The following is a 57,671-nucleotide window of genomic DNA, read 5'->3' as shown; positions in this document are numbered from 1 at the left end:
ATTTTTCAACATTGAGGATTTTTCCTCTCAAAGGTAAAATTGCTTGATACACTCGATCTCTGCCTTGTTTTGCACTTCCCCCTGCACTATCTCCCTCCACTAGATAAAGTTCTGATTCACTTGGGTCTTTGCTCTGACAATCTGCGAGTTTCCCCGGTAATGTGCCAACAGAGAGATTTTCTTTTTTGCGTGTGAGATCTCTTGCTCTTTTGGCTGCTTCTCTTCCCCGTGCAGCAAGAAGAGCTTTTTGCATAATCGCTTTGGCTTGGATAGGGTTTTCTTCAAAAAATTTAGTGAGTTTTTCATAAGCAAGTTTTTGGATGATAGGTTTGACAAAAGAGCTTCCCAATTTTCCTTTGGTTTGCCCTTCAAATTGAGGTTCCATCACTTTTGTAGAAATAATTGCTACAAGTCCCTCACGCACATCATCACCAGTGACTTTTGCATCTTTTTCTCTTGCATTGGCATTAGCTTCGATATAGTTGATGATTGCTCGACTAAGTCCTGCTCTAAACCCTGCTTCATGTGTCCCACCATCAGGCGTTCTAATGTTATTGACAAAACTCAAAACCTTTTCATCATAGCCATCATTATAAGCCAATGCGATTTCAGCTTCCAAATCGTCTTCGCTGACTTCAAAACTGATGATCTCAGAGATCAGAGGTTTTTTATTGACATCTTGGACAAACTGAGTCAATCCACCTTCAAAATGGTATTTTTCGCGTTTGCCGGTTTTTTCATCTACAAAATCAATCGTGATATTGCGATTGAGATAAGCCATCTCTTTGAAGCGTTTGATGAGAATCTCACAATCAAATTCCAAAACTTCCATCACTTCCCCATCTGGGAAAAATTCGATTGTTGTTCCGTGTTCTTTTGTGGAGCCAATGATTTCTAAATCTGTAGTGGGAATCCCTTTTTTGAATTCTTGGCGATAGATATTTCCATTTTTTTTGATTGTCATAATCAAATGAGAAGAAAGAGCATTGACCACACTCACCCCTACCCCGTGCAATCCCCCACTGACTTTGTAAGTGTCTTTGTCAAATTTTCCACCTGCGTGCAATACAGTCAAAACCACAGTGGCTGCAGGAATGTTTTCTGTAGGATGAATATCAACAGGAATCCCTCGTCCATTATCCTCAATAATCGCACTTCCTTCATGTGTCAAACGGATTGAGATTTTATTACAATGCCCTGCCATTGCCTCATCGATGGAGTTATCCACCACTTCATAAACCATATGATGCAGACCATTGATATTGGTATCTCCAATATACATTCCAGGACGCTTTCTAACAGCCTCAAGTCCTTTTAAAACTTTGATATTCCCTGCACTATAATCTTTGATTTCTGACATTTGCACTCCCAATTTATACAACTACAGGCATAATAATGGTTGAAAAGCTCTCGCTTTTGACCATAAATGCTGATTTCACATCATTGATGTGAAGTGTAAAGGTTTGTGATTGGATTTGGGATAGAAAATCCAACAAATTTCTAGCATTGAAATTCAAAATCACTTCTTCGCTTGGATCTATTTCAGCATTGATTTTGGTTTTTGCTTCCCCTTTTTCGATTTCTAAGCCTTCAAACAAAATCTCTCCTTTGTTAAAAACTGATTTTACTTTGTCTGAAATTGAATAAATTGCTTTGAGAGAATCAATCACATCGGCTCTGTTGAGTTCAAAGTTGAAATTGAAATTGTTTGGAATGATTCTTTCATAATCTGGGAATTTTCCATTTGTTAGCTTTGTGAAAAAAGTGTAGTTTCCTGTTTGGATAATGAGTTGATTTTCGTTGTAGAAAATTTCTAAGTGATCAGAGAAAAGTTTGGTGATCTCTCCTAATGCACGCTTGGGGATAATGATAGATAAAGTGTGGATAGATTGGGTTTCGTTTTTGACAAGAGCAAGACGCTTTGTATCTGTCGCAACAAGATTGATTGAATATTCTTTGATGTCAAGAAAAGCACCATTTAGCTCGATTTTGGGATTGTTTGTGCTAACTGCTGGAGTGATTTTTTTGATGGAATCGATAAATTGTGATGCAGAAATATCGATTTTTTTATCTTGGCTATATTGAGGGAATTTTGGGAATTCTTCAGCGTTATACATTTGAAGCTTATAAGCTGTTCCTTTTTGTTTGATATGTAAGCAATAATTTTCATCAGTTTGTAGTGTGATTTCTTCATTGTCTTTGAGTTGTTTGACAATGTCTAAAAATTGCTTACCATTGACTGTTCCTATACCTTCTTCTAAGATATTGACTTCGATTTTGGATTGGATACCAAGCTCATAATCAGTTGCTCTTAAGAGGAGAGTGTTTTCTGAAGCTTGTAAGAAAATATGAGAGGTGATTTGGGATTGGTCTTTTTTATCCAAAAAAGATTGGAAATTGTTGAGAACAATTTCAAGTGTGCCTTTGAAAAGTGAGATCTTCATTATATCCTCCTGTAATTTATTGAAATTTTAGTAGTCTTAGTAGTGGTAAGTGAAATGTTGAAAAAATATCTCAAAGCCCTATCTACTCTAACTTTTTAGTGTGAAAAATATCGATCATTTTATCACATTAATTCACATTTATTTTTTATCTTCCTCTAGAATTTTCATTTTAATTTCTTCTATTGTTGCTTTTGTCATTAAGTTGGTATTGATTTCTTCTTCGATTTTTTTGTAGGCTTTTGAGATTGCACTATGATCTTTCATATTGAGTTCTTTGGCTAAAACGGGCATTGAATTGAGTGTCAGACTTCTTGCCAAATAAATCACATAGCGTCTAGCGTTGGCTACGACTTTGGTGCGAGATTTTGACTTGATGTCTGATGGTTTGATATTCAAAGTCAGAGCTGTGGTTTTGATGATTTTTTCAAGCGTGATGTCTTCGTTGCTTCTTTCAAATGTTTCTTTGATGACATTGTTAGCCATTTTTGTCGTGATTTCTTGCCCTAGTATGAGGGATTGGGTATTGAGTTTGAGCAAGATTCCTTCAATCTGCCTTGTGTCATTGGTGTTTGAGGCAATGAGTTGAATGATTTCATCATCGATTTTGTAGTTATTGGTATTGCATTTTTGGCGTATGATGAGAATCTTTGTTTCAATCTCTGGAGGGAAAATGTTTGTGCAAAACCCCCATCCAAAGCGACTTTTCAATCTCTCTTCTAATCCATTGATTTTTTCTGGAGATTTATCGCTTGTCATCACGATTTGTTTTTGATTGTTGTGGAGTTCATTGAAGGTGTGAAAAAACTCTTCTTGGATTTTTTCTTTTCCTCCGAAAAATTGGACATCATCGATGAGGAGATAATCACAATTCCTATATTTTTCACGGAAACGATCCATCGTGTTGTTGTTGATTCTTGTGAGATAGTCATTCAAAAATTGTTCTGCAGTGACATAAATCACGACCTTTCCATTTTTGGTGGCTTCATTTCCTATCGCATTGAGTAGATGTGTTTTGCCAACTCCAGTATTGCCGTGTATAAGCATTGGGTTGTATTGTTTTGCTTGAGTTTGTGCGACAATGCGTGCGACTTCAAAAGCGAGTTTATTGGAATCACCCACGATGAATAAATCAAAAATATAGGCAGGATTGAGTAAGGTTTTTGTGATGATTTTTTTTTGGATTTTTTGGGTTTGATTTGAAAGCTTTGTGATTTTTTTTTGAACGCGGATTTCGATTTTGAATTTATGATGAATATGTTGCTCAAAAAAGCTTTGAAGGCGTTCTTGATAAGTCGCTTTGATCCAATTTGCAAGAAAAATATTTGGCACATTGAAAATGATGTGATTGGCTTTTGAATCATCAGCGTCATATTTCATTTTGGAAATATAAGTTTTGTATTCATAATTTGTGATTTCTTCTTTAAATCTTTCTAAAATATTATCCATTACAAAAAACCTTAAATGATTATTCACATTAACCTATCAATGGATGTGAAAGTTATGTGAATTATAAAACACATTTTGTGTAAAATTATGATAAATGTGTTATTTCATCGCTGTTTGATAGTTAGGGCTTAAATGTGAATATTTTAGGAATTGATCCCGGAAGTCGGAATTGTGGTTATGCAATTTTAAATTTTGAAAACCAAAAAATGCGTTTAGTTGAAGCAGGATTGATTAAAATCAAAGAAAGGCAATTACAATATCAGATTTTGGAGTTTGTTGAGGGGATTGATTTGGTTTTGAAACAACATAGTATCAATGAGGTTGCAATCGAAGATATTTTCTATGCTTATAATCCTCAAAGTGTGATTAAACTAGCTCAATTTCGTGGAGCAATCAGTCTTAAAATTCTCCAAGAGATTGGGAATTTTTATGAATACACTCCTTTGCAAGTCAAAAAAGCCCTCACAGGCAAAGCAAAGGCAGATAAGATTCAAGTTGCTTTTATGGTTAGAAAACTTTTGGGGATTTCACAAGAAATCAAACCTTTGGATATTACAGATGCGATTGCTGTTGGAATCACACATATCCAACGATTAAAATTTAAAGGAGTTTAATATGCAAGTTCAATTACTTTATCATACGCCCTTGTCATTATGTGTCCAAGCTGGACGCACTTGTTGGCAAAGTCAGGATAAGGGGGGGTGTTATCTATCGCCTACAGATGAAATTGTGGAAGTTGATCAAGGATTTTTGGATCGGATTTTGAACAAACACAAACACGGGAGCGTGGCAGAGCATTTGCATTATAACTTTGCTATTGAGGGAATCTCTAGAGCTTGTTTGCAAGAGTTGGCAAGACATCGCCACGCTTCGCTCTCTGTCAAATCATCTAGATACACTCTCAAAGAATTAAAAAGTGAAAAAAAACTAGAAGAAAATGCTTGTAAATATCTTGTAATGAGTGGAAATGAAAAAGTAGATCGTGCTTCAATTGAGGCTTTAAAACATTTGCAATCTCTTTTGCTTGAGGGTATCTCCAATGATTTGGCAAAATATGCAATGCCTGAATCTTACAAAACAGCTTTGGCGTGGAGTGTGAATGCAAGAAGTTTGCAGAATTTTCTTACATTGAGAAGTAGTTCATCTGCACTTTGGGAGATTAGAAAATTGGCATTGTCTCTATATGAAGCTTTGCCACATTCTCATCGTTTTTTGTATGAGAGTTGTATCCCTCAAGATGAAATTCAATAATACATTAATGAGATTTGGAGTTTAAATGAGATTAATATCGTGGAATGTCAATGGTTTGAGAGCTTGTATGAACAAAGGTTTTATGGATTTTTTCCAAGAAATTGATGCAGATATTTTCTGCATTCAAGAGAGCAAAATGCAACAAGATCAGGCAAATTTTCAATTTGATGGGTATTTTGAATATTGGAATTGTGCACAGAAAAAGGGATACTCTGGTGTCGTTGTTTTGAGCAAAACACAGCCTCTGTCTGTAAGCTATGGAATGGGTATCTCACATCACGATAATGAGGGGCGTATCATTTGTGCAGAATATGAGGGATTTTATTTGGTGAATGTTTATACCCCCAATTCTCAAAGAGAGCTTACAAGGCTTGAATATCGTATGGAGTGGGAAGAGGATTTTAGAAGTTTTCTGAAAAATTTGGAATCAAAAAAGTCCGTGATTGTTTGTGGAGATCTCAATGTCGCACATCAAGAAATTGATTTGAAAAATCCAAAGACTAATCGTAGAAATGCAGGTTTTACCGATGAAGAACGCGAAAAAATGAGTCTTTTGTTGGAAAGTGGGTTTATCGATACTTTTAGATTCTTGTATCCGAGTTTGGAGGGGGCGTATTCTTGGTGGAGTTATATGGGAAAAGCAAGAGAAAACAATACGGGTTGGCGGATTGATTATTTTCTTTGTTCGCAGATTCTTGGTGGGCAAATCAAAGAAGCCAAAATCCACCCAAATGTTTTTGGGAGTGATCATTGCCCTGTAGAACTAGAAATTTTTGATGGTATTTAAGAGTCAAAATGTTTAAACTTTTGTCTCATCAGTTTTTGAATCTACCTCGCTATTTTGTTGTTAGCTTGTTAAGCGTGTCTGTGTTGGTTGGATTTTTGAGTGTTTGGGGTGGATCTTGGGGGATAGAGCTATTTGTGGCACTTTTGGGCATTTGGTATGCGTTTTTTGCTGGTGAAGGCAAAGTTGTGTGTTTCCTTTTTGGGATACTTTATTGTGTGTTGTATGCCTATCTTGCATTTGAGGCAAGGCTTTATGGCGATGTGATGCTCAATCTTTTCTATTTACCTATCAATATTGTTGGGGTTTTTGCTTGGTGCAAACCACAAAACACCCTCAATCACAAAATCATTATTAGAAATTTGAGTTCTGTTGCATTGGGATTTTGGATTTTGCTGATAGGGGTTTTGAGTGTCGTGTATGCAATATTTTTGGATTCAATCAATGCTTCTTTTGCTTACTTCAATGCTTTGAGCGTGGTGTTGCAACTTGTAGCGTTTTATCTGCAAGTCAGACGCTATGTGCAAAGTTATATGCTTGTCACTTTTGCAAATCTCATCGCTATCATTATATGGGCTCAAATCACACAAATCCACCAAGAAAACATCGCACAATTACTCAATATGATTGTGTTTTTGCTCATAGGGATTTATTATTGGCGTCGTTGGTATCAAGAATCCAAAAATCAAGAGACAAACATTTGATGAAAATCGTAATTTTGGCTAATGGAGAGTTCCCCAAACGCAAAGAGCTGCTTTGGGAATTGCAAAATGCTCCCTTTTTGATTGCTTGTGATGGGGCAGTGAGACATTTACATCAACTTGAGATTAGTCCAGATGTGGTGGTGGGGGATCTAGATAGCATTCCTCCTGCACTCAAACATCAATATCCAACGATTCACATTCAAGAGCAAGAGAGCAATGACTTGTCCAAGGCTTTTTTTTATGGGTTGCAACAGGGGGGAGATGAGTTTGTTATTTTGGGTGCTACGGGCAAACGCGAGGATCATAGTATCGCCAATATTTTTTTATTGCAGCATTATTATCAGTATTGCAAAAACATAAAAATCAAAAGCGATTTTGGAATCTTTGGCATCTATTTTACGCCGTTTGAAATCCCCACCTCCATTGGTCAGCAAATTTCACTTTTTTCTCTCACGCCCACTATGCCACTGAGCTCAAGAGGCTTGAAATATCCTCTAAAGCGTCTTTGTTTGTCTCATTTGTTTATGGGATCACTCAATGAGGCAAGTCAGAATAGCTTTGCTTTGGAAGCTGATGCACCAACAGGTGTGATTGTTTATCAAAAACATCAAGATATTTTGGAGTGAGTTTCTTTTTTGTGTAGTTTTTAGGTTAATCTAGTGAGATTTAAATCAAAGGCTTAAAAATGACACCTGAATTTTTATTTCATCAGCGACGCAAGTTTATGAAGCTTGGAGTTGGGACACTAGTGAGTCCATTATTGTTAGAATCATTGTTAGCAGAAGTGCTTCCACCACTTAATTATTTGCCACAAAATGTGGATATGAAGCTTACAAGCGAACAAGATGCGACAAGTTATAATAATTTTTATGAATTTGGCTTTGGCAAAAGCGATCCAAAGAAAAATGCAAAGAGTTTTAACCCCAAACCTTGGACATTGAGTATCACTGGCGAAGTCAAGAAGCCTTTGCATATCGAACTACAAGATTTGCTAGGCAAAGTCAAACTTCAAGAGAGGGTTTATCGCCTAAGATGCGTTGAGGCTTGGAGTATGACTATTCCTTGGATTGGGTTTGAATTGCGAGAGTTGTTAGCGATGGTCCAACCCACACAAAAAGCAAAATATGTAAAATTCACCACTCTTTATGATCCCAAACAATTTCCCGCTCAAAATTCTTTTTTTGCTTCTATAGATTTTCCTTATGTTGAGGGCTTAAGGCTTGATGAGGCAAACCACCCTTTGAGTATTTTGGCTGTGGGAATGTATGGCAAAAGACTTCTGCCTCAAAATGGAGCACCGATTCGCTTGGTTGTGCCTTGGAAATATGGATTTAAATGGATTAAATCAATCGCCAAAATCGAACTTGTCAGTGAGCGTCCCATCTCAACTTGGGAGAAACAAAATTCTAGAGAATATGGCTTTTATGCCAATGTCAATCCGAACTTACCTCATCCACGATGGTCACAAGCTTATGAACGCGTCATCGGAGAGAGAGGCAGACAAAAAACCCTCTATCTCAATGGATATGCAGATGAAGTTGGACATTTGTATGAGGGAATGAATCCCAAAGAGTTATATTGAGATGTATAAAATCGCGACAAATCTATGGGTCTTTTTGTGTTTTTGGCTCGTATTTGGTTTGGCTTATGCGGTAGAGCAAAAATGGATTTTTGATTATGTAGATCCACTGAAACCCTTGTATTTTTGGAGCGGTTGGTTGAGTTTTGCGTGTTTGTTGGGTGGGTTGATTTTGCCTAATGGTCGCTTTTGGGGATTGATTGCTTTGGTGTTTGCGATTTTGCACTTGAGTGTATTTGTGTATTTTGATTTTTATTTTGATTTTGTAGGAATGCTTGAAGAGTTGAGCCAAAAATATTATCTTTATTTTGGGTTGATTTGTTTGATTGGTTTTGTCATTTTGGGAGGCTTTTCTTTTGCAGGGAAGTTTTATCCATCATTGGTTTTTGTTGTGATGCTTTGTGTGTTTTTTGGTTTTTTGCATATTATTGCGATTCAAAAAGTCGTGAAAACATCGCATATCGTTGTGGGTAGCATTGTTGTTTGTGTTTTGGTTTATAAAATATTTCAGAAAATCAACAAATCCAGACGCATTGAGCGATAAATAGTAATTTTATTTGAGTTTTGATAGAATCTTGTGACTTAGATGCAATGAAATCATCAAATTATGAGATAGGAAATGTAGAGATGGATTACAAAGATACGATGAAACTCCCCAAGACAGATTTCCCAATGAGAGGCAATCTCCCCGTTAATGAACCTCTGGTTTATCAAAAATGGCAAGAAGAAAATTGCTTCGCCTTGATGCAACAAAAAAGACAAGAGTGTGAAGGATTTACACTGCATGATGGTCCCCCTTATGCAAATGGACATTTGCATATCGGACACGCCGTCAATAAAATCCTCAAAGATATGATCATAAAGGTCAATTATTTCCAAGGCAAACTTCCGTTTTATACACCGGGTTGGGATTGCCACGGCTTGCCAATTGAACAGCAGGTAGAGAAAAAAATCACAAAAGCCAAAAAAGACACTTTGCCTAAGCCTGAATTTCGCAAAATGTGTCGTCAATGGGCAGAGGAGTTTGTAGGAATACAATCACAAGAGTTTCAGGCTTTGGGGGTTTTAGGGGATTTTAAACGCCCTTACAAAACAATGGATTTTGCATTTGAAACAGAGATTTACAAAGCATTGTGCGAGGTTGCCAAAAATAAGCTTTTGGCACAACGCTACAAGCCTATCTATTGGAGTTGGGCAGCAGAGAGTGCGTTGGCAGAGGCAGAAGTAGAGTATGAAGAAAAAACAAGTGATTCTGTATTTGTTGCTTTTGAATTGAATGCTGAATCAAAAAAGAAACTCAATCTCTCAAAAATCGCATTGGTGATTTGGACGACGACACCTTGGACTTTGCCTGCCAATGTTGCCATTGCTTTGAAGCCTAACACTCTATATGTCCTCAATGCTCAAGGCTATCTTGTTGCCAAAGAGCTTCTAGCTTCTTTGGAAGAATCAGGGGTTTTGAGTGGAGAGATCCTTGCTGAATTAAATTCTAGTGATTTGGAAGGACTGATTGCGACAAATCCATTGAATGGTTGTGAAAGTTTGATTATTTTGGGAGATCATGTAAGCACAGAAGATGGCACGGGTTGCGTGCATACTGCGACAGGACACGGCGAGGAGGACTATCGTGTGGGGTTGAAATATGGACTTCCTACACTTGTGCCAGTTGATGAGAAGGGTTGTTATAATGATTTGATTATCAGCTTGTCTCTTTTGCCCAAAGAATTTTTGGGACGCAATATTTTTGAAGCCCAAAACGATGTTATAGCTCTGTTGGGAGATTCGCTATTGAAACATCAACAAATCCGCCATTCTTATCCACATTGTTGGAGGACACACAAACCTGTTATCTTTAGGGCAACAACGCAGTGGTTTATTTTGATGGATGAGCCTTATTTCGAAGGCAAAACATTGAGGGAAGTTGCTTTGGAGGAAATCCAAAACATCAAGTTTTATCCTACAAGCGGAGAGAATCGTCTAAGATCTATGATTGAAGGGCGTCCAGATTGGTGTATTTCGCGTCAAAGGGATTGGGGTGTGCCAATCGCATTTTTCATCCATAAAACAAGTGGAGAGGTGCTTTTGGATGATGAAGTGTTGCGACATATTGAGAATATTTTTGCCAAAGAGGGGTGTGATGCGTGGTGGAGTAAGAGCAATGCAGAGTTGTTGCCAACGACTTATCAAGCAAGGGCTGATGAATTTGAAAAAAGTTTGGACATTTTAGATGTCTGGTTTGATAGTGGAAGCACTTGGAGAGCGGTGCTAGAGAGTGATGAATATAATGCAGGGAATTATCCGGCAGATTTGTATTTGGAGGGGAGCGATCAGCATCGTGGGTGGTTCCAAAGCTCTTTGTTGCTCTCTTGTGCGATTAATCACAAAGCACCATTCAAAAAGGTCTTGACACACGGGTTTTGCGTCGATGAAAAAGGTAGAAAACAGAGCAAAAGTTTGGGCAATGTGGTGGCACCAGAAGCATTGCTCAAAAAGTTTGGAAGCGAGATCGTGAGGCTTTGGGTGGCAAGTAGTGATTACCAAAATGACATCAGAACTTCTGAGGCGATTTTGGCTCAAGTTGGAGAAACTTATCGCAAGATTCGCAACACTCTACGCTTTTTGCTTGCAAATGTTGGGGAATGTGAAAACCTTGATTATGGCACCAAACTTTTTGAGATTGATTTGTGGATTTATCAAGTTGCACGCAAAACTTTTGATGCTATTTGGGCAGATTTTGAAGAGTTTGATTTTGTCAGAGGACTTGGAGTTTTGCAGAATTTTTTGACCAATGAGCTAAGTGGAATCTATTTGGAGCTTTGCAAAGATAGTCTGTATTGTGATAGTGTTGAAAATGAGGGACGCAAGGCAAAACTTGCTGTGATGAGTTATATCGCACAAGAATTGTTAGCCTGTATCGCACCGATTCTGACCTATACGGCTGATGAGGCAATCAGATATGCAAGTGGAGCGATCACTGATGGGGGCAAGGTGGAGAGTGTTTTTGACCTCAAGCGTCCTAGTCATCGATTTGCTGGTGAGAACAAGGCAAATTTCCAAGAATTGCTAGAAATCAAAAATGCTTTTGAGGTGGCTTTGGATCATCTCAAAAAAGAGGGCAAGATCAAGAATTCTCTTGAGATTGAAGTGGTGGGAGAATATGATTTTGCAGAGATGGCACAATGGTTGATTGTTTCAAGTGTGGCACAAGTAGGAAATGGTGAAAAACTCGGAGGCTTTGAGGCTTGTGGCAAAAGTTTTGAGCTATATCGCGTCAATGCTTCCAAATGTCCTCGTTGTTGGCAATATCTCTCTCTTGATGAAGAAACATTGTGCAAAAGATGCAATGAGATCGTTTCTCATTGAGTGCCTATGATCATAGGCATTTTGCAGAGTTGTGCCAAGTCAATTTAATTTCTTAATGGAATCTTTGTTTATTGCTTTAATGTTGGAGCATTCTTTTTATAATTTGGATAAAATATCCCAAAACAAGTGAAGGTGTGGCTATGTGCGGAATCGTAGGTTATATCGGCAATGCAGAAAAAAAAGATTTTGTTTTCAATGGTTTGAAGGAATTGGAATATCGCGGATATGATAGTGCAGGGATGTCTGTATTGACAGATGGCGAGTTGAGCGTATTCAAAGCCGTAGGAAGACTTGAAAATCTCGTGAATAAATGCAAAGATTTTACTTCGAGTGGTTTTGGAGTTGCGATTGGGCATACGCGATGGGCAACACACGGAAAACCTACAGAAGCCAATGCACATCCTCATATCGCTGATTTTAGCAGTGTGATTCATAATGGAATCATCGAAAATCACAAGCAAATCCGCGAAGAGTTGGAGAAAAAGGGGCATCGTTTCATCTCCCAAACAGACACAGAGGTGATTGTCCATCTGTTTGAAGAGAAGCTTAAAGAGGGGCTTGAGGTATTTGAAGCATTTGAGAGCACCATCGCTGAACTTAGGGGGGCTTATGCGATTTTGCTAATCACCAAAAAATCCCCCAATCGTATTTTCTATGCCAAAAACTCATCGCCTCTCATTATCGGACGAGGGCAAAATGGCGTGTATTTTGCAAGTTCTGATGCTCCTTTGATTGGCTATGCTGATGAGGTTTGTTATCTCAATGACGGCAGTGTGGGGTATATCGATGAGAGCAACTTCGGGGCTCTTGTGCCATTGCAAAAACTAGATCAAGACAAAAGCTATGCACAAAAAGAGGGCTTCCGTTATTTTATGGAAAAAGAAATTTATGAGCAAAGCAGTGTTTTGCTTGAATGTATGATGGGGCGTGCAAATGGTGGATCTATCGCTCTTGATGATATTGATTCTAGCTTTTTTCAATCTGTCCAAGAGATTGTTTTGTGTGCGTGTGGGACGAGCTATCACGCCGCAATGGTTGGGAAATATCTGTTGGAACGTTATGCCAAAATCAAGACAAGCGTTGTGATTGCAAGTGAATTTCGCTATGCCTCACCGATGATTGCAAGTGATGCGTTGTTTGTCGCAATTTCACAAAGTGGAGAAACCCTTGACACTTTGGAAGCCATCAAATTTGCCAAATCGTTTGGTAGCAAGACTTTGGCGATTTGCAATGTCGATAATAGCTCGATTGTGCGTGAGTGTGATGAGGTATTGCTCACGCGTGCTGGGATCGAAAAAGGCGTTGCTTCTACCAAGGCTTTTGCAACGCAGGTGATGGTGCTTTGGATGATGAGTTGCTATCTGGGGAAATTGCGTCATACGCTCAGCGATAATGAAGTCCAAAAATACATAGAAACAATGATTTCAAGTGCAAAAAAGACAGAAGTATGTCCAAAGATTCACGACAAAATTCGTAGAATCTCCAAGCGTTATTTGCACGGACATGGATTCTTTTTCATAGGTCGTGATGTGTTTTATCCTCTAGCTTTAGAATCTGCACTCAAACTCAAGGAAATTAGTTATCTACACGCAGAAGGGTATCCTAGTGGCGAAATGAAGCACGGACCTATTGCTCTAGCTGATTCTGAGCTTTTTACAGTGGCTTTGATGCCTCAACATTTGCTGTATGAGAAAATCAAAAGCAATGCAGAGGAGTTGAGTGCAAGAGATGCTACGATTTGTGCAGTGAGTGCTGTGGAGTTTGAGGGGGCAGATGATATGATTTATATCAATCCGTGTAAGCATTATATGGAGGAATTTTTTTCTATGATGGTTGTATTGCAACTTTTTGCACTTGAAGTTGCAGTGCGTTTGGGTAATGATGTGGATATGCCTAGAAATCTCGCAAAAAGCGTGACGGTAGAATAAATGAGGACTTCTGTTTGTGCCAAAGTGATGACTTTGCACTTCGAGGGTGTTTGTGATTATGATACCTTCACTCCTTTGAATCAAAAAGACTTTGAACAATACGAGCAGGTGTTGCTTGATTGTGCCAAGATTGAAAAGATGGATTTTTCTTTTGTGGTGTATTTGGATTCGTTTTTTCAAGAAATGCAACTGCCCTATGAGGTGGTGAATGCTCAAGAGGAGTTTCTAGAGATGTTTGCATTGGCGACTTCTCAAAAGGCAAATTTGACGCAACAAACAGGGGTTGCCAAATCAAATCTAGTCACAGAGATTGGCAAAAAAGTCTATGCGACTTTTGATGGCTTCCTTAATTTTTTGGATTTTTTTGGCAATCTGGTGTCTAGTTTGCTGATGACATTGTTGCACCCATCTTTGTTGCGTTTTAGGGCATTGCTATACCATCTCAATCATTCTGCATTTCGTGCATTGCCCATTGGCTTGAGCACTTGTTTCATTGTCAGTGCAGCTATTAGTGTGCAAGGAGTGTTGCAGTTGCAAAAAATGGGGGCTGGGATTGTGAGTGTTGAAACGATGGCAAAACTTGCATTGCGTGAGATGGGTCCATTTATTTTGGCACTAGTGATTGCTGGACGCAGTGCTTCAAGCTATACCGCTCAGATTGGAGTGATGCGAATCACCGAAGAGCTTGATGCGATGAAAACAATGGGTTTTGATTGGTTTAGATTCATCGTTTTGCCTCGCTTTTTGGCTCTTATTATTGGGATGCCTTTGCTTGTTTTTGTGGCAGATTTTGCTTCACTTTTTGCAAGTGCCTTGGTGATTATGTGGCAAACGGGCATTACTTTTTCGCAATATGTCGAGCGTTTTTATGAGAATGTGGGGATGATGCACATGTGGATTGGCGTGATCAAAGCCCCATTTTTTGGTGCTGCTATCGCGATTGTCGGGTGCTATCGAGGTTTTGAGATTCGCGGAGATACGCAATCTGTGGGCAACTATACGACGATTAGTGTGGTCAATGCGTTGTTTTGGATTATTGCACTCAATGCGTTGTTTTCTGTGATTTTTACAAGGTTTGATGTATGAGTGGTGTGCTTGAGGTCAAGAATCTAATCACTGCCTATCAGCAAGACATTATCCACAATGATATTAGTTTTGAGGTGCAAAAGGGGGAGATTTTTGGGATTTTGGGTGGGAGTGGGAGTGGCAAAAGCACTCTGCTTAGAAGTATTTTGTGTCTCAATCCTGTGGTCAGTGGCGAGATTTTGCTTTTTGGAGAGGATGTTGTGTTTGCAAAAATCTTGCAAAGAGAAAAGATTTTGAGACGCTGTGGAGTCTTGTTTCAGTTTGGAGCACTTTTTAGCTCGATGAGTGTGCTAGAAAATGTAGGCGTTTTGCTCAAAGAGTATTCCTCATATCCTCAAAAAATGATTGATGAAAATTCCAAAATGTGGCTCTCTCTTGTGGGGCTATCTCCCAAAGTCTATACGCTCTATCCTTATGAGTTGAGTGGTGGAATGAAAAAACGCGTTGCCCTTGCTAGGGCTTTGTCTTTGAGTCCTGATATTTTGTTTTTGGATGAGCCAACAAGTGGATTGGATCCTGCAAGTAGTGAGAAATTTGATGCCTTGATTTTGAAGCTTAGGGAGATACTAGGGATTACTATTGTAATGGTGACACACGATCTTGATTCGATCAAAGATTGCCTAGATCGTTTTATTGTGTTGGAAAAACAGCATATTGTTTTTGATGGTGCTTTGCAAAATATGACGCACTCAAGCAATGTTGGGGAATTGTTTTTGTGCCAAAGAGGCACAAGAATCTGGAGCAATGATTCTAATTAACGGAGAATTATGTGGAAAGAAATGTGAATTTTGTGTATATCGGTGGCTTGTTTTTAGCCATTGTGATTTTGATGATTGGTTTTATTTTGTGGATTGGTGGCACAAGCTTTGATGATGATGAATATGATAAATATGTGCTTTATTCTTCAAAGGCGATTTCTGGTGTGGGGGTGAATACGCCGATTCGCTACAACGGCATACCGATTGGCAAAGTGTATAGCGTAGATTTCAAGCCTGATGATATGAGCAAAATTGAGTTGAGGTTTAGGATTGATAAAGGTATCAAGATCCGAAGCGGGGCGTGTTTGAGCACAGACACTCAAGGGTTGGCAGGCTCGACATTTTTGACTTTGATTCAAGGCAATGGGGAAGTGGTGCCAAGTGGCTCTGTTTTGTGTTTCAGACAGGGGTTGATGGGGAGGATTTTTGAAAATGTGGAGCAAAGTAGTGAAGATGTCAAAGAAATGTTGGCTGGTTTCAAATCAATGCTTGATGAAGAGAGCGGACGCGACATCAAAGAGCTTCTTGCTGCAGTCAAGCAAATCACTCTCAATTTGGAAACAACGCGTAAAAATATCGATGATTTGAGCATTGTGATGATGCGTGCCATCGAGCATTTTGATAGCAATCTCAAAAGAGGGGATTACAATGTGCGTGCGATTTTGGCTCCTTTGATTTTGAAAGCAGAGGGGAGTTTGAGCGAGGTTGATCGTTTCTTTGGCAAGGCAAATTCATTGCTTGAGCGTTTGGAGAGAAATCCTTATGAGACTTTTTTCGGACAACGCGAGAGTAAGCAGGAGGCAGGAAAATGAAAAGGATTCTGATTTTTTCAGGTTTATCGATGATATTGGCGGGGTGCTTTAGTCTCAAAACCCCTTTGCCCTATGTGGAATACTATGATTTGGACATACCTCAATCCAAATACAAGCAGTGTCAAAAACCTGTGAGCATTGCGATTGCAAACATTCAATCAGCCCCAATTTATAACACAACAGAGATTTTGTCCAAAAAACAAGATGGCAGTGTCAAAAGTCTCCCCAATCTTGGATGGGTGGATTTGCCCAAAAACCTGATCAAAAAAAATCTGATCAAAACCCTCAATCACTCTTGTGTCAAAACCTTGGTGGCTCCTTTTGGTGGAGTGAAATATGATTATTTGCTTAAAGCAGAATTGTTAAACTTTGAAGTGGTTTCTAAAGACAACAAAGAAGTGTGGGTGGCTTTGTTTTATGAGTTTTCTAGAGCCGATGAGTTTCAAATCATACAAAGCAATGTGATCGAAAAACGCGTAAAAGTCAAAAACAATCAAATCATTGAGGCATTTTCTCAAGCCCTTGATGATGTCATTGGGAGCTTGATGAATGCTATAGAATCAAAATATCTAAAAAACAAATAACTCTTTTTTGAGGCGATTGAGCCTATCAAGGTGGTGCTTGAGTTGTTCTGCACGCTGATTGACTTCCTCAAGTGCCCATAAGCTCACTGATTCTGGCAAATCTTGAGCACCCCTTTTGATCATAATGTATTCTTGCATACTGAGTCCTACAAGATTTAGAGCGATCTGAAGCTCAAGCTTTGCATTTTCCATTTCTTGAGTCATTTGATCAATCCGTTGCAAAATCGGATCAACTCTCATTGGATACCTGCCGTAATGAGAGTGTGCAAATGGAGCACCCCTTGAATCTTTTGCATATCATCGGTGATGATTAAGCATTGTATTTTGTGTTTTTCCATTAGCTTGAGAGCATCAAAAGCCAAAAGACTGGCATCATTGCAGAGCTTTGGGTTGTTGGTGGCATAAAACATCACTTCTTTTTTTAGCTCAAAGTCCTCTCTAAGCATTGCCCTTCTTAGATCGCCATCACTCAAAATGCCCAAAACTCGATCGTTTTCTACGATGATGGCACTTCCTAGTCGTGCCTCGCTCATCGTGATGATCGCGTCTTGGAGCAAGGTTTGCGGACTAATGAGGGGGAGGTTTGTTGTTTGCATCAAATCCTTGACTTGGACAAATAGTCGTTTGCCCAAGCTACCACCCGGATGGAATGAGGCAAAATCAAAGTGCGTGAAATTGCGTTTTTTGATGAGACACGCAGAGAGCACATCGCCAAGAGCCAAAGTCAGCGTTGTAGAGCTTGTGGGGGCGATATTGAGAGGACAAGCCTCTCTCTTGATAGCGATACTCAAAAAATAATCGCCCATTTGAGAGATAGAGCTTTGTTTGTCTTTGCTCATCGTGATGATTTTGATCCCTCTTTTTTTGATGTGTGGGAGGACGGCTTTGAGTTCATCACTCTCGCCACTATAGCTAATGGCTAGGATTGAATCTTCTTGCTGGATCATCCCCAAATCCCCGTGCAGAGCTTCTGTGGGGTGGATAAAAAAACTAGGAGTTCCCGTGCTTGCTAGTGTGGCAGCAATTTTTGCACCAATGTGCCCACTTTTGCCTACACCCATCACAATGAGTTTGCCACGCGTATTGAATATGCATTCAACAATGCGTTCAAACTCCCCAAAATCCAAAGTATGGCTTGAATCAATGAGGGTCTGTGCCTCATTGAGCAAAACTTCTTGTGCAATCTGTTTCATTTTCAATCCAAAAAGAAATTAATGCAAAGCATTGGGTATTTTTTGTAGCGTTTGAAAAGGAGCTTTTTGAGTAACCCTCGCGCTTCGATTTCTAGGGCTTTGGAAGTCAAATCTTTTTTGAATGCTTGAAGCATTAGCTTGAGGGATTCTGCAATCTCTTTTGCTATGAAGCGTTCATCTTTTGAGGAAGTCAAACCAAAGCTAGAGATTCTCACTTCGCCTTCAAAATCCATCGTTCTTTTGTTGATTTTGGCACTGATTGTGAGGATCCCATCATTTGCAAGGTTTTGGCGATCCAAAATCGTGTTGTATTCAATTTCACGATCTGCTTGATTGTCGATGAAAGTTTTGCCCGTTTTGACAGATCGCACCTTGCGTATGTAGTTTGGATTGACTTCGATTTGATCGCCATCCTCCATAAGATAAATATTTTTTTCTAGCACACCGCATTTGATGGCTGTTTCTTTGTGTTTGGCGATGTGGTTATACTCTCCATGCACTGGGAGGAAGAATTTGGGTTTGATGAGTCGTAGCATAAGCTTTTGCTCTTCTTGTGAAGCGTGTCCGCTGACATGAATCTCTCCAAAATCTTGATAGGCAACCTTTGCCCCTGATTTTTGCAAGAAATTAATCACGGCAGAAACTGAGCTTTCATTGCCCGGTATGGCTTTGGCAGAAATGATAATAAGGTCGCTGGGTTTGATTTTGATATGGCGGTGTTCATCTGTTGCCATACGATAGAGTGCGCTCATTGTTTCACCCTGTGAGCCTGTTGTCACGATCAAAACTTCTGTATCAGGATATTTCTCGACTTCGTGTGCTTCGATAAACACTCCTTGAGGAATAGAGATATAGCCCAACTCTCTTGCGATTTCTAGGTTTTTTTCCATTGAACGCCCAATCACTGCAACTTTTCTATTGTATTTGATTCCATAAGTGATCGCTTGATAGACGCGGTGGATATTGGAGCTAAATGTGCTCATGATGACACGCCCTTGAGCGTCCTTGAATAAATTGTCAAAGTTTGGACCAATGATTGCCTCACTTGGAGTGGTGCCACTGCGATGAGAGTTTGTAGAATCACTAAGTAGCAACATCACTCCCTCCTCTCCATAATGTGCCAAACGATGCAAATCTGTAGGCAAGCCATCAATCGGAGTGTGGTCGATTTTGAAATCTCCTGTGTGGATGATCACTCCAGCCTCTGTTCTGATGGCAAGTGCTGAAGCATCGATAATAGAATGCGTGATATTGATCCACTCTATTTCAAAATCCCCGATTTGAATCGGTCTGCGTTTCTCAATCATCCGAAACAATGAGCGGTATTTTTTGAGTCCGTGTTCATCAAATTTGGCACTAATCATTCCAAGTGGTAGAGGTGTGCCATAGATTGGAAACTGCATTTGCTTGTATAGATAAGGAACAGCACCGATATGATCCTCGTGTGCGTGTGTGATAATCACAGCTTCAATTTTGTCTTTGATAGCGCGTAGGTAGCTAAAATCTGGGACCAAAATATCAACCCCGTGCATACTTTCATCAGGGAAGCTCATCCCCACATCAATGATGATCGCTGATTTTTCTGTTTCGATGATCGTCATATTGCCGCCAATCTCCCCAAGCCCTCCAAGTGGCGTGATCCTAACTTTACTCTTAGAATTGAGATTGAGCTTGTGGTGAGGATTTAGAGAATGCTTTTGGATTCTTGTGTTGGCATCTACGCTCTTTTTGAGCTCACGATGTAGATTGAGATTGCCTTTTTCATTGGTGTTTTCGATTTTTCTCACCCCATTTTCACTTCTGGTGTCCTGATCTTTTGGATTCCTATTGTTTGGAGAGTGATGGTTTTTGCCACTCCAACGCTGATATGGGGGCTTCCTCTCTCCGTCTGTATGATGGTCGTTGTGCTTGTGCCGTTCATTGCGATAGGTTTTGCCCTCTTGTCGAGTTTCTGGCTTGTTTGGTGTGTTTTCTTTTTCCATTTTTATCCTTTCAATTTGTCATATATTTGGTGATAGAGCGAAGTTGAGACTTGATGGGGTCTTAGGTTTGTATCAAGCATCAGGTCTTGAAAAATCCCATCGATTTTTGCTTTGGGATAGAGTGAGCAGAGATTTTTGGCTAATTTCTTGCGAGGTGCTTGGAATGCACACTTGAGCAGTGTCTCCAAATCGCACAACTCTTGGATGTGCCAAAATTCTTGAGTTTTTTGGACTTGAAAAACGGCTGAATCTACCTTTGGAGCAGGTGAAAAGGCAGTGGGTGGAACTTCAAATAGCATCTTGATGTTTCCAACACTTTGGGCAATGATACTCAATGCACAAAAATCGCGGTCTCCTACATCTGCACAGAATTTTTCTGCCACTTCTTTTTGTGTCATCACAACCAACCCTTGACACATCGGATCACGCAAAAGCTTCAGCACAATATGCGTCGCGATGTAGTATGGAAGGTTTGAAACCAAAAAATATGGCTCTTTGTGCAACCAACCCACAGCATCGCTACACTCCAAAACATCGCGATGGATGAGGGTGAGATTGTCTTTTCCAAAAAACTCTCTATCATTAAGCAAAGAACACAAGTCTTCATCAACTTCATAGGCTATCAATTTGTGGAATTTTAGTAGCCTCTCTGTTAAATCACCCAAGCCAACCCCAATTTCAATCACTTGTATTGGTGTATTGGGAATGGATTGGACAATCTGATCCAAATAAATGCTTTCTTTCAGAAAGTTCTGACCGAACTTTTTTTTTGCTTTATAATTCACTCTAGATTCTAGCCTTTTTAGTCTGGATTGTATCTTTTTTTTGTATCTTTTTATCAAAGGAAATCGATGTTTGTTTGTGCTGGAAATGGAGAAGAGTTTGAGTTTGCTCAAAGTATTGGTGTTGGGCTGGTAGAAAGTGCAATCCATTTGAGCAAACTCTGCACATCTCAACAAATCGATGGGTTGATATTTTTGGGAAGTGCAGGAAGCTATGACCAAGAGATCCCCCTGCTAGAGCTTTTTGTAAGCACTCACGCTACCCAAATCGATAGCTCTTTTTTGAGAGGAGAGAGCTACACTCCAATCCCGCAAGAAATCAAAAATCTTGAAAATGTTTCATATGAAACAATCAGAGCAATCCTCTCTTTGAATCTCCCCCAAGCCATCGTGAATTCTAGCAATTATATCAGCACAGATTCTGTTTATGCGTCTGCAATGAAAGAGAGGGGGATTTTGCTAGAAAATATGGAGTTTTTTTCGGTGCTTGCTGTGGCAAGGCGACTTGCTCTCCCCGCTTTGGGGGTGTTTTGTGTGAGTAATTATTGTGGAAGCAAGGCTCATCAGGAGTTTGTGAGCAATAGGATAGAAGTGATAAGGAGGCTCAAGGTGGCTATACAAAATCTCTAAGTCCCAATGCGATGGAATATGATGAATGCCAAAATGAGCAAAATCAACTTTCCATACACAGAAGTGAGGAAATTTTGACCCGCTGTATAAGCTCCGCTGATGATACCGATAATGATGTAGATCCCAAATATAATATATGGGAGCAACAAGATGAACAAAATAAATCCCAATAGACTCATCAAATCCTCCTTATTTTCTACTTTTGATCCTCTCTCAAAACTTGACAATCCTATCTAAAATCTTTGGATTTTTCTTTGTGTGTTGGTTGGATTATTATAACAGCTGTTTTTTGGCTTTATTTTGAATTTTCTTTTGAAGTTGGTTTGTGGGGCTACGCTCTTTAGCGATTCTAGATTCTCTTGGAGGTTTCTTTTTGATTCTTGGTTTGGCAAAGGGGTGGCTTTTGGTGATTCTAGAATCTCTTGGGATTCTCTTTCTTTGGGTTGGCTTGAGCAAACCACCCTTTATACAATTCTAGAATCCCCTAGGATCTCTCTTAAGGGGGGCAAGGGGAACTTATAGCAAGCGTTCCCCTTATCCCCCTTAACAACCCCCATAACCCCAGCATTGCATTAGCAAGGCTCGTTCAAGATTATATTGACTTGGAATCTTTTTTGGTTCTACAAGGTTGGTTTGATCAGCGGTTTGCATTGCCTTTATAGCTTAGTGAGGTTTTTGTGTTTTTATGGTTTTTAAAAAATTGCAAAAAGAATCTAAGAATCAAAAACAAAACTTCTCTCAAAGATTCTAAGAATCTAGAATCAAGATTCAAACCAAAAACAATAAAACCATCAAACACAATAAAACAAAAATATTGCACTCTATCGTTGGGTTGTCACACAAAAAAGCGGGCAGGGGTTTGGGGGATTTTAAGGGGGATAAGGGGGGTGCCTCGCAATAAACCCCCTTGTACCCCTTATAGAAAAAAGCAAAGTAAGTTTCAATGACCAAAAAGTGTGCTTCTGCCAAACAAACCCCAAAAAGAGAATCTAAGAGATTCTAGAATCATCAAAGAGTGTGCTTTTGCAACAAGATTCTTTTGTATCTATGTGCGGGCAAAATTTCTTAAGTTGTCTTGAATTTTTTGATTTATTTTTATTATTTGGTTTAAAATAGCGTTATGATTTTTTAAGTTTTTGAATCAAAAATAGATATTGAAAAGTGTTTGGAGAGTTTATAAAATGCAGGAAATCAAGCTTAATGTAGTGGATTGGTGGGAAGAAAAATTAGAATATAATTATTTTCTTTCATTCCTTTCTAAAAAATACAAAATCATCCAAAGTGATAAACCTGACTTTTTGCTTTGTAGTGTTTTTGGCAATCAGCATCTAGAATATGATTGCATCAAAATCTTTTATACTGGAGAGGCAATCACACCTGATTTTAATTTTTATGACTATGCATTGGGTTTTGATTATTTGGATTTTGGGGACAGATATTTGCGTTATCCCCTTTTTTTATTGGATCAAAAAACCTTCAAACTAGCCGAACAAAAACATCTGCTAAAAGATGAAGCAAAGCTACTCCAAAGAGATTTTTGTAGTTTTGTAGTCAGTAATGGAAATGCTCATCCCATTAGAAAAGAATTTTTTGAGGCATTAAGTAAAATTAATTTTGTAGCAAGTGGTGGCAGATATCAAAACAATATTGGAAAATATGTAGAAAATAAGCTTGATTTTATTCAATCCTATAAGTTTAATATTGCCTTTGAAAACTCAAGATATGCAGGCTATTGCACTGAAAAAATTATTGATGCATTTGCAGCACAAAGCATCCCTATTTATTGGGGTGATCCTAGCTTAAAAACGACATTTAAAAATAATGGGGGGGGGGAGATAGCGTCCTGATCAACAAAAAAGCCCTGATTCATATAGAAGATTTTGGCTCCACAAAAGAAGCCATAGAATATATTCAAGAAGTGCATCACAATCCAAAACTCTATCTTGATATGCTAAAACAAAAGGCTTTTTTGCAAGAAGATATTATTCAAGCCTATGAGAGAAAACTTGAAGATTTTTTTGACAATATTTTCAATCAACCCTATGCAGATTGCAAAAGAGCAATGAGGACACAACGACAAGAGATGATGTATCCGAAAAGACGCACTAGATTAAGAGTTAAAAATGTTATGAAGTTTCTTACCCTTCCCTTCAAAACCACAAAAAGAAATTAACTCAATGTGATAAATGAGATTCTGACAATATTTGGAGTGATAAGAAAGATTTAATCAAGCAAATAAGAATCAAACTTTTGCTACAATCCCCTTTTATCCAAAACCCAAAAAGTATCAAAGAGTATCCAAAATGAAACAGAATATTTATGATTACACTCTCAAAGAACTAGAGGAAATGTTTTCTCCGTCCTTTCGCGCAAAGCAAATCTACCATTGGTTGTATGTGCGTTATGAGCAAGATTTTGCAAAAATGGACAATCTCCCCAAATCATTGAAGCAGGAACTTTTGGAAAATTTTCAAGTCCAAAATCTTTCTTTGATTACCAAGCAAGTGAGCATTGATGGGAGTCAAAAATATCTATTTCGCACCCACGATGGTTTGAGTTTTGAGAGTGTGTTTATCAAGATGAGAGACAAAAAGCTCGATGAAAACGGCAAGGTCCTTGAGGGTGAAAAATACACCTTTTGTCTTTCTTCGCAAGTGGGGTGCAAGGTGGGCTGTGCTTTTTGCTCCACTGCCAAAGGGGGCTTTGTGCGTAATCTGAGTGCAGGGGAAATCGTCGAGCAGGTGGTGCAACTCAAAAAAGATAATGGACTTGCTCCAGAAAAGCGTGTCAATCTCGTTTATATGGGGATGGGAGAGCCACTAGATAATTTTGCAAATGTAACCAAGGCGATTAGAATCATTGCAGAGCTTGAGGGGCTTTCTATCTCAACAAGGCGTCAAACCATCTCAACAAGTGGAATCGCACCCAAAATCAAGCAGTTGGGAGAGCTTGGTTTGGGCGTGCAGTTGGCGATTTCCTTGCACGCCGTAGATGATGCATTACGCACCCGATTGATTCCGATGAACAAAGCTTACAACATCGAGCAGGTGCTTGATGCGGTGAGATCTTTTCCTGTGGATTTACGCAAGCGTGTGATGTTTGAATATTTGGTGATCAAGGGGGTCAATGATGATTTGCAGAGTGCAAAAAAATTGCTCAAGCTCCTCAATGGCATTCGTGCAAAAGTCAATCTGATTTCTTTCAATCCTCACCAAGAGAGCGAGTTTGAACGCCCAGATGAGCAAAAAGTCAAAGAGTTTGCAGATTTTCTAATCCAAAAGGGGCTATTATGCACGATTAGAGAATCCAAAGGGATTGACATCAGTGCAGCGTGTGGTCAGTTGCGTGAGGAAGAAAAAAAGTTTCATATGAAACATTTGAGAGAGGGCTAAATGGATTGGTTGGATATGGCGTTGTTTCTGATTATCGCGGTTGTGGTCGTCGTCTGTGGGGTTGCATTTTGGAAGTTTGGAAATAAAGGATAAAAATGTTAGTGCATATTTGTTGCAGTGTGGATAGCCATTATTTTTTGAGTGAGTTGCAAAAAATATATCCGGATGAAAAGTTTGTAGGGTTTTTTTATAACCCCAACATCCACCCTAGAAGCGAACACGATTTGCGTTTGCTTGATGTGAGGCGTAGTTGCCAAATGCTTGGCGTGGAGTTGATTGAGGGTAAATATGATGATTGGGAGTGGTGTCAAGATGTGAGGGGGCTAGAAGATGAGCCCGAAAAAGGTGCAAGGTGCAATGTGTGCTTTGATGTGCGTTTGATTGAGAGTGCTAAAGTCGCTCAAAAAATCGGAGAAAAGCGTTTCACCACCACCCTACTCTCCTCTCCGATGAAAACTCAAGAGGTTTTGTTTGCACAAGGGGATCAGATTGCCCAAAAATATGGACTTGATTTTGTCAAGATCGATGTGAGGAGTGGGGGTGGCACACAAAGGCAAACAGCACTAAGTAAACAAGACAATCTGTATCGCCAAAATTATTGTGGCTGTAAGTTTGCTCTGCAAAAGCAAAGGGAAAAACAAGGGAGATTCCCGCTAGAGTTCATTAGCCCCATTTCAAGACAGATTATGCCCGGAAGCATTGAGTATCGCAATGAGGTGTTTGCACGCAGAGATGAGCTAGAGAAAGAGGGTAGGGCATATTTATTGCGTCAGCAAAAAGAAATGATTTGGCGGTGCTTGAGTGCAAAAGTAGAGGTTTTTGCTCAAGTGATTCCTAGCTATATCCTTACGCACTCACAAAGCAAGAAAAATGTGAGATTGGGGAATCTAGTTTGGATCCCTCTAGAAAATAGTGGGGGCAAGATCGGGTATAGTAGGCGTGATGATAGTGTGTTTGTTACATTGGAGGCGTTAAATCTGATGTTGCAGACACAATATCCAAACCTTAGAGCCTTGCAAAAAGAGCCGATGCGTTATGCACAAGAGCTTGAGTTGCGTCAGAGATTGACATTAGCACACTCTCTCAATCCTATCATAATCGTTGAGCAAGAGTATGAGGGTGAATCGCGTGTGTGGATTGAAAGTATTTTTCAAGAAGAAATGGTTTTTGAATTAGTAGAGTGCTAGTTTTGGTAGAATCACTTATCCAAAGCATTCCATATAAAAAGGTAAAAAATGTTCAATGTCAATACTATTAAAAAAATCCTTCCACATCGCTATCCGATGTTGCTTGTCGATCGCGTCGTAAATTTGGAGCCAAATAAGAAGCTTGAGGCATACAAAAACATCACAATCAACGAAGAAGTGTTTTTGGGGCATTTCCCCAAACAGCCCATTTATCCGGGCGTGATGATTGTAGAGGGGATGGCTCAAGCAGGGGGAATTTTGGCATTTGTGAGTATGTTTGGCGATGATTATCAAAAAGCAGAAGAAAAAATCGTCTATTTTATGACGATCGATCGTGTGAAGTTTAGAACCCCTGTGGTGCCCGGAGATCGTTTGGTCTATCGTGTGAATGTGATGAAGCAAAAAGGTGCAGTGTGGCAACTTGATTGCCAAGCCTATGTCGAAGACAAACTAGTCGCAGAGGCAGAGCTCAAGGCAATGGTTGCAGATGCGGAGGTGTGATGTGGGATTTCCTAAAAGTGCCAAAATTGCAAAAACGGCAGTGATCAAAGATGGGGCAAAAATCGGTGAGAATGTAGAAATCGGAGATTTTTGCTATATCGGAGAGAATGTAGAAATCGGAGATGGATGTATCGTGTATGATCGTGCGACGATTGTGGGCTACACGAGATTGGGCAAAAACAACAAAGTCTTTACAGGTGCTGCCGTTGGAGTGCCACCCCAAGATTTGAAATATGATGGGGAGAAAACAGAGCTTATTATCGGAGATGACAATTTAATACGAGAATTCACAACGCTCAATCCCGGCACAGCAGGAGGAGGGGGCAAAACGCTGATAGGAAGCCACAATCTTTTGATGGCGTATGTGCATATCGCACATGATTGCGTGATCGGGGATCATTGTATTTTGGCTAACAATGCAACTTTGGGGGGGCATGTCGAGCTTGGGGATTATGTCAATATCGGGGGCATTACAGCAGTGCATCAGTTTTGCAAAATTGGCGATGGAGCAATGGTTGCAGGGTGTTCGGCTTTGTCTCAAGACATTCCTCCATTTTGTATCGCAGAAGGCAATAGAGCGGTGATTCGTGGTCTGAATCGACATCGATTGAGATTGCTTTTTGAGCATACGCAAATCGATGAAATTTCTATGCTTTACAAAAAACTATTTTCTCGTGTTGCCCCTATCAAAGAGTTGGCAGAAGAGGAGCTTGCCAAAAACCCTTCAGAAAATATTGCTAGAATTTGTCATTTTGTTTTGGAATCAACGCGAGGGATTCCTTTCAGGAAAGGAAAAGAGAGTGAATAAAGAATATCAGTGCAGTTTTTGTGGGAAGCTATATCCACGAGAAGCTGTGATCATTAGTGATGAAGAGATTTCCCAACAAAAAGCTTGTATTTGTGGCGTATGTCTCAATGCGATTGATCGGCTTTTTGATACGGCGATACTAGAGGCACACGCTTCAGAAGAGGTGGCGGTGGATTTGCCCACCCCCAAAGAACTCAAAGCCACGCTTGATCGCTATGTGATTGGGCAAGAAGAAGCCAAAAAGATTTTGAGTGTCGCAGTTTATAACCATTACAAAAGGATTTATAGTCAAGAATACGATGGGGCATTTGCTGATGTGGATATTGCCAAATCCAATGTGCTGTTTATCGGTCCAACAGGCAGTGGAAAAACTCTAATGGCACAGACTTTGGCAAAAACGCTGGGTGTGCCTATCGCTATTTGTGATGCGACTTCTTTGACAGAGGCAGGTTATGTCGGCGAAGATGTAGAAAACATTTTGACAAGATTGCTCCAAGCTGCTGATGGCGATGTGGAGAGGGCAGAGAGAGGGATTGTTTTTATCGATGAGGTGGATAAAATCTCAAGGCTTTCTGAAAATCGCTCGATTACTAGAGATGTGTCTGGTGAAGGGGTGCAACAAGCATTGCTCAAAATCATTGAGGGGAGCCTTGTCAATGTCCCTCCAAAAGGTGGCAGGAAGCACCCTCATCAAGATTTTATTCAAATCAATACCCAAAACATTCTCTTTTTGTGTGGTGGGGCATTTGATGGGTTGGAAGAAATCATCAAAAAACGAATGAATGGCAAAACTCTTGGGTTTTCACAAGAGCAAAGTTCGCGACATTCTGAAGAGGATCTCTTGCATTTGGTGCAATCTGAAGATTTGGTGCATTATGGTTTGATCCCAGAGTTGATTGGGCGTTTGCCTGTGGTGGCAACTTTGCAGGAAATCACACTAGAAGCGATGGTGGAGATTTTGCGTAAGCCACAGAATGCATTGATCAAGCAATATCAAAAAATCTTTGACATTGATGGATCAAAATTGGAATTCACCAATGGGGCGTTGGAGGAGATTGCCCAAATGGCGATTGCTAGGAAGACGGGGGCAAGGGGCTTGAGAAGCATTTTGGAAGACTTGTTGAATGAAGTGATGTTTGATTTGCCATCCAAAAAAAAGGCGTATGTGATAGGGCGTGCCAATGTTTTGAGGCAAGAGGAGATTGTCCCTTGTGCGATTGAAGACTTGAGTTGCGTATTGGAAGCTACAAAAAAACAAGACAATCGATTAAAGAAAAAAAAGAAGGAGAATTAATGATTTTAGATCGTTTTATTGGAATCTTTTCACACGATATTGCTATTGATTTGGGGACTGCTAACACGGTGGTGTCTGTCAGAGGGCAAGGGATCATCATCAATGAGCCATCTATCATCGCTGTGCAAAATGATCGCCATACTGCACGAGGGAAACTCCTAGCAGTGGGCAATGCGGCAAAAGAAATGGTAGGGAAAACCCCGGGAAGCATCTATGCGATTCGTCCGATGAAAGATGGCGTGATTGCTGATTTTGATATGACAGAAAAGATGATTCGCTATTTTGTAGAAAAAGCACACAAAAGAAAAGCACTTGTGCGTCCAAGGATTATGGTGTGTGTGCCTTATGGCTTGACAGGGGTGGAGAGAAAGGCTGTGAGAGAATCAGCAATGAGTGCAGGGGCAAGAGAGGTGTTTTTGATTGAAGAGCCTATGGCAGCTGCTATCGGTGCGGGGTTGCCTGTGAGAGAACCCCAAGGAAGCCTCGTGGTGGATATTGGCGGGGGAACTACAGAGATTGGAGTGATTTCACTAGGCGGACTTGTGATCGCCAAGTCTTTGCGTGTGGCAGGAGACAAATTGGATGTGGCGATTGTGGAGTATGTACGCACAAACTACAATTTGTTTATCGGAGAGCGGACCGGAGAGGAGATCAAAATCCAGATTGGTGCGGCTATCGCTCTAGAGCAACCCTTGAAAATGCAGGTGAGAGGCAAGGATCAAGTAAGTGGATTGCTCAACACCATTGAGCTTACAAGTGAAGATGTGCGTGAAGCCATCAAAACACAACTCAAAGAAATTGGCAACGCACTGAAATCTGTGTTGGAATCCATGCCACCAGATTTGGCAGGAGATATTGTAGAAAATGGCGTGGTGCTTACAGGTGGAGGGGCGCTCATCCGTGGTCTTGATGTGTATCTCTCTGATCTTGTGAAACTTCCAGTGTATGTCGCAGAAGAGCCTCTATTGTGCGTGGCAAAAGGCACAAGCCGTGCTATAGAAGAGATTGATCTCTTGGAGCAATTAGTTTTTGAATAAGAATGAAAATTAAGCCACTGATCGCCTTTGTTCTGTTTTTGATTGTGTGTTTTATTTTTTTCAAAATAGATCGCCTTTTGAAAGATGGAGTCTTGATGATGGGGGAGCAAGTCAAGGCAGAGTTTTTGGATTTTCAAGCACAGATTAAGCAAAAATATCAAGAGCATATCGATCAGGCTTCAAGGATTAGAGAGCTTGTGAAATATCAGCAAGAAAGCGAGAGCTTGAGACTCCAAAACCTTGAATTGCAACAACAGATTTTGGAATATGCCAATTTCAACAAAATGCTCAAGCCCAATTTTGCTTCAATTTTCCCTGCACGCATTGATTCTTATGTCGAGCTTGGCAATTTTAAGCGTGTTTGGATTGAGGCTAGTCCTTTGGGCAATGCAAAGTTTTATGGGCTCATTGCAGACAATCAGGTGGTGGGTATCGCCAAAAAAGACGAAAATGACAGAATCATAGGCTTTTTGAACGGCGATCCCCAATGTAGCTATGGTGTGATGATTGGCGATGAGGGGATTCAGGGGATTGTCAAAGCAAATGGCAATCAAAAAGCTTGGGTGGATTTCATCCCTATGGGGAGTCTAATCAAAGTCGGCGATAAAGTCTTGACAAGTGGAAAAGATGGGATATTTTTCAAAGGAGCGTTTGTGGGGACTATCACTCAAGTCATCAAAAATAGTGGATATTTGAGTGCAGAACTTGATTTGAGTTATGATGTCAAATCGAGATTTTTGTGGCTGATTGCACAGCAAGAAAGGTGATCAATGAGTAAAATGCGGGAATATTTACACACTATTTTGACACTAGAAACCAAATCGCAACTAGATGCGTTTGTGAGTGGTTTGCAGACAATAGAGGCTCAAGAGATTGAGGCTTGGTTTGTAGAGGATAGGGCACTTGGTGTTGAGGTGGCACAAAACCTTGCGTGTAAGGTGTTGGATTTGGTGTTGCAAAAAGGGGAACTAGCCCACAATACTTATCTGTTGCTTTATGTGTTTTATGCTCCGATTGTGCCAAGTGATGGCTTTGTGGCTGATGAGAGACTCACAAATTATATTCAAACAGCACAACAATATTTTTTGGGGCAAAACATCGGCGAATATGAAAATCTAATGCTTCTAGAGCTTGAAGTGCTGTGTTTGATGTTGCAGGGTGAAGCTCAAATGGCAATCAAAAAATACATACAAGGCGTGTGCCACCTACAGATGCACCTCTCTTCGGCAGGGCAGACAGCAGAGTTTATCCGTCAATTTTTTCCAAAACTTGGGATTTCTATGGAGTTTTTTTTGGAATCTATCAAAGAGATTCTACACAAAGATCATTATATGCAATTGCCTATGATGCGTCGGCGTTCGATTTTGAATTGGCAGCTGCATTGCTTCTGGAATGTCTCAAGTTTTTTCAACCACCGCTCTTGGCTTGAGCTTTATGTATATTGGAAAGAATTGTTTGATCTGCATTTGCAAGATGACTCTTTGGAGAGTTTGGATCATTGTATGTATTTGCAATTTTTTATCTACCACATGTGTGGCAATAGCTATGAGAGCCAAAAACAATGGAAGGAGTTTTTGCAAGAAATCGATCTTGTGGCGTGTCGTGTTTATGAGGATTTTGCACAGAAACATGCACTTGCTTATGACGCAATGCCACAAACTGACAAGATTGTGATTGGTGTGTTGCGTGATCGATTGGTAGAAAACTCCCCTTTTAAGGTTGAGTATAGTTTTATGAAGCAGATTCTGCAAGATGAAGAGTTCAAACAACGCTATGTGATCAAAATCTATCCTATGAATTTGCTGGAAAAAAGTGAAAACACAAGCACTGCGATCAGTGACTATGAAGGATTGGGGATTGAGATTGTTGATGTGACTTCTACCTACAATCAAGATGGATTTTATAATTCACATTTGCAAAAGGCTTTGGCATTGGCTCAAAGAATCAAGCAAGATCAAGTGACTTATCTCATCAGCCCAAACAATGGCTATGGCATCAGTGATTTTGTGCTTTCTACGCGTTGTGCCCCTTATAGGATTTTTTGGTCGCACGGCAATTTCGTCTATGATATTCCAAGCCTAGATTGCAAAATCACGCATATTTGTGGCAATGAGGCTTTGATCAATCGCGAGGGCAATGCTTTTGTAGGCATACCTGTGGCAATGGATAGGAGATTTTACAATCCTTTGGTTTCAGACAAATTGATCGCCTCACATCGTGCAAGATTCCCAAAAGAGGCTTTGATATTGGGCACGATCGGGCGTTTGGTGAAAATCAATAGTTTGCCCTATTTGCAAATGCTTGTGAGGATTATGCGTCATTTCCCCCAAAGCATTTATTTGGCTTGTGGAAGTGGCAATATTGCTGAAATTGAGGACAAACTGAAGTCTATTTTGGGTGCAGAATACGCTCAATGGCGAGAAAGATTCTATTTTTGTGGATATGTGGATAGTGGGGTTTATGGGCATATTATCGATTTTTGGCTTGATAGCTTTCCGATGGAGCAGGGGGAAAGTCGGATTGAATATGTGGCGAAGGGCAAGTTGTCTTTGGTGCTAGTGAAGAATCCTCAAATGGTTCAAAAAGAGTGGATCACAATGGCTGTCGATGAGGAGGATTATTATCAAAAAGCACTCCATTTGCTTAGTCTCTCCAAAGCCCAAAAAGATGCCTTGATTGCCGAGAATATGGCAGGTCTTGAGCGTTATAATGAGAAAAGAAACAAAATGGGGGTGAGCCATTTTCTAAATATGTTGCAAAGCCTATGCAAAGAGTCCTGATACTTAGTGCTTCAAATCCTGCAGTCAATCCACGCCCTAGGCGTATGATTGATAATCTGATCAGAACATACGAAGTGAGTGCGATGGGGATTGGCACAGGTGCGATCTCTGGTGTTAAAACCTATTCTTTTTCTGCCTATGTGAAGCGTAATTTTTGGCAAGAGTGCGGTTTGTATGTGGATGTTTTCTTGAGGAAGTGGGATAGGCTCATCTGGACAGAAAATCGACTAGAAATTGTCCCTTTTTTGCAAACAGAAACTTTTGATTTTGTGATTTGTTTTGATTTGCCATTGTTGCCTATTGCTTTGCGGTATAAAAAACAAGCAAAAGTGATTTTTGATGCACAGGAGTATTTCCCTTTGTGGCTTACTTCTAGTTTGAGATGGAATATACTTTTTAAACGCTTTAATGATGAGCTTTGCAAAAAATATTTGCCACAATGCGATGCTGTTTTGAGCGTATCTCCTAGTTTTGTAGAACGCTATCGACAAGAATATGGAATCAACCCCATTCTGTATCTTTCTCTCCCTTATTTTTATGATTTGCCAGAGCCCAAGCAAACGCACTTGCCACTTAAGATTTTGTATCACGGATCGCTTTCTGATAATCGCAGTATCGAGGAGCTTGTCGGATTGAGCGAAAGGCTTCATCAAGATTTGGAGCTTCATTTGGTTTTGGTGGGAGGAGAGGCACAATATCGCAAAAAAATCGAAGGAATGATAGAAAAGAGACAGAGAAATGGGCAAAAAATCTTTTTGCATTCCCCTGTATCTTTTGATGAGATCATTCCTTTTGGAGCCCAATTTGATATTGGTTTGTATTTTATGCCACCCAAAACCTACAATCTCCTTGCAACAATCCCCAATAAATTCTTTGAATACATTGGCTCATCTTTGATGGTTGTTTCAACGCCCAATACAGATCTTGTACCATTGATTGATGTTTATGGAGTTGGGAGGGTGAGCGATGGGTTTGATGTCAAATCTGTAGCACATCTTTTGAATAAGTTGCGACCTGATGAGGTGTATGCCTATCGATGTGCTTCCCATAAGGCACATCGGCAATTAAACAATCAAGCCAATCAAACCCAGATCATCAATCTTTTGCAGAGTTTGGGGTGATCGCTAGATCCTAGTCTCTAAGAATCACAACGCAATTTTGTAAGCTTGGTGATTCCCAAATACAGCACAAACCCTGCCACACTTGTCAGAATAATACTTGCTCCACTAGAGAGATTGAAATAAAAACTAAAGATTAATCCCACAAAGCAAAACAGGCAATTAAAAATCACCGAGAGTATCATCATTCCTTTGAGCGTTTGGCTTAGGTTTTGGGCAATAAATGGGGGAATGCTCAAAAGTGCGATGACCAAAATCAAACCCACAGCCTGCATACTAGCTGTGATACAAAATGCAATCATTATCATCATTGTGAAGAAAAATTTTTGCGAGGCGATACCGCGGGTTTTGGCAAAATCCTCATCATAACTCAAGGCTTGGAATTGTGGGAAAAAGAAAAAAAGCAAAAGAGAAAACACCAATGCAAGGATTGCCATAATGTATAGATTTTGAGTGGTGATTAGGAGAATATTGCCAAAAAGATACCCCATCATATCGGCTTTGTATCCATCAGAGAGTTCAATCAAAATGATTCCAATAGCCATACCAAAAGCCCAAATCGCACCAATGAAATTATCGCTGTGCGTGCGGTATCTAGAGATGAGATAAGCCATCACAAGAGCAAGAACAAGGCTAAAAAAACTAGCACTCAGCAGTATTGGGAGACCAAAATAGACACCCAGCCCCACTCCCCCATAGGCTCCGTGTGTCAGTGCCCCTGCCACATAAGAAAGTCGATTGATGCTGATAAGACAACCCACAATCCCACACAAAAGGCTAATAGGCAAAATCCCCAAAAGGGCATTTTGAATGAAAGGCATTTGAATCAAACTCAAGATTTCATCGAGCATCGCATTGCCCCATAATATGATGTTTGCATCCAAAATCAGCAATCAGAGTGTCTTGATTTTCGGGGATTTGATATAGCGTAAGAGAGTGTTGTAGATAGGCAATATGTGTGCAATGGTGCAAGAGGAGCGATAAATCGTGACAAACGATAATGATCCCAACGCCTTGGGAATGCAAGGTTTGCAACAAAGCAAAAATTTCATTGGTTGAAAAAGAATCAATACTTGCTGTGGGCTCATCAAGAATCAGAAGTTTGGGATCAGAGCACAAGGCTCTAGCCAACAAAACCTTTTGCTTTTGCCCTCCGCTCAAATCAGACATTTTTCTATCTTTTAGATCCAAAATATTCAGTCTTTCCATTGTCTCATAAGTCTTGTTTTTGTCAGCCTTGCGATAAAGTCCTATGGGTGCCACTCTACCCATTTGGACAATCTCATTGACGCGAACGGGGAAATGTGGGTTGTGGTTGGAATGCTGTGGCACATAGCCTATAGCATCAAGACTCAATGCAAGGGTGATGTTTTTTGGTCGAGGGATTAGGTTGAGAATGAGTTTGATGAGCGTGGATTTGCCTCCACCATTTTGCCCAATGATCCCAAGAAATTGAGAGGAATGGTAAGTGAGATTGATGTGATTTAGGATGCTTTGTGTCCCATAACAAAAATCCAAATCTTTGATTTGAATGAGTGGATTCATCAGTTGTGCCATTATTGCCCTGCGAGTTCATCGGCAATCTTGAGTAATTCAGCTTCCCAATCATAGGCTAGGGGATCTGTGACAAAGACTTTGGCACCACAGGATTTTGCGATTGTTTGTGCAGATCGGGTTGAAAATCCATTTTGCACAAAGATTGTGCGGACATTGTGTTGTTTGGCGATTTGGATGAGTTGGTTGAGCTGTCTGGGTTTTGGCTCTTTGCCTTGTAGTTCGATAGGGATTTGATGTAGATGGTAGGCTTGAGCAAAATAACTCCACGATGGATGATAGACGATGAAATAGCGTGAGGGGATAGAGGATAGTTTTTGCGTGATGTTTTGGTGCAGAGTGTTGATTTTTTTGAGAAATCTTTGGAGATTGGCTGTGTAGAGGTCTTTGTTTTGTGGATATTTCTCAATCAAAATGTCTGCAATATTTTGTGCCAAAGTTTTGGCAATGATTGGGCTTAACCAAATGTGAGGATCTTGCTCTTCATCGTTGTCTTCGTTTTTGTGATGATGGCGTGTTTCTTCGTGTGTGATGAAGTGTATGCCTTTTGTGATGGATACAATGGAGAGGTTGGGGAAGTTATCGTGGATTTTGGGAATCCAAATCTTTTCAAATTCTAAACCAATGGTCAGATAAAGATCGCTTTGATTGAGTTTGGTGAGATTTTGGGGTTTGAATTCAAAAGTATGGGGATCATTGCCTTGAGGAATGAGTGTGTTGATTTGGACACTATCTTGGGCAATTTGATATACAAAATACGCTTGTGGGGGGATTGTCACAGAAACAATCGGCTTTGACAATAGGCTACCAAAAATAGTGATGGCTAAAAGTATCGTTCTCATTTGATATTCCAACTTTTGTAATTTTTCAAGTAATGATTGCTAAAATTTTACTCTATTTTTTTGGAGGTTTTATGCGTCTTTTAAATATCGTTGGGGCACGCCCACAATTTATCAAGCACTCTGTGATGCAAAAGCAGTTTCAACATTATGGCATTGAGGAGATTTTGGTGCATACAGGACAGCATTGCGATGATATGATGAGCTCTGTGTTTTTTGAAACCTTGCAAATCAATCCACCCCATTATCACCTCAAAAGCGTTAGTTTGGGGGCTATGCTTGAGGCACTCAAAAAAGAATTGGCAGATTGTGATTTTGATGCTGTGTTGGTTTATGGAGATACGACTTCTACTTTGGCTGGTGCTCTGTATGCCAAAGAGCGTAAAAAGCTACTGGTGCATATAGAGGCAGGGCTTAGAAGCTATGATATGCAAATGCCTGAAGAAATCAATCGCGTTCTTACAGATCGCATTGCTGATTTTTTGTTTGCACCTACAGAGATTGCTCTGAATAACTTGAAGTTGGAGGGATTTTGGGGGGATAGGGGCAAAGGATGTGCGTATTGGGGTGGCGATGTGATGGAGGATGCTTTTAGATTCTATAGCAAATCAGCCATTTGTCCGGATGGATTGGAAACAAGTGGGGATTTTGTCGTATGCACTATGCATCGTCAGAGCAATGTTGATGATAGGCAGAGACTAGAGTTTTTGCTTCAAGGATTGGGGGAATTGCAAGAGCAGATTGTTTTGCCATTACATCCAAGAACATTGCACAAGATTCAAACCTTTGATTTGACAATCCCTACTAATTGCGTAATGCTTCCTCCTCAAGGGTATTTTGAGATGTTGTGGTTGTTGCAGAATGCCAAAGCTGTGATCACAGATAGTGGGGGATTGCAAAAAGAAGCTTTTTTTGCAGGGAAGCCTTGCCTAGTTTTGCGAGATTGTAGCGAGTGGATGGAGTTGGTGCAGAAACAAGCGAGTATTTTGCTTGGCAATGAAACTTTGCCACAAGCATATCAACGGATGCTAGGGCTACAAGTTGCCCCACTTGATTTGTATGGTGGTGGCAAGAGTGTCGATAGGATCTTATCAACACTCAAGGCAAATATCAGATAAGATCAAACCGGCAAGACACGGATTTGGGGGCTAAGGTGTTCGTGCAAGGTGTGTTCGATCGCATAAAGTGTCCCCGTGCTTGCTGAAGCACAGCCGTGACACGCACCTTTGTAGCGGATAAAAACATCTGTCAAGCCATCTTGAGCATTTTGGACATCGATGATTTCCAAATCTCCGCCATCCATTAAGAGCATCGGACGAATGTGCAAATCAATCATTTTGTCAATCGCCTTGCTTTTTTGCACGATTGTCATTTCTTCAAAACTTAGATCTCCAATCTCTACTTTTTCTGCATTTTCTTTGAGATTTTCTGTTTCCATTTCAAGACGCGTATCACGCAAAATATCTACAAGATAGTATTCTTTGGCTTCGTGTCCTCCGGCTTTGACACAGCTTTTGCAAAATGCACCTGCTTTTGTGTAGTTTGTGATTTCTTCCACACTTTTGAGGTCATTGAGGCGAATCACCTCTTTGATTGTGCTTAGGCTAACTCTTGCACATTCACAAACAATAATCTCACTTTCAAAATCTTCCATATCTTTGCCAAGATAGATAGAGGCTGCCTTTTTGATGACATCATAAGCCATTACAGAGCAGTGCATTTTTTGACCCGGCACGGCAGGTGTGTCAGGATCATCTCTCAGTGCTTTTTCGACATCAAGATTGGTGATTTTTACTGCTTCTTGCACGGTTTTGCCCACGCAAAGCTCCACCATCATATCGCTACTTGCAATCGCTGTGCCACATCCAAAACTTTTGAATTTTCCCTCGATGATGACATCGTTTTGATCGACCAACCAATACAGACGCACTGCATCTCCACAAGATTCTGCACCATAGTCTGCGATGATGAGTTTTGCGTTTTTTGCATCCGCTTCTTCTTGTGTAATCACGCCAAGGTAAGTTGGATTGTCCATTCTTTGTGCTACTTTGTTGCTATAAGCATCCCACAATGCTCCGCCAACCAATTCACTTTTACCCATTTTGAATCCTTTATGATAATTTGATTAATATGTGCTAGAAATCTCTCTCAAGCGTTTGATTGATTGATTGAAGACTTTGATTGTGTAATCAATCTCTTCTTGAGTGTTGAAACGAGAGAGAGAAAACCTAATCGCAGTGTGTGCTAGTTCTTTGTCTGCTCCGATTGCAGACATCACGGGATTTGCCTCCAAATCTTCACTGGCACACGCACTGCCCGTTGAGGCTGAAATCCCTGCTTTGTTGAGATCCCATAGCATTGCCTCACCCTCAATTCCTCTGATACTTGTAAGAATCGTATTTGGCACTTTGAGCTCTTTTTTGCCCACAACCAAAATCTCATCATTTTGCAAAATCGCATCTTCAAGACGATCTCGCAAAGCTCTCACAATCGTATTTTCATATTCAAGTCCATCTACGGCAAGTTTCATAGCTTCGCCCATTCCAACAATATATGGGACATTCAAAGTGCCACTTCTATGCCCACCCATATGCTCCCCTCCGTGAAAAAGAGGGGTGAGCTTGACGCCATTGCGAATGTATAGCCCACCAATGCCTTTTGGTCCGTGAAATTTGTGGGCAGAAAAAGAAAGAAAATCTACATTTGCTTTGATCACATCAACAGGGATTTTCCCAATCGCTTGAACGGCGTCAGTGTGGAATAAAACTCCTTTTTCTTTGCAAATCTCACCAATTTCTTGAATCGGAAAAATGATCCCTGTCTCATTGTTTGCCCACATCACGCTCACTAGGGCAGTCCTATCTGTGATAGCTTCTTTGACTTGTTGTGCGGTAATTCTTGCATCTTCATTGATGGACAAATATGTCACTTCAACCCCAAGGGTTTCCAAAAACGCACAAGTGCTACGCACTGCAGGATGCTCAACCTCTGTGGTGATGATATGATTTTTGTGTTTGCCCAAAATTTCATCGAAATACACTCCTTTGAGAACCCAGTTGTTGGATTCTGTGGAGCAAGAAGTGATGATGACATTGTCTTCATCTCTAGCACCAATTCCTGCATAGAGCTTGTCAAGGGATTCAGAAATAGCGGGATGAACTTCTGTCCCAAGCCTGTGCAAAGAGCTTGGATTGCCATACTTTTCGCAAAAATATGGCAACATCAAATCCATCACCTTTGGATCAACTTTGGTCGTTGCATTATTATCTAAATATGCCTGCATTCATACTCCTTAATTTGTCACATAAACGAACAATTTTGTTAAAAAATTAAATAAAATTAAACCTTTGACCTTATACCCAACAAAAAATAATAATTGTCTTAAAAATTAAAAAATCTCCAAAAGCTTTTGTTTGGTTTGTTCAAAATCTATTTGCTCTTCAGAATCTTGTTTGAGAAAATTTTCTAGCCATTCCTTTTTGTCGATTGCTTCATCAAGCTCGGCATCATTGCCCTTTTGGTAAGCTCCAATACGGATCAATACTTCATTTTCTTTGAGAATCGAATAGAGTTTGCGAAATTTTTGTGCCGCTTGTTTGTGGGGAGTGTCAATAATATCCCCCATCACTCTTGAGGCAGATTGCGTGATGTTGAGGGGAGGATAAATCCCAAAATCTGTCATCTCTCGACTCAAGACAAAATGTCCATCAAGAATACTGCGACTTTGATCAGCGATTGGATCGCTCAAATCATCGCCTTCCACCAAAATGGTAAAAAACGCTGTGATCGCTCCTTTGCCTTCAAGTTTCCCCGCACGCTCCATTAATTGTGGAAGGAGTGTGAGTGTTGATGGAGGGTAGCCTTTTGTTGTGGGGGGCTCACCTAGTGCCAAACCGATCTCTCTTTGTGCCATTGCAAAACGCGTCAGAGAATCCATAATCAAAAGAACATCTTGCCCTAAATTTTGGAAGTATTCTGCAATCGCCATTGCACTAAAGGCACCATATTTTCTCATCAGCGGAGAATCATCACTTGTGGCAACAATCAAAACGGTGTTGTCTAGATTTCCTTTTAGGTTTTTTTGAATGAATTCTGGCACCTCTCTACCGCGTTCCCCAATCAGAGCGATGATTTTGATAGGTGCTTTGGAGCCACGCACAATCATACCCATAAGAGTGGATTTGCCCACACCACTTCCTGCAAAAATGCCGATTTTTTGCCCCTTACCCACGCTCAAAAGTCCATTGATGCTTTTGATCCCAACATCAAACACTTCATCAATGATTCCCCTTTGCATTGCACTTAGGGGTGGTTTCATAATAGGGGTGTGGTCAATACAGCCCAATTCCCCTTTGCCATCGATTGCTTCACCCAATGGATTGATGACGCGTCCCAAGAGCTCCTCTCCTACGGGGATTTGCAAACCTGTTTTTTGCAAATAAACTTTGTCACCATTGCGATGCCCTTCGACAAAAGAAAAAGGAGTGATAGAGAAATGATTTTCTGTAATCGTGCCAACGATACCTAGTGTGCTAGTTTGTTTGGCTTCGATTCTGACAATATCACCAATACAGGGATTAAGTCCTTCAGCGATCAAAGTGGTTGGTTCTACGGAGGTCAAAATGCCAAATGATGGGGAGAGGTTTGGGCGAGAATGCTTTAATTTGTCTTTTAATATAGAAAAGGGCATCAGTCATCCTTGGCTAAAATTATGCTTCGCTTTCTTGCAATAAAAAGCTTAGGCTTTTAAAAATGAAAATAATTTTGTTAGAATTTCACGAAATTGTAACTTGAAATTTTGTAATGAAGGAAGAATATGAGTCTGAAAGTAGAAAGAATCAACGAGGCAAATGCTATTGCGTCAGGTGTGATACCATCACAAGTGGTTGATAAGAAATATGAGGAGATTTGCAAGAAATACACAAAGCTTGTGAGTGTCAGTGGCTTTAGGAAGGGCAAAGTGCCACTTAGTATGGTGAAGCAGCGTTTTGGGGCACAGATCCAGCAAGATGTGGAGCAAGAAGTTGTGCGTGCGAGTTTTCAAGATGTGCTTAAGGAATTGGAGGTCAATGAGGATAAAATTTTGGGTAATCCCTCTATTACGAAGTTTGAAAAAGTAAATCAAGACATTAATGTTGAGTTCAAAATGAGCATTGCTCCCAAGATTGATTTGTCCAAACTCAAATCTTGCGTTCCTAGCGTGAAAATCAAAGCACCAAGCTTGAAAGAGATTGATGAGAGACTTGATGAAATCGCAAAGCATAATGCACCACTTGTGGAAGCCAAATCATCAGTCAAACTTGCAAAGGATCACACTGCAAATATTGATTTTGAGGGGTTTGTGGATGGCAAAGCTTTTGATGGAGGCAAAGCTGAGGGCTTTGATTTGTTGATTGGAAGTGGGCAGTTTATCGCAGGGTTTGAAGATCAACTCATAGGGATGAAAAAAGGCGAGGAAAAAGACATCGAGGTCACTTTCCCCAAAGAATATCCAGCAAAGGATTTGGCAGACAAACCTGCTGTTTTCAAAGTTAAACTCAATGCAATCAAAACCAAAGACGCTGTGGTGCTTGATGACGCATTGGCACAAAAACTATTACAACAAGAAGACGCCACATTGTCAAAATTGAAAGAAGAAATCAAGCAACAACTTATCAATGAAGCAAAACAACAAGCCTATAATCAAGAATTGAAGCCAAAACTAGTAGAGAAAATTTTGGAAACAATCCATTTTGATTTGCCTGATTTGATTGTTGAACAAGAAATGAATATTTTGCTCAATAACTATGCACGCACACTTTCTCAAGAAGAGCTTGAGGCATTCCAAAAAGACAGCAAAGCTATCGAATCAAAACGCAAAGAGTTTGAAGAAGAGGCTCAAAAAAGCGTCAAAATGACTTTCATTGTTGATTTGGCGACAAGAGAGTTTGGTTTGCAGATACAGGATAATGAAGTGATGCAAACTATTTATTATGAGGCGATGATGTCTGGGCAAAATCCTAAGCAGATTCTTGAGTTTTACCAAAAAAACAATTTGTTGCCAGCGGTTAAAATGGCAATGTTGCAAGATCGCTTTTTGGTGATGTTGCTTGATGAGAAATATGCTCTAAGTGTTTCACAAGAAACAGCAGAATCTCAACCTGCAAAAAGCACAGAGAAAAAACCAAAAACCAAAAGCAGCACCTCGACCACACAAAAAGCCAAGGCAACAAAGGAAAAATAATGAATTACATACCTTATGTAATTGAAAAAACTGGGAGGGGTGAGAGAAGCTATGATATCTATTCACGCCTTTTGAAAGATCGCATTGTGCTATTGAGTGGAGAGATTTGCGATGAACTAGCTTCCTCAATCGTGGCTCAACTGCTGTTTTTGGAAGCAGAAGATCCACAAAAAGATATTTATCTGTATATCAACTCACCGGGCGGCGTGATCACAAGTGGGTTGAGCATTTATGATACGATGAATTATGTGCGTCCTGATATTTGCACGATTTGTATCGGACAAGCCGCATCAATGGGGGCATTTTTGTTGAGCTGTGGAACCAAAGGCAAACGCTATTCTTTGCCCAATAGTCGCATTATGATTCATCAGCCTTTGGGTGGGGCAAGGGGTCAGGCAACAGACATTCAAATCCAAGCTCAAGAGATTTTGAGACTCAAAACTTCGCTCAACAAGATTTTGGCAAAAAATACAGGACAAAAGTTGGAAAAGATTCAGCAAGATACAGAGAGAGATTTTTTTATGAGCGCACAAGAGTCAAAAGAATATGGGCTTATTGATATGGTTTTGGAGTACAATAGACTCAACTGACATAATTTGTGGGTGGATAGATTGCAATAGTGAGGTGAATGATGTCGCAAGCTGATAAAAATTTTTTGGGAGAGATTGAGGAAGACACAAGGCAAAAAAATGAAAAAATTGCACACAAGACAAATGAGATTGCAAAAAATGTAATTTCCGAATTGGAAAAACAAGACATTCCTTTGTTCCCTCAAAATTTTGAGGCTTATTTTGACAAATTGGCAAACGATACAGATGATCCAGAATACAAAGAGTTCATCCAAAAGATCGCAAGTTTGACACACGAAAGCGAAACGCGACTGCTTGAGTTTGAGATCAGTGTGCGTGATGGATTCAAAAATATGAAAAGCATTTTGGAAATCACCAAAGACATTTATCAGAATCTAATCCTTGCTCAACAGATCGTGCAAAAGCGTTCCGATGCAATTCTAGCGATTGAGAATCCATCAACTTTTCAAAATGCTGTCCAGCTTTTTGTGCAAGATTTGGAAAATGTGCAGAAAAACACTCAAGACCAGTTGATGCAAATGCGTGAGGTGTTTGAAAGAATAGCCAAGAATATTCAAGCTGTAAATGAAAACACTTTGTATGATACGCAATACGGAGTTTATAACAAACGATATTTTGTTTCTTTGTGTATGCGTGAAAAAGAGTTGTTGGATCAAATCTCCAAAAGCTCGACTTTTGTGGCATTTGGTTTCTCTAAGCATTTTTTGCTTGATTTGAAAAGCAAAGAATTTGTGAAGATTGCTATCCGCTCTGCAGCGAAGTTGTTTTTGAAATACCTAAAAGGAAAAGAGCCGATTTGCTATTATGGAAATGGGCGTTTTGTGGTGTTTGTCAAGTATATTGAGAGTGCAGAAGTGGTGAAAAAAATGCAGGAGATTTTGGATTCTGCTAAGGAGAGCAGTATTTTTCTCAATGGCGATGAAGTCAAGCTCAAAATGTGTGCAGGGGTTTTCACATCTACCAATGTTTGTGGAGTGCAAGAGTGTATTGCAAATGCCAATCGTTTGCTAGATGAGGCGTTTTGTGAAGAGAGGGATTATAAAGCTGAGGAAAGAATGTGATTTTGCCTATTTTGCATTATCCAGATCCTATGCTCAAGACAATATCCCAAGAAGTGGATGTGTTTGATTCAAGTCTGCATCAACTTTTGGATGATATGTATGAGACAATGATAACTAATAATGGAGTGGGTCTTGCTGGGATACAGGTGGGGGTCTCAAAAAGAATCTTACTTGTCAATATTCCACGCGAAGATCAGAAGCAATACAAAGAGGATTTGTTTGAGATCATCAACCCTCGCATTGTAGAAAAGAGTGGAGAGATTTATTTCACAGAGGGGTGTTTGTCTGTTCCTGATTTTTATGAAGATGTCTTGCGTTTTGAGCATATCAAGATTGTTTATCAAGATCGCTACGGGAAGCAGCAGACACTAGAGGCAAAGGGTTATTTGGCTGTTGCGATTCAGCACGAAATGGATCATTTGGAGGGCATTTTGTTTGTTGATCGCCTCTCTATCCTCAAGCGTAAAAAGTTCGAAAAAGAGCTTAGACGCATCCAAAAAGAGCGTCAAAAGAAATGATTAACACAATTTTTTGTGCCACATTTTATGAGAATGGTGCAAAGATTGTTGAAGTGGAGGGTGGCTTTGCAAGAGGGCTACCTAGCTTCAATATCACAGGACTTGTGAGCCATTCAATCCAAGAGGCAAAGCATCGCGTCCAGTCTGCCTTGTCTCATTTTGACATCAAGCTCCCACCGATGAAATTCACCCTCAATCTCTCCCCGTCAGATTTGCCAAAGAGCGGGACGCATTTTGATTTGCCTATCGCACTTTTGGGGGCATTGCACAAACAATCGTTGCAAGAAGAGTGGTTTGCTTTTGGTGAGCTTGGGCTTGATGGGAGCTTGAAACATCAAGACAATATTTATCCACTATTGTTGCAAATTGCACTTGAGCGACCCAATGCCAAAGTGATTTTGCCTAGTGGAGGGGAGGAGGTTTTTGCTTTTATTCCTTCACTAAATCTGTATTTTGCCAAAAACCTAAATGAGGCATTGCAGATGATTACGATGCAAGAGGGGGTGCCATATCAGAGGCTGGAAGTCTCCTATCCATTTGTTGAAGTCAATCAAAACCATTATTACTATTTGCAAGATTTTGAGTTGGATTTTGTCGATGTTTTGGGGCAGGAGGTTGCTAAGCGTGCGAGCTTGATTGCGGTGAGTGGATTCCACAATATCATTTTTGAGGGGAGTCCGGGATGTGGCAAAAGTATGATTGCCAAAAGAATGCGTTACTTGCTCCCACCGATGAGTTTGGAGGAAATGATTGAGTGTGCCAAAGTGCAATCTATGGGTGGGCAAAGTGTGTCTTATTCTCCATTGCGACCCTTTCGCGAACCCCACCAAAGTGCATCCAAATCAAGCATTTTGGGTTCTGTGAGCAAGCTTCAGGCAAAACCCGGTGAAATCGCCCTTGCACACCATGGGCTTCTGTTTTTGGATGAGTTGCCTCATTTCAAAAAGGATATTTTGGAGGCATTACGCGAACCCCTTGAGAATCAAACTCTAGTGGTTTCACGCGTGCAAAGCAAGATCAAATACTCGACTTCATTTTTGTTTGTCGGAGCACTCAATCCTTGTCCTTGTGGGAATCTACTAAGCACTAGCAAATCTTGTCGCTGCCAAGAACGCGAGATCAGTGCTTATCGCAATCGCTTGTCAGAGCCATTTTTGGACAGGATCGATTTGTTTGTGCAGATGTCTGAGCTCAAAGAGCAAAGTGTCGGTATGAATTCTAAGCAAATGCAAGAACAAATGTTTGGGGCATTTATCGCACAGAAAAAGCGAGGGCAGACAGAATTCAACGGCAAGCTCAATGAAAAAGAAATCGCAGAATTTTGTCAGCTTGACAAAGAATGTCAAGATTTGCTCAAGCGTGCTTGTGAGCGTTTCGCACTGAGCTATCGTGGTGCAAACAAAATCAAAAAAGTTGCACGGACAATCGCTGATTTGGATGGCAGCGAGCAGATTCAAAAATCTCATTTATTAGAGGCTTTTAGCTATAGGAAGCTTTCATAAAGGAATAGGATGAAAAAATATCATATCAAGCATTTGGATTGCCCAAATTGTGCCAATGCTTTGGAAGATGGGTTGAGGAAATGTGCATTTGTGCAGAATGTGAGGATTGATTTTGCTTCTGGTGTGATGTTTTTGGACACTTCGGATTTTCCTGCCGTGCTAAAAGCGATTGAGGAGATTGAGAGTGGGGTGGCTTTGATTCCCTTTGAGGAAGAATCAAGTGAAGGCAAAAAAACAGGCGAGATTGTATTTTTGGCTACTTTGATTGCTGGGTTTTTGTTGTGTGTGTGGAGTCTGCATAGTGGGGTGATGAAGCCACTTGCTTATGCTGCTTTGTTTTGTATTTATGTTGTAGCTGGGATCCCTGTATTTAGGGGGGCTTATAAACGCATTTTGGCAAAGGAGTTTTTTGATGAGCATTTTTTGATGCTTTTTGCAACTATTTCAGCAGTGTGCATTGGGGCATATCTTGAGGCGGTGGCAGTGATTTTGTTTTTTCGTGTTGGTGATTTTTTTGAGAGAATGGCTGTGCATCAGTCGCGTAAAAATATCAATGCCTTGATGGATTTCAACCCCTCTTTTGCGTGGAAGAAACAAGCAAATGGAGAAGTTGCAAAAGTAATGCCCCAAGATCTAGAGGTCGATGATGTGGTGGTCGTGCGTGCTGGAGAGAAAATCCCAAGTGATGGCATTGTGTGCAAGGGCGAGAGTGAAGTGGATCAAAAAGCACTCAATGGAGAATCCCTCCCTAGATTTGTGGGCGTGGGGGATAGTGTTTTGGGTGGAAGTATCAATCTTGTTGGGGTGCTTGAAGTGCGTATCACCCAAAAATATGAAAACAGCACAATCGCAGGGATTGTCGATTTGATTGCAAATGCTAGTGGCAAAAAAGCAAAAACTGAAAAAATGATCACAGCTTTTGCGCGTATCTATACCCCTATCGTGCTTGTTGTGGCGGTATGTTTGGTGGTCTTTGCTCCATTGTTGGGATTTGGAAGTTTTGAGGAGTGGTTTTATCGTGCTTTGGTTGTCGTGATGGTGAGTTGCCCTTGTGCATTGGTTTTGAGCGTGCCTTTGGGATATTTTGGGGGAATTGGGGGTGCGAGTAAAAATGGCATTTTGATCAAGGGGGCAAATATCCTTGAAGCTTTGGCTAAGGTGCAGAAAGTGATGTTTGATAAAACTGGCACTTTGACACAGGGGGCTTTTGAAGTGGTAAAAATCGTCCCTTATGGAGAATATCAAGAGTTGGAAGTGCTCAAACTTGCATTGTGTGCAGAGCATTTGTCCAATCACCCCATTGCCCAGTCTTTGCAAAAATGTGCCAAAGATCTTGAGTGGAAACATCAGCCGATTCAGCACACTCAGTTGGGAGGTATGGGGATCAGTGCTCAATGTTGCGGGCATAAGATTTTGGTCGGAAATTTGGCTCTGCTTGAGAGCTTTGGGGTGCAGTATCCAGATGTCAAGCTAGAAGATACAGCGATTCATATAGCACTTGAGGGGAAATATGTGGGGCATATCATCATCTCTGATGAACCCAAAAAAAATGCTAGTGCCGTGATTGCACGATTGAAGAGTGAGGGGATCGAGGTGGCAATGCTTAGCGGCGATAATGCAAAGATTGTTCAAAAAATTGCCAAAAAGCTAGGGATTGAGGAAGCCTATGGCGATCTTTTGCCCAAAGACAAACTCGATCTATTTGCCTCAAAGAAACAAAAGATCACGGCATTTGTCGGAGATGGTGTCAATGATGCACCGGTGTTGAATTATGCAGAGATTGGGATTTCTATGGGGATTTCAGGGAGCGATTTGAGCAAAGAGAGTGCAGATGTCATTTTGGTCAATGATGATTTGAGCAAAATCCCTCAAGCCATTGAGATTGCCAAAAAAACCAAAAAGATCATCGTGCAAAATATCGTTTTTGCCTTGGGTGTGAAAGGGGTGTTTATCGTGCTTGGCGTGTTTGGTGTGGCAGGAATGTGGGAGGCTGTCTTTGGTGATGTGGGTGTTGCACTCTTGGCTTTGCTCAATGCAAGCCGTATCGTGCGTGTCTAGCGAATGGGGCGATTGATTGGGGATTTGGCAAGTTGTTGCCCTTGCAAATAGAAATTGTTCCCTCTAGAATCAATGGCGACAATGCAGGGGAAGTTTTCTACTTCAATCCTTGCAATCGCTTCAGCTCCCAAATCTTCGTAGGCTAAGACTTCATATTTTTTGATTGATTGGGAAATCAACGCTCCAGCTCCGCCAATACATACAAAATACACTGCCTCATATTTGACAATCGCATCAATCACCTCTTGTGAGCGGTAGCCTTTGCCAATCATAGCGCGCAAACCACACTCTAAAAGTGTGGGGGTATAAACATCCATTCTTCCGCTAGTTGTTGGACCTGCAGATCCGATGACTTCTCCGGGGTTGGCAGGAGAGGGACCCATATAATACACACACTCTCCTTGTAGGGAGACAGGGAGTTGTTGGTGGTTTTGGATACATTCAAATAGGCGTTTGTGTGCTGCATCTCTTGCAACCAAAAAATGCCCATTGATTGAGACAGATTCGCCTGCACGCAGGTTTTTGAGTTCTTCGTGTGAGAATGGGGCTTGTAAGATTTTCATGTGAATCCTTTAGAGTGTGATACTTTTGTGTCGCACGGCATTGCAGTTGATGTTGATTGCCACGGGCAATCCAGCGATGTGGGTGGGATACCATTCGATATTGACGCCAAAAACCGTGGTGTCTCCTCCCAAACCTTGAGGACCGATACCTAGTGCATTTGCCATCAACACAAGTTCATTTTCAAGCTCTGCATATTCTGGGGTTTTGTTGTGCGATCCGATTTCTCGCACTGCTGCCTTTTTGGCTAGGATTGCACATTGTTCCATTGTCCCACCAATCCCAATGCCAATCAGCAACGGAGGGCAAGAGTTGGGTCCTGCATTTTGTAGGGTTTGGATAAAAAACTGCTTGATTCCACCCAAACCTTGTGCAGGAGTGAGCATTTGCAATGCACTTTTGTTTTCACTCCCAAAGCCTTTGGGGGCAAGCGTGATGCTCAAAGAATCTCCCTCCACGATATTGTAATGAATCACCGCAGGAGTGTTGTCTTGGGTGTTTTTGCGTGCAAACACAGGATCGCTTACGATGGATTTGCGTAGATAACCTTGAGTGTATCCCTGTGCAACGCCTTGCTGAATCGCATCTGTGAGCGATCCGCCTTGGATTTGCACTTCTTGTCCCAGATCTACAAAAACAACGCACATTCCCGTATCTTGACAGATTGGGATTTGTTTCTCTTGGGCGATTTGGTGGTTTTTGATGAGTTGTGAGAGAATCTCTTTTCCTAGCATTGAGCTTTCTTGTTGATAAGCGACACCAAATGCTTGGCTCACATCTTTTGTGACATTTTTACAAGCTTGGATGCAGAGCTTTGCTACTTCTTGAGTGATGGTATGAGTGTGAATGACTTTCATTGTTTCCTCCTAAAACATATCGCGTTCCCAAAAGAAATCAATCCAATCTGTTGGCTCTTGGATTGAAAAATCCGCTTGAATGATTGCACTTGTTTTTTGAAAGATTGTAGCTGTATAAAACTCAACTTTGGGATGATTGTTTTTCAAAATCTCTACAATTTTTTGAAGACTTTTACCACTATCTACAATTTCATCAACAATCAAAACTTTTTGTATATCTGCAGGGATTGTAGGAAGGTTTTTGACAACCAACTCCCCTTGCTTGTCTTGATTGTAGGATATTGCATTGAGCATATAGACTTCGCGTAAATCCCAACGCAAAGAAAGAAAATGTGCAAGAGTTAAGCCCCCCCTAGCAACGGCAATAATGGCATCAGGGCACCCAATGTTTGTGTCAATTTGTTGGTGCAGTTCTTTGGCGTGTTGTAAAAAATCTTGATAGCTGTAATATTTCATTTGATTTCCTTTGATTAAAATTCATTAAGCTCACGATAAAGGCTATCTCTCTCAATCGCCCTAAATCCCGCATCTTTGATTTTGTAGATAAGCTCTTCTTGAGAGATTCCATTGGAGCTTTTTGCCCCTGCTCTTGATTGTATGCTTTCAACCTGAATCGTTCCATCAATGTCATCTGCCCCAAATTCTTGTGCGACAAGGGCGAGATTGAGTCCAAGAGTCGCCCAATACGCTTTGATGTGAGGGATATTATCAAGCAAGATTCTAGCAATGGCGATAGTTTTGAGGATTTCTTGGGCAGATGGGCTCTGTTGGATTTTGAGAAAATTGTTTTGGGTTTGATAAAGCAATGGGATAAAGGCATTGAATCCTCCATTGCAAGAGGTGTTTTGTGTGTGTTTGAGACGCAAAATATGATCAATCCTGTGCAAACGGCTTTCGATATGCCCAAAGAGCATCGTAGCATTGCTATAGCGTCCCATTTTGTGCCACAAAGAATGGATTTCTAGCCATTCGTGCGATTTGACTTTGCCGTGGCAGAGTTTTTTTCTGATGTCTTCATCAAAAATCTCTGCACCTCCTCCGGGCATAGAATCCACTCCATTTTTTGCCATATCCTCCAAGACGACTTGATAACTTTTGCCAAAGCGTCTTGAACAATAATCCACCTCTGCTGCAGTCATTGCTTTGATGTGAAGCGATGGGAAGCTTTCTTTGAGAGTTTTAAACATTGAAAAATACCATTCATAAGTGTAATTGGGAGAGTGGGAGCTGACAATATGCACCTCTTTGGCTCCGTTTTTGATGGCTTCTTGAGTGTGTTTGAGAATCTCATCAAGATTCATTTCATAGGGATTTGGATTTTTGCGACTCGCAGAGAAAGCACAAAACTTGCAAACATCAGCACAAATATTGCTAGGATTGATATGGCGATTGATGTTGAAAAAAACCTTATTGCTATGAAGTTTGCGACGCTTTTGATCTGCAAACTCTCCTAGTTCTAGCAAGTCATAATCATAAAGTTTGACAAGTTCAGAAGCACTGAATTCCACCCCACTATCGATTTGTTCTAAAAGCCCCATATATGTTCCTTAGATATTGCAAAATGAAATCAAGTGAGATTCTAGCAGATTTATCCACCTGTATAATAAAACGCTCTTGCACTATGTTCATTCTTTTGGTGGTCCCATTGGTTTTTCTCAGGCTTGTTTTTGACAGAAAGCAGTAGAGCTTCTTGCATTTTCGCCTTGTCGCCTGAGAGCATAGCATCTCTTACTTCAACAGCGTCTTGATAATACAAACAAGGGCAAATGACTCCCTCGCTTGTGAGACGCACACGATTGCAGCTTTTGCAAAAATCATCATTGTGGGGTGCAATGATTCCAAAAACTGCCCCATTGGTGAGCTGATAGTTTTTTGCAGGACCAAGAGAGTGTTTTTCTAGTGGAGCAAAAGAATGTGCTTGAGAGATTGTTTGGAGGATTTCTGCTTCGCTGAGTCCTGTGATTGTTGCATTGGCGTGAGTGTTTTCCATATACTCGATATAACGCATTTGGAAGTGGTTTTCTATGCAGAAATTCAACATTGCGACAATCTCATCATCATTGATGCCTTTGAGTGGCACCATATTGATTTTGATAGGGATACCCACTTCTTTTGCTGTGTGGATGCCTTTTAGGACTTGTGGCAACACATCTCTTTTGCTAATCAACTGAACTTTGTGTGCTTGAAGGGAATCCAAAGAGATATTGAGCCTTCTGATCCCAGAATCTTTGAGCTTTTGGGCGTATTTCTCTAGAAAATACCCATTTGTCGTGAGTGCCAATTCTACCTCGGGTGCATAATGATGGATTTGTTGGATGAAGTCAGTCAAATCAGGACGCAATAGAGGCTCACCTCCGGTGAAACGGATTTTTTTGATTCCTTTGTCAATGGCAATTTTTAAAAACTCAAGCATTTTATCAAGCGGGACAAGAGAACTTGTATCTGTAAAATCATCGGGCGTATTTGGCATACAATATTGACATCGAAAATTGCATTGTTTGGTAACTGAAACGCGTATATATTCGATTTGGCGTCCAAAGGTATCAATCAGCATTGAAACTCCTGCTAGTTTTAGAAAATCCTATCAAATCATTATGTTTATAAAAATATAACGAAAAATTCTGATTTTTTGTGAAGCAAAGTATGATTTTCGTATGATATGCTTAATGAAACATAAAACAATCCAAAGGTGTGTATTTGTCAAACTTGCAGATTCAAGAAATCCCATGTGTGATTTTGTGTGGAGGCAAAAGCTCAAGAATGGGCGTGAATAAAGCCCTCCTGCAATTTGGTCATCAAACATTAGTAGAGTATATGTATGCAAAATGCCACCAGCTTTTTGCTGAAACTTATTTGGTGTGCAAAGAGCATTATGGTTTGCTTGATCCCAGAGTGATTTTGGAGCCACAGGGGATTTTTGCCCCATTGGTTGGAATCAACACAGCTTTTGAGACGCTCAAAAGTCAAAAAATCTTTGTGATTAGCGTGGATGTTCCATTTTTTTCTATCGCGTGTTGTCGTGATATGTTTGTGTTTCTAGAGCAATATGAAATCGTTTTTGCAAGGAGTCAGGGGCATTCTCATTATTTGTGTGGATTTTATGATTTGGCGATTCTCCCAAAGCTCCAAGCACAACTCAAGCAGCAAAACTACAGAATGTCTGATTTGGTCAGCCAAACTCGACATATTGGAGTGTTTTTTGATGATGAAGCGATGTTTGCCAATCTCAACACTCCACAAGATTATCAACAAGCTCTAGCAAGGATTGCAAATGGCTAATGATGAAGAAAAAACAGAAGCCCCCTCCTCGCGTAAAATCGCCAAGGCTAGAGAGGAGGGCAATGTCGCCAAAAGTCCTGAAGTCACGGGGTTTGTCGGATTGATTGCAGGAATTGCTATGATTTTTTTGCTTTTTTCTTTTTGGGTCGAGCATTTTCAGGCAATCTATATTCAAGTGTTGGCTTTCTTGAGGCAAGAGCTCAATGTCGTAGATGTTTTGAATCTAGGCTTTGCTCTTCTTTGGCAGATGTTTTTGCTCGTGATGCCAATGTTTCTAGCGTTGATGCTTGTTGGGGTTTTGGGCAATGTGCTTCAGTTTGGATTCTTGTTTGCCCCCAAGGCTATTATGCCCAAGCTCTCAAAAATCAACCCCATCACAGGGCTGAAGAATGTTTTTTCTCTCAAGAAGCTTTTGGAGGGTTTGATGATCACTCTGAAAGTTTTGTTGACATTTGGAATCGGATTGGCTGTGTTTGTTTTGTTTTTGTCAGAATTGAGCAAGGTCAGTCGTTTGAATATTTTCAATCAAATGATTTGGTTCAAAGAGAAAGCATTGATCTTGATTGGTGTTTTGCTTGTGCTGTTTGCAATTTTGGCGTTGGTGGATTTGATGATCAAAAGGTATCAATATACAAAGTCTTTGAAAATGAGCAAAAAAGAAGTCAAAGATGAACATAAGCAACAAGAAGGAAGTCCAGAGATCAAACAAAAGATCCGCCAGATGCAGATGAAGGTCGCTATGAGTAGAATGATGCAAAACATCCCTAGTGCGTCTGTGGTCGTTACAAACCCTACGCATTACGCTGTGGCTTTGCGATTTGATGCACAGGATCGAGAAAAATTTGGTGTGCCTGTTGTGGTCGCAAAAGGGATTGATCATTTGGCAATCAGAATCAAAACAATCGCTAGAGAACATGAAATCCAAGTGATTGAAAATCCCCCACTTGCTAGGGAGCTTTATGCAAGGATTGAGGTGGATATGCCCATTGAAGATGATTTGTTTGCTGCTGTGGCTGCTTTGCTTAGAGAGGTGATTCGTTTGGAGAGTTTGCAGGGCAAGGCTAATCGCTTTAAGTTTTAAAAATAATTTTTGCTATGATTAGATTTATAGAAGTTTAGAGATTATAGAATTTGAATTTACAATCAATTTTGGCTCATCAAATACAATAATTTAGGATTTGAAATGATTCGTGGTTATCGCAAACAAAGCAATTACAAAGGCTTGTTGGTTTTGATTGTTTTGCTTTTTATCATCGCACTTGTGTTTTTTGCAAGTCGCTCTAGTGTGTTTGAACGCAACGCACCAGAGATTTTGTTGGATCAAAGGAGTTTTTGGAATCCCAAACTCCCGATGCCTATTGTTTTCAGGGATGCAAGTGGTATCAAAGAATACACGATCGTGGCGACTTTGGAAAATGGGGACAAAGTGCTTGAGATTGAAGAAGTGGTTTTGGACAAGCCCAAAGAGCTCAAGATCACTTTGCCATTGCCAAATGTTGAGTTGTATGAGGGGATGAAGCTCCATTATCGCATCAGTGTGACAGATTGGAGCAATGCTTCATTTTTCAGTGGCAACACTTCTTACAAAACCTTTGCAATCACTCTAGATTCTTTGTCTCCAAGTATCAATATGTTGGCTTCCTCATTTGCTATCAATTATGGAGGCAGTGCCGCTCTTGTTTTTGCTGTAAAAGAAGAAAATTTGGACAGACTTTATATCAGCAATGGCGTTGATGAGTTTGTGGCTTTTCCTTATATCCGAAAGGGCTATTTTGCTTCAATCATCGCTTGGCCCATCAAAAACAAAACTTTCTCCCTTTCTGTCGTTGCGATCGATAAAGCAGGGAACAAAACTATCTATCGCCCCGGCATTGTTAAACGGGCAAAGGCTTATCGCAACTCAAACCTCAAATTGCAAGATAAAAATTTTGAAAAAGTCGATGGAATGCTTCAAGCTTTGGGCAAAACAGATTTGGCTTCATACTCCCCTCAAGAACGATTTAGGTATCTCAACGAATCAGTGCGTCAAGAGGATGAAAGCATTATCCATCAGGCGTCTTTGAGCTTTGATACAGATACTTTGATCAAAGCCCCTGTAATGTTTGAGCGTTTTTATCCTCTCAAAAATGGTCAATTGGTGGGTTCATTTGGGGATTCAAGGCATTATTTTTACAAAGATCAAAATATCAGCAATTCCTTTCACATGGGACTTGATTCGGCAAGCACCAAAAACGCCCCTATCATTGCCTCCAATGCGGGAAAGGTAGTTTTGGAAAAGAAACTCGGACTCTATGGAAACACGATGATTTTGTATCATCGCCTCGGAATCTCTTCGCTTTATTCTCATATCTCTAAATTTGCATTGGGGTTAGGGGATCAGGTGCAAGAAAACCAAGTGATTGCTTATACAGGTGCGACAGGTTGGGCGTTTGGGGATCATTTGCATTTTTCTGTGTTGGTGCAGGGGCATTTTGTCAGAATCGCTGAATGGATGGACGCTAAATGGATCAAAAACAATATTGTGACGATTTTGCAAAAAGGGGAAAAAATGATTAGAGATTCGGAGAAACAATGAAACAAATAACAATCAAAAAAGCTGTTGAGGTCGTTGGCGTTGGGTTGCACAAGGGGGTTCCTGTCAAAATGCGACTTGAGCCATTACCAGCAGATCGTGGCATTGTGTTTTATCGCACGGACAAAGATGTCCAAATCGAGCTCAAGCCAGAAAATGTTGTGGATACGACGATGGCAACGGTGTTGGGCAAAGGTGATGTGAGGGTTAGCACTATCGAGCATTTGTTGTCAGCAGTCCATGCTTATGGGATTGATAATCTGCTCATTTGCGTGGATAATGAAGAGATTCCTATCATGGATGGCAGTGCCATTGCTTATTGTGCGTTGTTGGATGAGGCAGGTTTGGTGGCATTGGATGCTCGCAAAAAAGCGATTGAGATCAAAAAAGTGATTGAAGTCAAAGATGGAGAGAAGTTTGTGCGTATTGAGCCAAGTCCCAAAACAATATTTGACTTCAAAATCGAATTCAATCACCCAGGAATCAAAGAGCAGAGTTATCGTTTTGTGTTTAGCACAAATGCCTACAAAGAGGAAATCGCCAGGGCTAGGACTTTTGGTTTTTTGAGCGAGGTGAATTATTTGCGTTCTGTGGGACTAGCTAAGGGCGGAGGATTGCATAATTGCATTGTTTTGGATGAGAGTGGGGTGATGAACAAAGAGGGGTTGCGTTACAAAGAGGAGTTTGTGCGTCATAAGATTTTGGATGCTATTGGGGATATGGCGATTCTAGGAATGCCTTTGATTGGCACTTATGTTTCATTTGCAGGAAGCCACAAACTCAATCATTTGCTTACTATGCAGGTTTTGGCTCAAGCTGATGCGTATGAAATCGTGGAGTTGCCAGATTCTGAGGAAGAGAGGGTGGAGGAATATGAACAAGCTTATGCAATGCAAAGACAATAACAATGCACTTGTGATCTTTAGTGTTTCCGCTCCTTTTTTGTGCGGATTATATCGTGATGGGGTTTTGGTGGAGAGTGTGCAGCTTGAATCCAAAACAATGCAGGGGCTTGTAGAAGTGTTTGACAAATATCGTTCTGTGCCTATTGGTCAGATTTTTTATGCAAGGGGTCCGGGTAGCTTTACAGCTATCAAGCTCACTCATGTTTTTTTGCAAACTTGGCAGATTGTGCATGAGATTCCGGTGTTTTCTACGGATAGTTTTTATTTTAATGGTGGCACGCCTATCTATGCATTTGGCAAGCAGTATTTTGTCAAAAATGCAGACGGGGAGATCGGATTGCAGGTTTTTGATGAGGCTTTGGGGTGCGATTTTGCTTTGCCTCAAGTGCTAGATGTGAGTAAGTTTTCTGCACACAATGAGCCTTTGTATGTGCTACCACCTATTTAATCGATAAGGAGAAACTTTGATTATCACCGTTCCTGCCACAAGTGCAAATTTGGGTCCAGGTTTTGATTGCTTGGGCTTGTCTCTCAAGTTTCGCAATCGTTTTGAGATTGTCCCTGCAACACGCACTTTGGTCGAAATCCATGGCGAGGGAAGCACGCGATTGCGTTCAGATGAGAACAATCTCTTTGTGAGGATTTTTCGCGAAACTTTGCGTAGTTTGGGTTGCGATGAAATGGATTATTATTTTAAATTTGACAACAAGATCCCTATCTCAAGGGGTCTTGGCAGTAGCTCTGCAACGATTGTAGGGGCTATCAGCGGAGCTTATTTGATGGCAGGAAAAAGGCTTGATAGAGGGGCGGTTTTGAATCGTGCTTTGATTTATGAAAACCACCCAGATAATATTGCACCGGCAACTTTTGGGGGTTTTGTGATTTCAATGCTTGATAGACAGAGGGTGTTTTATATCAAAGAAAACATTTCAAGAGATATTAAAGCTGTTGTTGTGATTCCAGATAAACCTATGAATACAAAATACGCCCGTTCTATTCTTCCCAAAAAATACACAATGGAAGAATGCGTGTTTAATATTTCTCACGCTAGTTTTTTGAGCGGAGTGTTTTTGAGTGAGAAATGGGAGTTTTTGCGTTTGGCAAGCAAAGATATGTTACATCAGAGGAAACGCATCGCAACTTACCCTGTTTTGCAAGAAGTGCAAAGGTATGCACTTGAGTTTGGAGCATTGACAAGCACACTTTCAGGAAGTGGGTCTAGTATCTTAAATATTTGCTATGCTGATGATCAAGGAAAAATATTCAAAAAACTTTCAGATAAATTTCCTAATTTTAGGGTTTTAGCCCTAGAGTTTGATAATTTGGGTGTTTTGAAACAAGGCTAATTTGGTATAATCAGAGGAAAATATGACGCACCATTCTTTGAAATTTTATTCTGAAAAAAGTATGCGTATGTGTATTTGTTGCAGATTGAGAGAACAGCAAAAAAAAATGCTAAGGTTGAGTTTGAAAGATGGAAAAATCATAGTTTTTGAGGGATTTGGGAGAAGCTTTTATGTGTGCGAAGAATGCCTAAATCATTCGGGGACAATCAAAAAAATTTCAAAAATTAAGAAGCTCTCAGTAGAGTCTGAAGTAAATCTTAAGGAGATGATAGATCAATGGAACAAATAAAGATTATAGAAGTAGCAGGGTATCTTGCAATGAAACCCAAAGATGTGATTGAAAAAGCCAAAGAGATCGGAATC

59 protein-coding genes (2 of these 59 running past the window's edge) are annotated in these 57,671 nt (G+C 40.4%); 40 read left to right on the top strand and 19 right to left on the bottom strand.

Features of this window, described 5'->3' with window-relative positions:
* From gyrB to dnaA, 3 genes are all read right to left on the bottom strand, one after another.
* A protein-coding gene (gene gyrB, locus BBW65_RS04900) for a DNA topoisomerase (ATP-hydrolyzing) subunit B (RefSeq protein WP_066340526.1) crosses the window boundary here: on the bottom strand, positions 1-1,360 show its 5' portion. 962 nt of this gene lie to the left of the window's left edge; only the first 1,360 of its 2,322 coding nucleotides appear in the window; the start codon lies at positions 1,358-1,360; its stop codon lies beyond the left edge, outside the window.
* Between the two features lie 13 nt (positions 1,361-1,373).
* Positions 1,374-2,444, bottom strand: coding sequence for a DNA polymerase III subunit beta (gene dnaN, locus BBW65_RS04895; protein ID WP_066340519.1), 1,071 nt, complete (start codon positions 2,442-2,444; stop codon positions 1,374-1,376).
* Between the two features lie 138 nt (positions 2,445-2,582).
* Positions 2,583-3,890, bottom strand: coding sequence for a chromosomal replication initiator protein DnaA (dnaA, locus tag BBW65_RS04890; RefSeq protein ID WP_066340516.1), 1,308 nt, complete (start codon positions 3,888-3,890; stop codon positions 2,583-2,585).
* Between the two features lie 134 nt (positions 3,891-4,024).
* Here dnaA and ruvC point away from each other — a divergent pair, with 134 nt between their 5' ends.
* The 13 genes from ruvC to BBW65_RS04825 all read left to right on the top strand — a co-directional run bounded on the left by ruvC (position 4,025) and on the right by BBW65_RS04825 (position 16,739).
* Positions 4,025-4,504, top strand: coding sequence for a crossover junction endodeoxyribonuclease RuvC (gene ruvC, locus BBW65_RS04885; protein WP_066340512.1), 480 nt, complete (start codon positions 4,025-4,027; stop codon positions 4,502-4,504).
* Position 4,505: 1 nt separating this feature from the next.
* Positions 4,506-5,141 (top strand): FAD-dependent thymidylate synthase, encoded by a 636-nt coding sequence (gene thyX / locus BBW65_RS04880; protein WP_066340510.1) that lies wholly within the window; start codon positions 4,506-4,508, stop codon positions 5,139-5,141.
* Between the two features lie 25 nt (positions 5,142-5,166).
* Entirely contained in the window at positions 5,167-5,928 is a 762-nt protein-coding gene (locus BBW65_RS04875) for an exodeoxyribonuclease III (protein ID WP_066340508.1), read from the top strand.
* An 8-nt stretch (positions 5,929-5,936) separates the two neighbouring features.
* Positions 5,937-6,629 carry a nicotinamide riboside transporter PnuC gene (gene pnuC, locus BBW65_RS04870; protein WP_066340505.1) on the top strand — a complete coding sequence of 231 codons (693 nt, stop codon included), beginning with the start codon at positions 5,937-5,939 and terminating at the stop codon, positions 6,627-6,629.
* Positions 6,629-7,255 (top strand): thiamine diphosphokinase, encoded by a 627-nt coding sequence (locus BBW65_RS04865; protein WP_066340503.1) that lies wholly within the window; start codon positions 6,629-6,631, stop codon positions 7,253-7,255. The genes pnuC and BBW65_RS04865 overlap by 1 nt, the downstream gene beginning before the upstream one ends.
* A 59-nt stretch (positions 7,256-7,314) precedes the next feature.
* Entirely contained in the window at positions 7,315-8,211 is an 897-nt protein-coding gene (gene msrP, locus BBW65_RS04860; RefSeq protein ID WP_066340500.1) for a protein-methionine-sulfoxide reductase catalytic subunit MsrP, read from the top strand.
* 1 nt (position 8,212) lies between these two features.
* Positions 8,213-8,752, top strand: coding sequence for a hypothetical protein (locus BBW65_RS04855; RefSeq protein ID WP_066340499.1), 540 nt, complete (start codon positions 8,213-8,215; stop codon positions 8,750-8,752).
* Between the two features lie 83 nt (positions 8,753-8,835).
* Positions 8,836-11,571, top strand: coding sequence for an isoleucine--tRNA ligase (gene ileS, locus BBW65_RS04850; protein ID WP_066340497.1), 2,736 nt, complete (start codon positions 8,836-8,838; stop codon positions 11,569-11,571).
* Positions 11,572-11,711: 140 nt separating this feature from the next.
* On the top strand, positions 11,712-13,499 hold the full coding sequence (gene glmS, locus BBW65_RS04845) for a glutamine--fructose-6-phosphate transaminase (isomerizing) (RefSeq protein WP_066340495.1): 1,788 nt from the start codon (positions 11,712-11,714) through the stop codon (positions 13,497-13,499).
* Positions 13,500-14,585 carry an MlaE family ABC transporter permease gene (locus BBW65_RS04840; protein WP_066340493.1) on the top strand — a complete coding sequence of 362 codons (1,086 nt, stop codon included), beginning with the start codon at positions 13,500-13,502 and terminating at the stop codon, positions 14,583-14,585.
* Entirely contained in the window at positions 14,582-15,343 is a 762-nt protein-coding gene (locus tag BBW65_RS04835) for an ABC transporter ATP-binding protein (protein ID WP_066340492.1), read from the top strand. Before BBW65_RS04840 ends, BBW65_RS04835 begins: the two co-directional genes overlap by 4 nt.
* An 11-nt stretch (positions 15,344-15,354) precedes the next feature.
* Positions 15,355-16,155, top strand: coding sequence for an MlaD family protein (locus BBW65_RS04830; protein WP_066340490.1), 801 nt, complete (start codon positions 15,355-15,357; stop codon positions 16,153-16,155).
* On the top strand, positions 16,152-16,739 hold the full coding sequence (locus BBW65_RS04825) for an ABC-type transport auxiliary lipoprotein family protein (RefSeq protein ID WP_066340488.1): 588 nt from the start codon (positions 16,152-16,154) through the stop codon (positions 16,737-16,739). Before BBW65_RS04830 ends, BBW65_RS04825 begins: the two co-directional genes overlap by 4 nt.
* Here the strand turns inward: BBW65_RS04825 and BBW65_RS04820 are convergent.
* From BBW65_RS04820 to rsmA, 4 genes are read right to left on the bottom strand one after another with little or no spacing between them, the layout of a single operon-like run.
* Positions 16,725-16,979: a DUF2443 family protein gene (locus BBW65_RS04820; RefSeq protein WP_083986078.1), complete on the bottom strand. Its 255-nt coding sequence runs from the start codon at positions 16,977-16,979 to the stop codon at positions 16,725-16,727. The genes BBW65_RS04825 and BBW65_RS04820 overlap by 15 nt on opposite strands.
* A complete protein-coding gene (locus BBW65_RS04815) occupies positions 16,976-17,932 on the bottom strand; it encodes a KpsF/GutQ family sugar-phosphate isomerase (protein ID WP_066340486.1) in 957 nt (318 codons plus the stop codon). The genes BBW65_RS04820 and BBW65_RS04815 overlap by 4 nt, the downstream gene beginning before the upstream one ends.
* A gap of 2 nt (positions 17,933-17,934) precedes the next feature.
* Positions 17,935-19,914: a ribonuclease J gene (locus tag BBW65_RS04810; RefSeq protein ID WP_066340484.1), complete on the bottom strand. Its 1,980-nt coding sequence runs from the start codon at positions 19,912-19,914 to the stop codon at positions 17,935-17,937.
* A 2-nt stretch (positions 19,915-19,916) separates the two neighbouring features.
* Complete coding sequence (gene rsmA / locus BBW65_RS04805) at positions 19,917-20,699, bottom strand: 16S rRNA (adenine(1518)-N(6)/adenine(1519)-N(6))-dimethyltransferase RsmA (RefSeq protein ID WP_233702013.1); 783 nt, start codon at positions 20,697-20,699, stop codon at positions 19,917-19,919.
* 66 nt (positions 20,700-20,765) lie between these two features.
* On the opposite strand from rsmA, the gene BBW65_RS04800 reads away from it, so the two are divergent.
* Positions 20,766-21,326 carry a 5'-methylthioadenosine/S-adenosylhomocysteine nucleosidase family protein gene (locus BBW65_RS04800; protein ID WP_066340482.1) on the top strand — a complete coding sequence of 187 codons (561 nt, stop codon included), beginning with the start codon at positions 20,766-20,768 and terminating at the stop codon, positions 21,324-21,326.
* Here BBW65_RS04800 and BBW65_RS04795 read toward each other — a convergent pair.
* Complete coding sequence (locus BBW65_RS04795; RefSeq protein ID WP_066340479.1) at positions 21,323-21,505, bottom strand: hypothetical protein; 183 nt, start codon at positions 21,503-21,505, stop codon at positions 21,323-21,325. The genes BBW65_RS04800 and BBW65_RS04795 overlap by 4 nt on opposite strands.
* 1,002 nt (positions 21,506-22,507) lie before the next feature.
* On the opposite strand from BBW65_RS04795, the gene BBW65_RS04780 reads away from it, so the two are divergent.
* The 11 genes from BBW65_RS04780 (at position 22,508) to BBW65_RS04730 (ending at position 33,446) form a co-directional block, all read left to right on the top strand.
* Positions 22,508-23,173, top strand: a complete 666-nt coding sequence (locus BBW65_RS04780; RefSeq protein WP_066340473.1) for a glycosyltransferase family 10 domain-containing protein — start codon at positions 22,508-22,510, stop codon at positions 23,171-23,173.
* 122 nt (positions 23,174-23,295) lie between these two features.
* Positions 23,296-23,499, top strand: a complete 204-nt coding sequence (locus BBW65_RS04775) for a hypothetical protein (protein WP_199919388.1) — start codon at positions 23,296-23,298, stop codon at positions 23,497-23,499.
* Between the two features lie 130 nt (positions 23,500-23,629).
* Positions 23,630-24,718: a 23S rRNA (adenine(2503)-C(2))-methyltransferase RlmN gene (gene rlmN / locus BBW65_RS04770; RefSeq protein ID WP_066340467.1), complete on the top strand. Its 1,089-nt coding sequence runs from the start codon at positions 23,630-23,632 to the stop codon at positions 24,716-24,718.
* 95 nt (positions 24,719-24,813) lie between these two features.
* Positions 24,814-25,905, top strand: a complete 1,092-nt coding sequence (locus tag BBW65_RS04765; RefSeq protein WP_066340465.1) for an epoxyqueuosine reductase QueH — start codon at positions 24,814-24,816, stop codon at positions 25,903-25,905.
* A gap of 48 nt (positions 25,906-25,953) precedes the next feature.
* The gene (gene fabZ, locus BBW65_RS04760) at positions 25,954-26,406 is read left to right on the top strand and encodes a 3-hydroxyacyl-ACP dehydratase FabZ (RefSeq protein ID WP_066340463.1); all 453 of its coding nucleotides are present in this window, start codon (positions 25,954-25,956) and stop codon (positions 26,404-26,406) included.
* Position 26,407: 1 nt separating this feature from the next.
* Complete coding sequence (gene lpxA, locus BBW65_RS08025; RefSeq protein WP_233702012.1) at positions 26,408-27,214, top strand: acyl-ACP--UDP-N-acetylglucosamine O-acyltransferase; 807 nt, start codon at positions 26,408-26,410, stop codon at positions 27,212-27,214.
* The gene (gene clpX, locus BBW65_RS04750) at positions 27,207-28,508 is read left to right on the top strand and encodes an ATP-dependent protease ATP-binding subunit ClpX (RefSeq protein ID WP_066340460.1); all 1,302 of its coding nucleotides are present in this window, start codon (positions 27,207-27,209) and stop codon (positions 28,506-28,508) included. The genes lpxA and clpX overlap by 8 nt, the downstream gene beginning before the upstream one ends.
* A complete protein-coding gene (locus tag BBW65_RS04745) occupies positions 28,508-29,545 on the top strand; it encodes a rod shape-determining protein (RefSeq protein ID WP_066340458.1) in 1,038 nt (345 codons plus the stop codon). The genes clpX and BBW65_RS04745 overlap by 1 nt, the downstream gene beginning before the upstream one ends.
* 2 nt (positions 29,546-29,547) lie before the next feature.
* The gene (gene mreC, locus BBW65_RS04740; protein ID WP_066340456.1) at positions 29,548-30,312 is read left to right on the top strand and encodes a rod shape-determining protein MreC; all 765 of its coding nucleotides are present in this window, start codon (positions 29,548-29,550) and stop codon (positions 30,310-30,312) included.
* A gap of 12 nt (positions 30,313-30,324) precedes the next feature.
* Positions 30,325-32,325: a hypothetical protein gene (locus BBW65_RS04735; RefSeq protein ID WP_199919387.1), complete on the top strand. Its 2,001-nt coding sequence runs from the start codon at positions 30,325-30,327 to the stop codon at positions 32,323-32,325.
* Entirely contained in the window at positions 32,310-33,446 is a 1,137-nt protein-coding gene (locus BBW65_RS04730) for a glycosyltransferase family protein (protein ID WP_066340452.1), read from the top strand. Before BBW65_RS04735 ends, BBW65_RS04730 begins: the two co-directional genes overlap by 16 nt.
* 17 nt (positions 33,447-33,463) lie before the next feature.
* On the opposite strand, the gene BBW65_RS04725 is transcribed toward BBW65_RS04730, so the two are convergent.
* The 3 genes from BBW65_RS04725 to BBW65_RS04715 are packed head-to-tail and all read right to left on the bottom strand — an operon-like array spanning position 33,464 to position 35,839.
* Positions 33,464-34,282 (bottom strand): metal ABC transporter permease, encoded by an 819-nt coding sequence (locus tag BBW65_RS04725; protein WP_066341823.1) that lies wholly within the window; start codon positions 34,280-34,282, stop codon positions 33,464-33,466.
* Position 34,283: 1 nt separating this feature from the next.
* Complete coding sequence (locus tag BBW65_RS04720; protein WP_199919386.1) at positions 34,284-34,988, bottom strand: metal ABC transporter ATP-binding protein; 705 nt, start codon at positions 34,986-34,988, stop codon at positions 34,284-34,286.
* A gap of 11 nt (positions 34,989-34,999) precedes the next feature.
* A complete protein-coding gene (locus BBW65_RS04715; protein ID WP_066340448.1) occupies positions 35,000-35,839 on the bottom strand; it encodes a metal ABC transporter solute-binding protein, Zn/Mn family in 840 nt (279 codons plus the stop codon).
* Positions 35,840-35,910: 71 nt separating this feature from the next.
* Here BBW65_RS04715 and wecB point away from each other — a divergent pair, with 71 nt between their 5' ends.
* Positions 35,911-36,954 (top strand): non-hydrolyzing UDP-N-acetylglucosamine 2-epimerase, encoded by a 1,044-nt coding sequence (wecB, locus tag BBW65_RS04710; protein WP_066340445.1) that lies wholly within the window; start codon positions 35,911-35,913, stop codon positions 36,952-36,954.
* Positions 36,955-36,956: 2 nt separating this feature from the next.
* Here the strand turns inward: wecB and BBW65_RS04705 are convergent, their stop codons facing one another.
* The 3 genes from BBW65_RS04705 to fliI all read right to left on the bottom strand — a co-directional run bounded on the left by BBW65_RS04705 (position 36,957) and on the right by fliI (position 40,526).
* The gene (locus BBW65_RS04705) at positions 36,957-37,937 is read right to left on the bottom strand and encodes an iron-sulfur cluster assembly scaffold protein (RefSeq protein ID WP_066340442.1); all 981 of its coding nucleotides are present in this window, start codon (positions 37,935-37,937) and stop codon (positions 36,957-36,959) included.
* Between the two features lie 24 nt (positions 37,938-37,961).
* A complete protein-coding gene (locus BBW65_RS04700; protein WP_066340437.1) occupies positions 37,962-39,119 on the bottom strand; it encodes a NifS family cysteine desulfurase in 1,158 nt (385 codons plus the stop codon).
* Between the two features lie 105 nt (positions 39,120-39,224).
* On the bottom strand, positions 39,225-40,526 hold the full coding sequence (gene fliI / locus BBW65_RS04695; RefSeq protein ID WP_066340435.1) for a flagellar protein export ATPase FliI: 1,302 nt from the start codon (positions 40,524-40,526) through the stop codon (positions 39,225-39,227).
* 126 nt (positions 40,527-40,652) lie between these two features.
* Between fliI and tig the strand changes: the two genes are divergently transcribed.
* Genes tig through BBW65_RS04665 form a run of 6 tightly spaced genes read left to right on the top strand, consistent with a single transcriptional unit; the run spans position 40,653 to position 47,788 of the window.
* Positions 40,653-42,059, top strand: coding sequence for a trigger factor (gene tig / locus BBW65_RS04690; protein ID WP_066340432.1), 1,407 nt, complete (start codon positions 40,653-40,655; stop codon positions 42,057-42,059).
* Positions 42,059-42,649, top strand: coding sequence for an ATP-dependent Clp endopeptidase proteolytic subunit ClpP (clpP, locus tag BBW65_RS04685; RefSeq protein ID WP_066340430.1), 591 nt, complete (start codon positions 42,059-42,061; stop codon positions 42,647-42,649). The genes tig and clpP overlap by 1 nt, the downstream gene beginning before the upstream one ends.
* Before the next feature lie 41 nt (positions 42,650-42,690).
* Positions 42,691-43,710, top strand: coding sequence for a nucleotidyl cyclase domain-containing protein (locus BBW65_RS04680; protein WP_066340428.1), 1,020 nt, complete (start codon positions 42,691-42,693; stop codon positions 43,708-43,710).
* Entirely contained in the window at positions 43,707-44,228 is a 522-nt protein-coding gene (gene def, locus BBW65_RS04675) for a peptide deformylase (RefSeq protein WP_083986070.1), read from the top strand. Before BBW65_RS04680 ends, def begins: the two co-directional genes overlap by 4 nt.
* A complete protein-coding gene (locus BBW65_RS04670; protein WP_066340427.1) occupies positions 44,225-45,730 on the top strand; it encodes a YifB family Mg chelatase-like AAA ATPase in 1,506 nt (501 codons plus the stop codon). The genes def and BBW65_RS04670 overlap by 4 nt, the downstream gene beginning before the upstream one ends.
* A gap of 9 nt (positions 45,731-45,739) precedes the next feature.
* Entirely contained in the window at positions 45,740-47,788 is a 2,049-nt protein-coding gene (locus BBW65_RS04665) for a heavy metal translocating P-type ATPase (RefSeq protein ID WP_066340425.1), read from the top strand.
* Here BBW65_RS04665 and BBW65_RS04660 read toward each other — a convergent pair.
* From BBW65_RS04660 to moaA, 5 genes are read right to left on the bottom strand one after another with little or no spacing between them, the layout of a single operon-like run.
* Positions 47,785-48,351, bottom strand: a complete 567-nt coding sequence (locus tag BBW65_RS04660) for a Fe-S-containing hydro-lyase (RefSeq protein WP_066340418.1) — start codon at positions 48,349-48,351, stop codon at positions 47,785-47,787. The two genes, BBW65_RS04665 and BBW65_RS04660, sit on opposite strands and share 4 nt — an antisense overlap.
* Positions 48,352-48,360: 9 nt before the next feature.
* Positions 48,361-49,206 carry a fumarate hydratase gene (locus BBW65_RS04655; RefSeq protein WP_066340415.1) on the bottom strand — a complete coding sequence of 282 codons (846 nt, stop codon included), beginning with the start codon at positions 49,204-49,206 and terminating at the stop codon, positions 48,361-48,363.
* A 9-nt stretch (positions 49,207-49,215) separates the two neighbouring features.
* Positions 49,216-49,662 (bottom strand): phosphoribosyltransferase, encoded by a 447-nt coding sequence (locus tag BBW65_RS04650; RefSeq protein ID WP_066340413.1) that lies wholly within the window; start codon positions 49,660-49,662, stop codon positions 49,216-49,218.
* Between the two features lie 14 nt (positions 49,663-49,676).
* The gene (gene mqnE / locus BBW65_RS04645; RefSeq protein ID WP_066340411.1) at positions 49,677-50,744 is read right to left on the bottom strand and encodes an aminofutalosine synthase MqnE; all 1,068 of its coding nucleotides are present in this window, start codon (positions 50,742-50,744) and stop codon (positions 49,677-49,679) included.
* Positions 50,745-50,794: 50 nt separating this feature from the next.
* Positions 50,795-51,760, bottom strand: coding sequence for a GTP 3',8-cyclase MoaA (gene moaA / locus BBW65_RS04640; protein WP_066340408.1), 966 nt, complete (start codon positions 51,758-51,760; stop codon positions 50,795-50,797).
* 143 nt (positions 51,761-51,903) lie between these two features.
* On the opposite strand from moaA, the gene mobA reads away from it, so the two are divergent.
* From mobA to infB, 8 genes are all read left to right on the top strand, one after another.
* Positions 51,904-52,485, top strand: coding sequence for a molybdenum cofactor guanylyltransferase MobA (mobA, locus tag BBW65_RS04635; RefSeq protein WP_066340404.1), 582 nt, complete (start codon positions 51,904-51,906; stop codon positions 52,483-52,485).
* Complete coding sequence (gene flhB / locus BBW65_RS04630; RefSeq protein ID WP_066340401.1) at positions 52,478-53,566, top strand: flagellar biosynthesis protein FlhB; 1,089 nt, start codon at positions 52,478-52,480, stop codon at positions 53,564-53,566. Before mobA ends, flhB begins: the two co-directional genes overlap by 8 nt.
* Positions 53,567-53,668: 102 nt before the next feature.
* A complete protein-coding gene (locus tag BBW65_RS04625) occupies positions 53,669-55,060 on the top strand; it encodes a M23 family metallopeptidase (protein WP_066340398.1) in 1,392 nt (463 codons plus the stop codon).
* On the top strand, positions 55,057-55,962 hold the full coding sequence (gene lpxC, locus BBW65_RS04620) for a UDP-3-O-acyl-N-acetylglucosamine deacetylase (protein ID WP_066340389.1): 906 nt from the start codon (positions 55,057-55,059) through the stop codon (positions 55,960-55,962). The genes BBW65_RS04625 and lpxC overlap by 4 nt, the downstream gene beginning before the upstream one ends.
* Entirely contained in the window at positions 55,931-56,410 is a 480-nt protein-coding gene (locus tag BBW65_RS04615; RefSeq protein ID WP_083986066.1) for a hypothetical protein, read from the top strand. Before lpxC ends, BBW65_RS04615 begins: the two co-directional genes overlap by 32 nt.
* 16 nt (positions 56,411-56,426) lie before the next feature.
* The gene (gene thrB / locus BBW65_RS04610) at positions 56,427-57,308 is read left to right on the top strand and encodes a homoserine kinase (RefSeq protein ID WP_066340387.1); all 882 of its coding nucleotides are present in this window, start codon (positions 56,427-56,429) and stop codon (positions 57,306-57,308) included.
* 22 nt (positions 57,309-57,330) lie between these two features.
* On the top strand, positions 57,331-57,597 hold the full coding sequence (locus tag BBW65_RS08135) for a DUF448 domain-containing protein (RefSeq protein WP_066340385.1): 267 nt from the start codon (positions 57,331-57,333) through the stop codon (positions 57,595-57,597).
* Positions 57,585-57,671 carry the start of a translation initiation factor IF-2 gene (gene infB / locus BBW65_RS04600; protein WP_066340383.1) on the top strand. Its footprint extends 2,484 nt past the window's final position, so 87 of the gene's 2,571 nt are visible here — the first part of the coding sequence; its start codon is at positions 57,585-57,587; its stop codon lies beyond the right edge, outside the window. The genes BBW65_RS08135 and infB overlap by 13 nt, the downstream gene beginning before the upstream one ends.

Source organism: Helicobacter enhydrae, assembly GCF_001693335.1.
In the GTDB taxonomy this organism is placed as follows: Bacteria; Campylobacterota; Campylobacteria; order Campylobacterales; family Helicobacteraceae; genus Helicobacter_G; species Helicobacter_G enhydrae.
Note: the sequence above shows the minus strand (reverse complement) of the source record. Positions and strands in the feature narration are given on the sequence as shown.

Excerpts from the sequence above, each read along its gene's own strand:
- BBW65_RS04875 (WP_066340508.1), top strand. The coding sequence starts at position 5,167 with ATGAGATTAATATCGTGGAATGTCAATGGTTTGAGAGCTTGTATGAAC.
- BBW65_RS04825 (WP_066340488.1), top strand. The coding sequence starts at position 16,152 with ATGAAAAGGATTCTGATTTTTTCAGGTTTATCGATGATATTGGCGGGG.
- mqnE (WP_066340411.1), bottom strand. The coding sequence starts at position 50,744 with ATGGGGCTTTTAGAACAAATCGATAGTGGGGTGGAATTCAGTGCTTCT.
- pnuC (WP_066340505.1), top strand. The coding sequence starts at position 5,937 with ATGTTTAAACTTTTGTCTCATCAGTTTTTGAATCTACCTCGCTATTTT.
- BBW65_RS04670 (WP_066340427.1), top strand. The coding sequence starts at position 44,225 with ATGATTAACACAATTTTTTGTGCCACATTTTATGAGAATGGTGCAAAG.
- tig (WP_066340432.1), top strand. The coding sequence starts at position 40,653 with ATGAGTCTGAAAGTAGAAAGAATCAACGAGGCAAATGCTATTGCGTCA.
- BBW65_RS04650 (WP_066340413.1), bottom strand. The coding sequence starts at position 49,662 with ATGAAATATTACAGCTATCAAGATTTTTTACAACACGCCAAAGAACTG.
- BBW65_RS04660 (WP_066340418.1), bottom strand. The coding sequence starts at position 48,351 with ATGAAAATCTTACAAGCCCCATTCTCACACGAAGAACTCAAAAACCTG.
- BBW65_RS04795 (WP_066340479.1), bottom strand. The coding sequence starts at position 21,505 with ATGAGTCTATTGGGATTTATTTTGTTCATCTTGTTGCTCCCATATATT.
- fliI (WP_066340435.1), bottom strand. The coding sequence starts at position 40,526 with ATGCCCTTTTCTATATTAAAAGACAAATTAAAGCATTCTCGCCCAAAC.
- BBW65_RS04765 (WP_066340465.1), top strand. The coding sequence starts at position 24,814 with ATGTTAGTGCATATTTGTTGCAGTGTGGATAGCCATTATTTTTTGAGT.
- msrP (WP_066340500.1), top strand. The coding sequence starts at position 7,315 with ATGACACCTGAATTTTTATTTCATCAGCGACGCAAGTTTATGAAGCTT.
- BBW65_RS04840 (WP_066340493.1), top strand. The coding sequence starts at position 13,500 with ATGAGGACTTCTGTTTGTGCCAAAGTGATGACTTTGCACTTCGAGGGT.
- BBW65_RS04700 (WP_066340437.1), bottom strand. The coding sequence starts at position 39,119 with ATGCAGGCATATTTAGATAATAATGCAACGACCAAAGTTGATCCAAAG.
- BBW65_RS04810 (WP_066340484.1), bottom strand. The coding sequence starts at position 19,914 with ATGGAAAAAGAAAACACACCAAACAAGCCAGAAACTCGACAAGAGGGC.
- fabZ (WP_066340463.1), top strand. The coding sequence starts at position 25,954 with ATGTTCAATGTCAATACTATTAAAAAAATCCTTCCACATCGCTATCCG.
- dnaA (WP_066340516.1), bottom strand. The coding sequence starts at position 3,890 with ATGGATAATATTTTAGAAAGATTTAAAGAAGAAATCACAAATTATGAA.
- BBW65_RS04865 (WP_066340503.1), top strand. The coding sequence starts at position 6,629 with ATGAAAATCGTAATTTTGGCTAATGGAGAGTTCCCCAAACGCAAAGAG.
- BBW65_RS04735 (WP_199919387.1), top strand. The coding sequence starts at position 30,325 with ATGCGGGAATATTTACACACTATTTTGACACTAGAAACCAAATCGCAA.
- wecB (WP_066340445.1), top strand. The coding sequence starts at position 35,911 with ATGCGTCTTTTAAATATCGTTGGGGCACGCCCACAATTTATCAAGCAC.
- BBW65_RS04815 (WP_066340486.1), bottom strand. The coding sequence starts at position 17,932 with ATGAAACAGATTGCACAAGAAGTTTTGCTCAATGAGGCACAGACCCTC.
- dnaN (WP_066340519.1), bottom strand. The coding sequence starts at position 2,444 with ATGAAGATCTCACTTTTCAAAGGCACACTTGAAATTGTTCTCAACAAT.
- BBW65_RS04625 (WP_066340398.1), top strand. The coding sequence starts at position 53,669 with ATGATTCGTGGTTATCGCAAACAAAGCAATTACAAAGGCTTGTTGGTT.
- BBW65_RS04800 (WP_066340482.1), top strand. The coding sequence starts at position 20,766 with ATGTTTGTTTGTGCTGGAAATGGAGAAGAGTTTGAGTTTGCTCAAAGT.
- BBW65_RS04680 (WP_066340428.1), top strand. The coding sequence starts at position 42,691 with ATGTCGCAAGCTGATAAAAATTTTTTGGGAGAGATTGAGGAAGACACA.
- BBW65_RS04705 (WP_066340442.1), bottom strand. The coding sequence starts at position 37,937 with ATGGGTAAAAGTGAATTGGTTGGCGGAGCATTGTGGGATGCTTATAGC.
- lpxC (WP_066340389.1), top strand. The coding sequence starts at position 55,057 with ATGAAACAAATAACAATCAAAAAAGCTGTTGAGGTCGTTGGCGTTGGG.
- flhB (WP_066340401.1), top strand. The coding sequence starts at position 52,478 with ATGGCTAATGATGAAGAAAAAACAGAAGCCCCCTCCTCGCGTAAAATC.
- thyX (WP_066340510.1), top strand. The coding sequence starts at position 4,506 with ATGCAAGTTCAATTACTTTATCATACGCCCTTGTCATTATGTGTCCAA.
- moaA (WP_066340408.1), bottom strand. The coding sequence starts at position 51,760 with ATGCTGATTGATACCTTTGGACGCCAAATCGAATATATACGCGTTTCA.
- BBW65_RS04615 (WP_083986066.1), top strand. The coding sequence starts at position 55,931 with ATGAACAAGCTTATGCAATGCAAAGACAATAACAATGCACTTGTGATC.
- BBW65_RS04820 (WP_083986078.1), bottom strand. The coding sequence starts at position 16,979 with ATGAGAGTTGATCCGATTTTGCAACGGATTGATCAAATGACTCAAGAA.
- ileS (WP_066340497.1), top strand. The coding sequence starts at position 8,836 with ATGGATTACAAAGATACGATGAAACTCCCCAAGACAGATTTCCCAATG.
- clpP (WP_066340430.1), top strand. The coding sequence starts at position 42,059 with ATGAATTACATACCTTATGTAATTGAAAAAACTGGGAGGGGTGAGAGA.
- BBW65_RS04715 (WP_066340448.1), bottom strand. The coding sequence starts at position 35,839 with ATGAGAACGATACTTTTAGCCATCACTATTTTTGGTAGCCTATTGTCA.
- BBW65_RS04780 (WP_066340473.1), top strand. The coding sequence starts at position 22,508 with ATGCAGGAAATCAAGCTTAATGTAGTGGATTGGTGGGAAGAAAAATTA.
- BBW65_RS04720 (WP_199919386.1), bottom strand. The coding sequence starts at position 34,988 with ATGAATCCACTCATTCAAATCAAAGATTTGGATTTTTGTTATGGGACA.
- BBW65_RS08135 (WP_066340385.1), top strand. The coding sequence starts at position 57,331 with ATGACGCACCATTCTTTGAAATTTTATTCTGAAAAAAGTATGCGTATG.
- BBW65_RS04835 (WP_066340492.1), top strand. The coding sequence starts at position 14,582 with ATGAGTGGTGTGCTTGAGGTCAAGAATCTAATCACTGCCTATCAGCAA.
- BBW65_RS04855 (WP_066340499.1), top strand. The coding sequence starts at position 8,213 with ATGTATAAAATCGCGACAAATCTATGGGTCTTTTTGTGTTTTTGGCTC.
- BBW65_RS04665 (WP_066340425.1), top strand. The coding sequence starts at position 45,740 with ATGAAAAAATATCATATCAAGCATTTGGATTGCCCAAATTGTGCCAAT.
- mreC (WP_066340456.1), top strand. The coding sequence starts at position 29,548 with ATGAAAATTAAGCCACTGATCGCCTTTGTTCTGTTTTTGATTGTGTGT.
- BBW65_RS04745 (WP_066340458.1), top strand. The coding sequence starts at position 28,508 with ATGATTTTAGATCGTTTTATTGGAATCTTTTCACACGATATTGCTATT.
- rlmN (WP_066340467.1), top strand. The coding sequence starts at position 23,630 with ATGAAACAGAATATTTATGATTACACTCTCAAAGAACTAGAGGAAATG.
- BBW65_RS04730 (WP_066340452.1), top strand. The coding sequence starts at position 32,310 with ATGCAAAGAGTCCTGATACTTAGTGCTTCAAATCCTGCAGTCAATCCA.
- glmS (WP_066340495.1), top strand. The coding sequence starts at position 11,712 with ATGTGCGGAATCGTAGGTTATATCGGCAATGCAGAAAAAAAAGATTTT.
- BBW65_RS04655 (WP_066340415.1), bottom strand. The coding sequence starts at position 49,206 with ATGAAAGTCATTCACACTCATACCATCACTCAAGAAGTAGCAAAGCTC.